This window comes from Curtobacterium sp. 1310 (assembly GCF_017834105.1).
Taxonomy (GTDB): domain Bacteria; phylum Actinomycetota; class Actinomycetes; order Actinomycetales; family Microbacteriaceae; genus Curtobacterium.
In genome coordinates this window covers 861,719-911,001 of sequence record NZ_JAFICY010000001.1, presented here as the reverse complement: position 1 = coordinate 911,001, position 49,283 = coordinate 861,719, and the positions used below count along the sequence as shown (strand labels likewise).

Here is a 49,283-nt window from a genome sequence, read left to right as displayed (position 1 = left end):
GCCTCTCAGCGCCGATGGTACTGCAAGGGGGACCTTGTGGGAGAGTAGGACGCCGCCGGACTCAACTTCAGCAACACCAGGAAACCCCTGACCGTTACCGGTCAGGGGTTTCCTGCGTTAACGGGCCGACCCGCATCGAGGCTGATGCTGTCGCGTGTTTGCCGGCTTCTCGAGTCGTGTCGGCCAGGATGATCGTGTGGGGGACTGGTGATCATGATGATCCGCGGGGAGCCGACACTGCCGTGGCCGGACGTGCGGTGGGACCGTCTGGCGATCGTCGGCAACCTCGTGTTCGAGGTTCCGGACGACTGGACGGCGATCGCAGGGCCGGGTGCGGTCGAGCTCGCACGTGCCGGGTCCACCATCACCCTGCGCCACGTCCATGCGCGTGGTGCCGACCCTGCTGTGGGGTTCGCAGCCGTGGCAGCGGAGGACCACGAGGCGCTGCTCATCGAAGGCGCTCCGGAGCGGTTGACCGTCCTGCGGAGCACGGGAACGATCCTCGACGTCCGCTACGGCGGTGTCGGGTCGACAGCAGTGCGCATCACGTCCCTCGGGCCGATCGAAGAGTGGCCGCCGGCGGTGCAGGTCGTCGACGACGTGCTGCGGTCGCGATGGTCGACCGCCTCGGTTGAGCGATCAGCAGCGATCCCGCCGGCAGACCGCGTCGTCGGCGCGGGCTCCACGAGCGGCAGCGCTGCGTCGGAGGGGCGTGATCGTGCGGCGGCGCTGCTCACGGTCCGTGGGCCGGACGGATTGTTCGAGCACCTCGTGCAGGTGGAGGACCGCGGGGTCGTCCCCAGACGGGTCCGACGGTCGGAGGTGGGCACGGCTGCTCGCGCTGCCGGTCTCACCGGACGCTTCGGCGCGCTGACGTCCGCCGGTGCCGCGCTGTTGCGTCCGGCGCGCGGCCCGGAGGACCTGCTCGTCGTCGAGTCCCGGACGCGCGACGTCGTGACGAGTCGATGGCGCGCATGGCTCAGCAAGGGTTCGGCACTCGTCGTCGAGGACGGCGACGGGCACAGCGCGATGGGCGTGATCCCGCACAGGCAGCTCAGTCGGGAGCTCCTCGCGTGGTTCGGCGTCGATCCGAGCTGGGTGATCGAGGACGAGGAGCCGGCGACGGTCCCGCTCGCCGCCCTGGACGATCGTGGCGGTCCGTGCCCGAGCGAGGTCGGGTGGATGCAGGCTGCCTGGCCCGTCCGCGACTGGCACACCGTCCGCGGGTGGGGCGAGCGCCGGCAGTTCGCAGTGCTGTCGATCGTGGTGCCGGGCATGGGTGTCTTCGACCGGGAGATCGACGGCGACACGGTCACCATGCGGCCGTCCTCGCCGGCGGCGTTCGCGCGGGACGTCGTCCGGTTCCTGACGGTCGAACGGCGCGACCCGGCTGAGCGCAGGCGTCTGCCGCTCCTCAGGGCAGCAGTCCGAGCTCCATCGCGCGGGTGACCGCCCGGGTACGGTCGTTCACGCCGAGCTTCTCGAACACATGCCCGAGGTGCGTCTTCACCGTGGTCTCGCTGACGAAGAGGGCGCGCCCGATGGCGGGGTTCGAGTTCCCCTGCGCCACGAGCTGGAGCACCTCGAGCTCGCGCGGGCTCAGCGCCGGCCCGACCGGGGCCCTGGCGGTGGTCCGGCGCACGAGCGCTGCAGCTGCGGAGGGCGCGAGCGCGGTCTCGCCTCGGGCGGTCGCACGGAGGCCCGCGAGGATCTCGGACTCGGGAGCCGCCTTGAGCAGGTAGCCCGAGGCGCCGGCCTCGATCGCCGCCAGGATCTGGTCGTCGGACTCGTACGTGGTCAGGATGAGCACACGGATGCCCGGCTCACGCGCGAGGATGCGTGCCGTTGCCGCGTCTCCGGTGCATCCGGGCATCCGGAGATCCATCAGCACGACGTCGGGACGCTCCGCCAGGACGGTCGCGACGGCTCCGTCACCATCGCTGGCCTGCCCGACGACCTCGACGTCGTCGGCGTCCTGCAGCAGGGCGACGATGCCCGCGCGGACGATCGGGTGGTCGTCCGCCACCACGACCCGGATCACCGCGTCGCTCCGAAGACGGAGGACTGCTCCGGTGCGGCCGGGAGGCTCGGTTCGGCTCCGGCCGGGACCGACGCTTCGATCGCGGTGCCGGTCCCCGGTGTCGACGTCACGACGCAGGTCCCGCCCGCCAGGGCGAGTCGGTCGCGCAGCCCACGCAGGCCGTGCCCGACGGTCGGTGCAGCGGCGTCGAAGCCGACGCCGTCGTCCTCGACACGCAGGACGACGCACCGGCCGTCCACGTGCAGTGCGACGCGCGCCGAGGTGGCCCGAGCGTGTGCGCGGACGTTCGCCAGTGCCTCCTGACCGACGCGGAGCAGGACCACCTGCGCGTCGCGGTCGAGCGGGCAGTCCGGCGCGTCGACCGCGACCGGGATGCCTGTCTCGCGGGTGAAGCGTTCGCCGAGCCGGTGCAGCGCAGCACCCAGGCCGTCGCTGGCGACCCCCGCGGCGCCGGCCGCGACCAGGGTCCGCGATTCCTCGAGCGCGGTCCGGGCGGACTCCTCGAGCACGGCGAGGCGCTCGTCGAGCCGGTCGGACCGGTCGGCAGCGAGGTCGGCGCGTGCCCGCTCGGTGAGCATGACGATGCCGGCGAGGTCCTGCGCCACGGTGTCGTGGATCTCGCGGGCCAGGCGTTCCCGTTCGCTCGTGACCCCGGCAGCGCGGTTCGCCTCGGCGAGGGACTGCTGCGTCGCCTCGAGCTGCTCGATGAGCCTGCGGCGCTCGTCGGACAGCCTGGCGATCCGGGAGATCCAGAGCCCGAGCGCGCAAGCGCCGAGGACGCTGATCGCTTCGATGATGATCGTGCCGGCGAGGGCGTCCAGGCCGGATGCGATCTGCAGGCCGACGCCCGACGCGATGCCGATGGCGACCGAGACCCAGACGGCGGTGCGGATGCGCTCGACCTGGCACCATGCCACGGGGAACAGGACGGACTGGATGAACGCGGTGCTCGGTACGACCGCGGGCAGCGCGAGGGCGACGACCACGAGCAAGGGCACGAAGGCTGCTGCGGCGCGGGGCTCGTCGTACCCACGCCAGCCGTACGTCACGTACGCCAGGGTGAGCAACCCGAGGGCGACGAAGGCCGGCCAGCGTGACGGCCAGGGCGACCAGTCGGTCGCTGCGATCACCGACACGAGCGCGACGGCGACTGCTACCGCGACGTGCAGTCCCCAGTTGCGGTGCCTGGTGATCCGGTCCATGCCGACAGCATCCCATCGAGTGCGGCCGGTGCGGGCGTTCTCCACAGACACGATCAGGAGTCCCGCCGGTTCCACCGGAACGTCAGCAGGCACGCGATGGTGCCGACGACCAGCCATGCTGCCAGGACGAGGGCTCCGAGTCCGAGGTGCCACGCGCCTCCCGGCTCGGCGGACGCGAACGCGTCCGGCAGGAAGACCGAGCGCATCCCCGATGCCATCCAGCGCAGCGGGAAGACGCTCGCGACGGTCTGCAGCCAGTCGGGCAGCTGGGTGAAGGGGAGGTACACACCGGAGATGAACTGCAGGACCAGGACGATCGGGACGACGGTGGCGGTGGCGCGGCGGCCCTCACGGGGGAGCGCCGAGATCGCGATGCCGAGGACGCTCGCCGTCGCGACGCCCAGGAGCATGATGCCGGCGAACCGCGCCCACGCACCGCCGTCGGTCGGCAGGTCGACGCCGAAGACGACGCCCGCGACGACGAGGAGCAGCGCGGTCTGCACGATCGAGGTCACGAGGACCATGCCGATCTTGCCGACGAAGTAGCTCACGACCGGCAGCGGGGTGCCGCCCAGGCGCTTGAGCGTCCCGTCGCTGCGCTCGCCGGCGATGTCGACGCCGAGTGCCTGTGTGCCGGAGAGCAGGAAGCCGGTGGCGACGAGTCCGGGCAGGTAGTAGGTGGCGTAGTCGACGCTGACGCCCGGCCCCGCCTGGATGTCGTCGGCGCTGCTGAAGGCGACGGAGAACAGCGCGAGCATGACGATCGGGAAGAGGAAGGTGAAGAAGACCGAGTCCGGTGCGCGGAAGTACGACCGGAGCTCGTACGCGATGCGGTGGGCGCCGAGGCGGATGCTGACTGCGGGGTTCATGTTGACTACGGGGTTCATGCTGCGTGCTCCGAGATCATGGTGAGGTAGACGTCCTCGAGCGAGGGTCGGACGACCTCGAGCGCGTGCATCGGGGTCGTGGTGCTCCGGACCAGTGCGGTCGGGTCGGTCGTCCGGCGCTCGTGCCGCGCGCCGGTGTCGTCCTGCCACCGGACGATCGGGGTGCGTGCGTCCTGTCCGCCGATCGCGTCGATGGGGGCGACGTCGAGCAGTCGTCCGCCGGCGAGCACGGCAGCGCGGTCCGCGAGGTGCGCGGCCTCGTCGAGGTAGTGCGTGGTGAGCAGGACGGTGGTGCCCTCGGCGCTGACGCTCCGGATCAGCTGCCAGAACTGCCGGCGGGCCTCGGGGTCGAAGCCGGTGGTCGGCTCGTCGAGGAACAGGACCTCGGGTCGGCCGATGATCCCGAGGGCGACGTCGACGCGGCGGCGCTGCCCTCCGGAGAGGCGGCTGATGCGGGTGTTGCGCTGAGCCTCGAGTCCGGTGGCGGCGAGGAGTTCGTCCACAGGGCGGCTGCGCGGGTACATGTGACGGAAGTGCTGCAGCTCCTCGGCGACGGTGACGTTCGGGGACTCGCCGCTGGTCTGCAGGACGATGCCGACGCGGGCGTTGTGGCTGCGACTGGCGTGCGCGGGGTCGTGCCCGAGGACCCGGACCTCGCCGCCGGTGCGGGAGCGGAAGCCCTCGAGGATCTCGACCGTGGTGGACTTGCCGGCACCGTTCGGGCCGAGCAGGGCGAAGGTCTCGCCGGCGTCGATCGTGAAGGAGACGTCGTCGACGGCGGTCTTGCCGCCGGAGTACTGCTTCGTGAGGTGCTCGACCGTGACGGCCGGTGTGGTGGACATGCGTCCAGCCTGACGGGTGCGTGGGCTCCGGCGGATCGGAGGGGCGGGCGGAGGTGCATCCTCCGATCGGAGGATGCCGCGTTCAGCGCCGGGTTCCGTGAACCAGGATCGTCATCTGCCGTTCCGTGGATCGTCTCCCGGCGGGGCGCCCCCGTTCGTCAGCTCCCGAGCGCTGCCCGCAGGTACGGCGCCGTGCGGCTCGTGGCGGACGCCGCGACCTCGCGCGGTGTCCCGGATGCCACGACCTGGCCGCCCTCGTCACCACCGGCCGGACCCATGTCGACGACGTGGTCCGCCTGCGCGACGACCGTCATCACGTGCTCGACCACGACGACGGTGTTCCCTGCGTCGGTGAGCCGCTGGAGCTGCGCGGTGAGGAGTTCGACGTCCGCCGGGTGCAGGCCCGTGGTCGGCTCGTCGAGCAGGTAGAGCGTGTGACCGGTCCGTGCGCGTTGGAGTTCGGTGGCGAGCTTGATGCGCTGGGCCTCGCCGCCGGACAGCTCCGGCGCGGGCTGCCCGAGTCGGAGGTAGCCGAGGCCGACGCTGCGCAGGGCATCCAGCGCGCGGGCGGCGGCGGGCAGGTCGGCGAGGGCGTCCGATGCCTCGTCGACGGTCATGCCGAGGACGTCCGCGACGGTCGAGCCGGCCCGGCGGACCTCGAGCGTCTCGGCGTTGTACCGGGCACCGTGGCACTCCGGGCACGGCGCCCAGCTGCCCGGAAGGAACAGGAGCTCGACGGAGACCGAGCCCTCGCCCTGGCAGACCTCGCAGCGGCCGCCCTCGACGTTGAACGAGAACCTCCCGGCGGTCCAGCCACGTTCCCGGGCGTCCTCGGTCGCGGCGAAGGCCTGCCGGACGGCATCGAACATGCCCGTGTAGGTCGCGAGGTTCGAGCGGGGTGTGCGGCCGATCGGCTTCTGGTCGACCTCGACGACGCGGGACATGAGCGGGTGCTGCGTCGCGACCGACGGCAGCACGCCACCGACGAGCGACGACTTGCCCGAGCCGGAGACCCCGGTCACCGCGGTCAACACCCCGAGGGGCAGGTCGACGTCGAGCCCGTTCTCGTCCTGGCCGCGCAGGTTGTGCAGGGTGAGGTCACGGAGCTCGAGCGTGCCCACGGGTTCGCGCTGCTCGTGCTCGACGGGCGAGGTCCGGGGCTGCAGGTAGCGCCGAGTGACGCTCTCGGGGACGTCGGCCAGGCCCGCCGGCGGGCCGCTGTACAGCACCCGCCCGCCGCCCGGACCGGCCCCGGGGCCGACGTCCACGATCCAGTCTGCACGCCGGACGATGTCCATGTCGTGCTCCACCACGAAGACGCTGTTGCCGCTGGCGCGGAGGTCGTCGAGGACCTGCACGAGGGACTCCGCGTCCGCCGGGTGCAGCCCCGCGCTCGGTTCGTCCAGCACGTAGACCACGCCGAACAGCCCCGACCGGAGCTGCGTCGCGATCCGCAGGCGCTGCGTCTCACCGGGGGAGAGCGTCGGCGTCGCCCGGTCGAGCCCGAGGTACCCGAGGCCGAGTCCGACGAGCACCTCGACCCGACCGAGCAGGTCCGTGGCGATCGACTTCGCGACCTCGGACCGCTCCCCGGACGTCACACGGCTCTGCGCGGGCGACGGGTCCTTCAGCTCGGCTGCGGGGCGCAGGACCTCGGCCACCTGTGCGAGCGGCAGTGCGTTGAACGCGGCGATCGACAGGCCGCCGAACGTCACCGCGAGGGCTGCCCTAGTCAGCCCGGAGCCGTGGCAGAGCTGGCACGGGCCGGACTCGACGAAGCGCAGGGCCTTGTTCCGCTGGGTCTCGCTCTGGGAGTCGGCGAGGGTGTGCAGCGTGTACTGCCGGGCGCTCCAGAACCGGCCCTTGTACGGCTTCGCCACCCGGTCGCGCTTCGGGTGGACCTCGACGACGGGCTGCTCCTCGGTGAAGAGCAGCCAGTCGCGGTCCTCCTGCGGGAGCTCCCGCCACGGACGCTCGATGTCGTAGCCGAGCACGGCCGTCACGTCGCGGAGGTTCTTGCCCTGCCACGCACCGGGCCAGGCGGTGATCGCGCCCTCGCGGATGGACAGCGACGGGTCGTGCACCGCCGAGGCCTCCGTCACCTCGTGCGCGGTGCCGAGGCCGTGGCAGCGCGGGCACGCCCCGGCGACGGTGTTCGGCGAGAACGAGTCGGAGTACAGCTGCTCGGCGCCCTCGGGGTAGGTGCCGGCGCGCGAGTAGAGCATGCGGACCGAGTTGCTCAACGTCGTCAGGGTGCCGACGGTCGAGCGGGTGCTCGGGGCGCCGCGGCGCTGCTGCAGGGCGACCGCCGGGGGCAGACCCGTGATCTCGTCGACGTGCGGTGTCGAACCCTGCGCGATGAGCCGTCGGGCGTACGGCGCGACGGACTCGAGGAAGCGACGCTGTGCCTCGGCGAAGACCGTGCCGAAGGCCAGGCTCGACTTGCCGGAGCCGGAGACACCCGTGAAGGCGACGATCCGGTCGCGGGGGATGTCGACGTCGACGTCCTGCAGGTTGTGTTCACGGGCGCCACGGACGCGGATGAACCCGTCGGACGACGACGGCGGGTCGGCAGGGTGGTGCGGGGCGGGCATTCGTTCGAGCGTAGGCGGATCGGCCGAGCGCCGTTCCGGACCGCTCGTCCGCACCCCGGCGGGTGCTGCTCCGGACGCGACCGGGAGACGGACGGGAGACACGGGGCGGGCTGGCAGCGGGCCTCCCGGCCGGTGCGTGGGGACGGGAGGCGCGGGGCGGGCTGGTCACGTGCCTCCCGGCCGGTCGGTACGGTGGTCGTGGGGAACGGGGGAGCGATGGTCGACGACGTCGCGTGGTCGCCGCCGAGGCGGCGGAACGGCATCTGGTGGATCGTGGCGAGCGGGCTGCTGCTGCCCGCGGGGTGGATCGCGTGGCTGCTCGTCGCGCTCGCCGGGTACAACGGCGCGGGGAACTCGACGCACACGCTCTCGAACCAGACGATCGGGAGCATCGTCGTCACGGTCGTGTGCGCCGGTGTGCCGCTGATCGGACTGGTCCTGCTGCTGGTGCAGCGTCAGCGGGACCGGTCGGTGACGCTGGTCGGGCCGATCGGGTGTGCAGTGTTCGTGGTCCTCGCGGCCGTGACGCTCGGGTACCCGACGACGCGGGTCGCGCAGAGCTGGGCGGCGGAGGAGGAGCAGCGGGCGCAGCCGCCGACCGCGACCGAGACGAGTCGGACGCCGGCGCAGGCCGAGCGGGACCTCGCGGCCGTGGGGGAGCGCGCGGTGCGGGCGATGGGCGGTGACCCGGAGACCGGTGACGTCGTGCAGTTCCCACGCGGCTGCTCGCTGTCGAACCTCGAGCGGGGCACGGAGTACACGTGGCGGTGGTCCTTCCCCGCCGATGCGGACGCGGATGACGAGCCGCAGACCGAGGCGGATCGCAAGGCCGACCTCCTGCCCCAGGACCAGGCCGAAGCGCGTCTGGCTCCGGTCCGCGAGGTCTTCCTCGACGCCGGGCTCCGTGACGCCGATCCGCTCGGGTGGGACATCAGGGTGGTCGGTGACGACTGGCTCGCGGAGGGGAACGCGGGCGTGACCCGGACCTCGGGTGACGTGATGATCGAGACGACCTGCCTGGCCGGAGGGCCCGGCGACGGGTACGACGACGATGAGTGAGCGCGTGACGGCCGCGGCGCCGGGACGTCGAGCACCCGTCAGCGTGTGGGTCGCACTCGTGGTGGCCGCCGGCTGCACCGTGTACGAGCTGCTCGCGGGCGCTCTCGTCGAGTGGACCGGGCTCGGTTTCGTGCCGCTGCTGTTCGTGCCGCCGCTCTACCTGGCGGCGATCCTGCTGCTGATCTGGGTCGGGCAGCAGGGCGTCCGGGTGGCGCGGGCACTGGCGATCGTCGTGGGGATCGTGCTCGCGGTGTCGTTGCCGGTCGCGGTGGTCGTGGCGATGCGGACGTGGCACTGAGCGGTGGCGATCGGCTCGGGGTGTCAGTCGTTCGCGACGGGTCGGCGGAGGGTCCCCAGCGCCCCCGCGGTCAGGAGGAAGCCTGCGAGACCTGCGGCGGTGAGGACGAAGGGCATCGTCACCGGTGGTGGCTGCACCACGGCGGCGAGGGGCAGGCCCAGGAACCCGGCCACACCCGCCGCGAGCACACCGCAGACCACGGCCGCGGGCAGGACACCGAGCGCATCGTCGACGACCCGGGCGAGCGCGAACAGCGTCGCCGCGACCAGGACGCCGAGGACTGCTCCGAGGGGGACACCGAGCACGGCGAGCAGGCCGAGGAACGACGAGTCCGGCGGCCACCAGTCGGTCGGGGTCACGATCGGCTCGTCGACGGTCGGGTCGGCGATCCAGGCCTCACCGATGATGCCGAACGGTTCGGCGGCGCCGATCAGCGCGCCGGCGAGCAGGACGACGGGCCACGGCCAGTGGCGGCGGTGTTCGTGCATGTGGACCCCCCTGTGCTCGAGCTTGGCGGTGCAGTCTGGGAGCGCGGCCGGAGCGCCGATCCCTCGGTAGCGTGGAGGCGGGGCGTTCGACGAGTGAGGGGGGACGGATGAACGACGCGGGACAGCCGGCCGGCACGGACGAACCAGCCGGGACCGGGCGCTCGGACCACCCGTCGCGACGGGCGCCGAGCGGTGCGTGGATCGCGGGGAGCATCCTGGCGTTCGTGGTCGGGAGCCTCGTCATCGTGTACGCGATCGCGACGACGGCGGCGCCGACGGTCGAGCAGCGGGCCACCGTGCAGGGCCTCGCCGCGGCGTTCGTCACCGGTGGACTGATTGCGGTGCTCGTCCCGGCGACCGCGATCGTCTCCCTGGTGATCGCCGCGAAGCGAGGTCGGACCGGGGCCGCTGCCGGCATCGCCGTCTGCGGGGCGCTCGGCGCGATCGCGATGCTGACGATGGTGCCCTTCGCACTGCTGTCCGCGGGTGACGCGCGGGCCGACGCAGCACGACGGGCGGCACCGCCGACCGCACTCGAGACCAGCCGGACGCCCGAGCAGGCGGAAGCCGGACTCGTCGAGCTGGGAGGACGGGTCGTCGACGCGCTCGGACACGAGGCACCGACCGACGACCAGGTCAGCGTCGACGTCCGACCGTGTCGGCTCGACAACTCCGACGACGGCGTCCTGGTCCACTACTCCTGGCGTGGTCCCGACGCCGACGACCCGGCTGGGACGCCCGAGCAGACGAAGGCTGCCGTCGCACCGGCGGTCCGGTTCCTGCATGCCGAGGACTTCGCGGTCGGCACCCGGTTCGTGGGCGGGGGCGTCGTGATGCTCGACCGTGATCAGGGGGTCTCCGTCGACCTGTACAGCGCTGACCGCGTCGAACTCGGATCGCCCTGCCTGGTCGACACGGGCGGCTGACGGTACCCGAGCGGTTGTTCGCTCCTGCAACGTCCGCTGAGTCCACGGACCCGGGGGCGGGTAGACCGGGGGACATGAAGGTCGTCGGAGTCGAAACGTTCGGAGGGCCCGAAGCCCTCGCCGTCCACGAGGTCCCGGAGCCCCACGCCGGCTCCGGCACCGTCCGCATCAGGGTGCAGGCGTTCGCCGTGAACCCCACGGACACCGGCGTGCGCGCAGGGCAGCGTGACTCGTCCGAGGCCTCGCCGCCGTACGTGCCGGGCATGGACGCCGCCGGCGTCATCGACGAGGTCGGCGACGACGTCGAGGGCTGGCAGGTCGGGGACCAGGTGATGGCGATGGCCCTGCCGCTCTCCGAGCACGGCGGCGCCTACGTGGAGCACCTCGTCGCGCCGGTCGGGTCCTTCACACGGATCCCGGCGGGGCTGTCGATCGAGGAAGCCGCGACCGTCCCGATGAACGGCCTGACCGCGTTGCAGATCCTCGCCCGCGCGGAGCTCTCGCAGGGCGACACACTCGCCGTGACCGGATCCGCGGGGCTGCTCGGCAACTACGTCGTGCAGCTCGCGAAGCAGCGGGGCATCACGGTCATCGCCGACGCAGCGCCGAAGGACGAGGACCTCGTGCGGTCCCTCGGGCCGGACCACATGGTGCGCCGCGGGGACGGTTTCGCCGCAGCCGTGCGCGGCATCGTGCCGGACGGCGTCGACGCGCTCGCCGATGCCGCGGTGCAGCGGGACGAGGTCGTCGACGCGGTGCGCGACGGCGGGTTCTTCGCGGACGTGCGGGGCTGGGAGGGCAACGGTGCTCGCGGGATCCGGTTCGAGCGGATCATGGTGTTCTCCGAGTACACGTCGTTCGACCTGCTCGAGGAGCTGCGGCAGGCGGTGGAGGACGGGGTGCTCGTGCCGCGGGTCGCCGAGGTGCTGCCCGCGTCGCGCGCTGCGGAGGCGCACGAGCGGCTCGAGGTCGGCGGGACGCGGGGGCGGTTCGTGCTCACCTGGTGAGTGCGGGTCGCGGTCGCGACCGGATGACGGACGGGAGGCGCGGTGCCGGCTGGCACCGCGCCTCCCGTCCGTTCTCCTCGCACCAGCTTGATATACCAAGCGTGACCCGCGGTGTTCCGGTTGCTATGCTGGCGCTCCTGACGGGAGCCCGTCGGAAGTGGAGGATGAGCAAGCGTGGGGAAGAAGGTGGTCTCCGAGGTGCACTCGGTCTACCAGCACAACGGATCCACGCACCGTGCATCGGTGAAGTCGCACGGCGTCGTGACCCGATCGGCATGGCAGCCACCGACGAAGGTCGCGTACGCCCACCGGCCGAAGTCGGTCTCCGGGAACCAGGCGTTCTGGGCCCGCCGCGGATGAGGAACTTCGCGGCTGCCACCGTCCTGGCGGTGGCAGCCGTCCTCGCGCTGTCGGCAGTGCTCGCGGTGTCCGTCGTCGGCGAGGTCGAGGCACTCGGGCTCCTCGCCGGGCGGGCGACGCTCGAGCTCGCTGAGCTGCCGGTCGGCGAGACGAAGGTCGAACACATCCGGGACATCACCGCTGCGGCTGAGCGTTCCGGGGTGCGAGTCTCGCTCCTGGTTCCGGATCGTGACGGACGGCCCGGGGTGTGGACCGCCTACACGTTCCGGGGGCCGGCAACGCAACCCGGGATCGGCGCGGCGATCAGCACACGGCCGATCGGTGACGGTGGCACGCTCGACCTGCTCGGTCCGATGGCGGTCGAGGGCGACGGACGGTCGGTCCGACGGTTCACCGAGGAGCTGCGGCAGGCCGGGTACACGACGGTCGACACGACGCCCGCTCCGGTCGAGGCGCTCGTCGTGGTCCTGGCACGGCCGACCATCGCGCTCGTCGCGGTCGCCGTCCTGCTCGGACTGGGGATCGCGCTCGTCGCCGAGTCGAGACGCCGTGCCGGACGGCAGGACCTTCGCTTGCGAGCGGGCTGGTCCGGAGGGAGCGTGGCCTGCGCGGAAGCCCTGGACCTCGGTCGCCTGGCGGGCCCGGTGGCGACCGCAGCATGCGTCGGTCCGCCGGTGGCGCTCGCGGTGCACGGGGCCGGCGCTCCGGCGCTCCGGTTCACGACGGTCGTCGTCGTGGTGTGCGTCCTCGCGGCGTTGCTGGCCGCCCTCGTGCTGCACGTCGGCTGCGCCCTGCTGAGCGCTGCCGCGACCCACCGCGCTGCGGAGGCTCGATGGCCGATGGTCCTCGTCGCCGCCGCCGGCATCTCACTCGTCATCGTGGCCGTCGCCGACGTGCAGTGCCTGCAGGACCGTCAGCGGACCACCGCCGAGGCCGAACGGATCCTGGTCGCCGAAGCTGCGCACGGGGACGACGTCGTGCTCGGGACAGCGTCGACGACCCTCGAGCAGGACCAGGCGTTGGGGGCCATCGCGACCGGAGCACTCGCGCGAGGGGACGCCAGCATGGCCTACTCCTCCTTCACGGATCGGTTCACACTGGTCGGCGACGCCAGCGCGTCCCTGCGTGCACTCGTGCCGGGCGGCCTCCCTCCGCACGGGCAACCACTCCTGCTCGTGCCCGATGCCCTCGCCAGCGAGAGCGACGCGCTCCGCGATGCGGCAGCGGCGGACATCGCAACCGGTTGGCAGGTGGAAGGACGTCAGCCTCCGCGACCACTCGACATCCGGATCCGACCGGTGCGCTCGACCGCAGCCGTCACCGAGTCCGCGATCCTCTGGACGAACGGGATCGAACCGCTGCTGCCAACGTGGCCGGACATCCCCGTGTTGGTCGTTCCCGACCCGAAGGACCTCGCACCGAACCAGGTCGGGACCGGCGTCGCGAACGGCGAGGTGCGCTTCGCCGACCGTGCGGCTCTCGAACGCCAGCTGCGAGCTGCCGGGCTCGCGGACATCGTCCTGCAGGTCGACCGCGTGGGGGCCCGCGTGGAACGGCAACTCGGAGAACTCCGGACCGAGCGCCACACGCTGCTGCTGGCCGTCGGTGCTGCGTTGTCGGCCCTCGTGCTCGCAGCGATCTCGCTCGTGGGTGAACACCGCGTCCGCACTGCTCGACTCGGGCGCGTGCAGTACCTGGTCGGACGGCACCCGCTGGTCCGGCACCGGTGGTTCCTCGTCGGCGCGAGCGGCACAGCCCTGACCACCGCCGCGGTGACGAGTGCGTTGTCGGGAGCTCGTGGGGACGTGATCCTCACCGCAGGCGTCGCCAGCGGAGCGGGAGCCCTCGTGTTGCTCGGCGTGGTGTCCGCCGTGATGCCGACGCGTCGAGCGGAAGCGTGGAGGAAGACATGGTGATCGGAGCGCCGGTGCTCGAAGTCGACGGACTGGGGTTCGACATCGGGCCCCGGAAGTTGTGGGACGAGCTGTCCCTGTCCGTCCGTCCGGGGGACGCCGTCGCAGTCCTCGGACCGTCGGGGCAGGGGAAGAGCACGCTGCTCCGATGCCTCGGCGGACTGCAGACCCCGTTGCGAGGGGCTGTCCGGTTGCGGGGCGAGGACGTGCACCGGAGTGTTCGTCGCGCCCGGCGGCTGATGCGGCGGGACCGCGTCGGGTTCGTCGTGCAGGACCACGCGGTCGTGCCGCAGTGGACGATCGAGCAGAACCTCGGCGTCGTGCGGCCGAGCGGTGTCCCTCGGCGTGAGCGCGACGAGCGGGTCCAGGAGGCGGCGAACGCGGTGGGGCTCGGGGGCCGCCTCCGGATGCGGGCGGGGTTCCTCAGCGGTGGGGAGCAGCAGCGGGTCGCCGCCGCGCGGGTGCTCGTACAACGGCCGTTGCTGGTGCTCGCGGACGAGCCGACGGCCTCGCTCGACGAGATGAGCGCGGCGCTGGTGCGGGACGCACTCGAGCAGCTCCGGAGTGCGGGGAGCGCGATCGTGGTGGCGACGCACGATGCCACGATGCAGGCGTGGGCAGGCGGTCGGATCGCCCTCTGACGCCCGTCGGTCGGAGCACAGCCACTCGTCACTCTCGTCCCCGCCCTTCCGGTCGGCCGACGATGGCGGCCCAGCGGTCGAGCTCGTCCTCGACGCGATCTGCGACCGCTGCGGGATCGTCGTGCTCCCACGAGCGGAGGACCCGCCAGCCCTCAGACGTCAGGATCGCCTAGTTCCGGGCGTCGCGCTGCCGGTTCGCCAGCAGCTTCCGGCGCCACAGCTCGGCGTTCGCCTTCGGCAGGTGCGTGTGCTCCTCGCAGTGGTGCCAGAAGCAGCCGTCGACGAAGACCGCGATCCGGGCGCGTGGGAACACGAGGTCCGGGCGGACACGGCACCGGCGGCTCACCTGCCGGTCGACGAAGAACCGACGGCCCCGGCGGTGCAGCTCCCGGCGCAGTGCGAGCTCGGGTGCCGTGTCACGCCTGCCGAAGCGGGCCATGTGGCGACGGCGTGCGTCGTCGGCTTCCCACTGTTCCACCACTCGAGCCTGTCGTGCCGAGGCGTGATCGTGGTCGCGGACGACGACGATGTGGGGGAGGTGTGCCGCTTGCCGGCTGTGCAGGAACGACCGAGGCCGCTGCTTACTCGGGTAGCCCGAGCCGCTCGCACTCCGTCCACTGCTCGGGCCGCCGCTCCGCCAACCACGCCGTGAACTCGTCGTACCCGCGGAAGTTCGTGAAGACCGTGCACTGCTTCTTCTTGCGGTCGTTCCACGCGGTCAGGCTGATGAAGGTCGGCCCACCGCCGGCCGACTGCGTCCCGTACCGGAGCACGTGGATGTCGTCGACCTCGCGACGACGGGCCTTCCCGAAGCCGGACTTCACGAGGTAGTGCCGGTCGAACACGGTCACGCGTCCGGCTGCCAGTGCGAGACCGATCAGGAGGAACAAGGCACCCACCAGGCCGATCAGCACGAACGCGGTGCTGTCCGCGCCCGGGACGACCAACTGCTCGATCACGGTTCCGAGCAGCCCGAAGACGACTGCGGCTCCGCCGAGCACGATGAGGATCTGCTGGGGGAACCTCGGCCGCTGGACGACGAACAGCGGCTCGCCGTCCGCCTTCGCCTCCGTGCCACCCCACGTGTTGATGCTGTCGCTCATCGTTCCCCTCCGAGGGCCACCGTACCGAACGGGTCCTCCGCTCGCCCCCTCAGTCCTCCGGGATCGTCCGGACCCACTGCTCGAAGGCGAGCGCGTCCTCGTTGCTGAACACGGCGGACGGCCGGGCGTCCTGTCGGCCGGTGAAGAGGAACAGCGTCCCGTCTGCCAGCCCCGGCGTCGCATCGTCGAGCACGGACGACCTCGGCGCCACACCCTTGCGCGAGAGGAACGTCAGCTGTTCCCCGTTCGCGGACTCCGCGATGCCGGTCTCGCCGTCGAAGAACGCTGCGAGGTCCATCACGAGGAAGACGGTGCTGCCGTCCTGTGTGGTCACGAGGACGGCTGGCTTCGCGTGCGGCTGCCCGAAGGGGCGCTCGGTCACCGCCGCGGTGACGCCGGAGCCGGACCAGGGGCGGACCTGGTCGAGGGGGAGCTTCGCGACCGCGGACGGTGCGGCACGCTTCGCTGGGTGGACGGCCTCGGTGAGCAGCGCCCCGAAGAGGACGGCGAGGAACCATGCCGGCGCGGAGAACGTCTTGGTCGCGAGCAGGACGAAGAAGACGCCGAGGAATCCGACCCACACGAGATCGGGCCACCACCCGGAGCTGCGGCGTTGACCGATCGGCCACACGACGCTTCCGTACGCCAGCCCGACGAGCGTCGGCACCCAGAACGCCGACGGGCGGATCGTGCCCGTGTGGAAGTGCAGCCATACCGAGACGGCCGCGGCGATGAGCGCGATGACGGCGAGCACGATGCGTCCGCCGCGACGGTCTCGCTCGCGGGTGCTGAGCGTGGCCATGTCGTTCCCCCTCGTGCTGTCGAGCTGCGGCGCGCAGCGCCCGCCGTTGTTCCCCTGGTGTGTCCAGTCAAGCAGGACCGGCGGTGCTGGTCTGTCGGATCGGACGTGACCGTGTGGCGGACGGGAGGCGCGGTGGCGGACTGCAGCGTGCCTCCCGTCCGACGGGTGGTCACCCCTCGACGGCTGGCGGCGCCCGCGAGGAGCCCTACGATCGTGCGGGTGAGCAGCGACGTGATGCCCGGACGGTACCGGCACTTCAAGGGCGGGGAGTACGAGGTGGTCCTGGTGGCGAAGGACGTCGAGACCGAGGAGCCGGTCGTCGTGTACCAGGCGCTGTACGGGGAGCGGGGGCACTGGGTGCGGTCGCTCGCTGACTTCACGGCGCACGTGTCGCGGGACGGGTACGAGGGGCCGCGGTTCGTCCGACTCGACTGAGCGCGGGTCGACCCTAGGACGAGTGCACCGGTGCCACACTCACCCGAAGTCGCTGGCGTTGCCGTCGGCGCAGTCCGACGAGAGCTGAAGGACGGTGTTCAGGGCGCTGGAGCCCAACCCGATCTTCGGGCGTCCGTCGCCGTCGGCGCCGAGGTAGTGCAGGGGTCGGCCGTCGTTCAGCGAGGTCGTGGTCCGGTGCGTGGAGTAGCCGTTCTCCTTGAGCACGGCTTCGGCGCGGTCGATGTAGTCCTGCGGGTCGGAGGGTGACGCGCCTTCGACCGACCAGCTGAACTGCACTCCTTCGTCGGAGCGTGGTCCGCACTCGGTCGCGGCCGGCTGCCGCAGCTCCGGTAGGGCCGCTTCATCCAGTGCGCGGAGCTTCTCGACGATCGTCAGGCTCTCGCTGCGAACTTCGTCCGGGGTCATGCGCGATTCCGATCGAGTGATGGTCGGTGTGGTCTGTGGAGTTCCCGGCTGGCCCGCGCAGCCGCCCGTGAGAAGCGCAGCGGCGACGACGAGTGCCGTCGCTCCGTGTCTCTGGAGAGCGTTCATCGAGTTGTGGCCTCCGCCGTGCTCAGGAGTGACTTCGTGCCTTCGTTGCAGCATCGCGACTTGTCCTGCTTCGACGCCGCCGGATCACGAGCAGGTCGGCCGTGACGAACGCGAGCGTGACGGCGATGAACCAGACCGTGGTGGCATCGCCCGTCGACGCCGTCGCGAGCGTGGGCCCGTCGCCGGGCGTGGCGGTGATGAGACCGGGAACGCTGGTAGGTGCACCGGTGATCGCAGCGAGGGCTGTCATCACGATCGCTGCAGCAGCGAGTGTCACGACACTGCCGACCATCGATGCTGCGACGACGAAGGTGAGGCGCAAGGGCTGCATGGGGGTCTCCTGGTGGTCGGTCGTCGAGCCGTGGCCGTCGGCCGCGGCGTCGTTCTCATTTGTACTGACTCGCAGTTGAAACATCAATATGCCATCGTCTCTTGGTGCCCGTGCACCCTCCGGCAACAATGGGGTGTGATGAGCCGGTACGAGGGAGAGGTGTTCGTCGTCCGTCGCGAGGGTGTTCTCGTCGTTGAGCCCGACTGGTGGCGTCGCGCGACGAGATGCCGATGCTCCTCCGCAAACGTGGTTCGCGACCATCGACGACGGAACGGAAGGCCTGTCGCTGGCCGGCAACGGCAGCGTCGCCGCCGAGATCGAGCTCGTGCAGCCTGTTCCCGACAGTGGGTCGATCGGGTGGGTCGTGCGGTTTCTGCAAGCGGCCCCGACCTCCGTGTCAGCCAGGGCGGTCGTGGCCGATCGGCGGGACGACGCGATGGATCTCCTCGAGCTCGTGCCCGAGGGGTGGCAGTCCTACGAGGTGCGAGCGGGCGAGCTCGACTCGCACGGGTGGGAGGCGTTCGTCGGCACGCTGTTTCCGGTACCGGTGGAGGAGATCGACGCTGTGCTCGGGGCGGGCTGGGAGTAGCTGGTCCGGATCGAGCCGTGGCTCGTACCCCTCCGGACCGACGGTGGCGCTCGCGCTGCGACCTGAGCGGTGACGGACGGGAGGCGCGGTGCCAGCTGGCACCGCGCCTCCCGTCCGTCACGTGGTTCCGTCAATAGCTCGGCTGCGGTCAGCTCATTCGCGTGGAGGCGATGCCGCCGTCGACGTCGATGGTGCCGCCGGTGACGAACGCGGCGTGGTCGGAGACCACCCAGCGAACGGCGCGGGCGATCTCGACCGGCTGCACCGGGACGCCTGCCGGGGTGCCCTTCGTCATCGCGGCGAGGACGTCCGCCGAGTCGGCGTTGCCCGGGGTTGCCGTCGCGCCCGGGGCGACGGTGACGACGCGGATGCCGCGGTGCCCGTACTCGGCGGCCCAGGCGCGGGTGAGCTGTTCGACGGCTGCCTTCGTGGCGGGGTAGAGGGCCATGAAGGGGACGCCGACGCGGGCCATCCACGAGCCGATGTTCACGACGTGGCCGCTGCCTCGTTCGGCCATCGCCGGGGCGAGGGCCGCGACGAGGACGTGGGGTGCGCGGATGTTCGTGGCGAGGAGGGCATCGACGGTGTCGTCGTCGAGGGACTCGGTCGGGCCTCCCGGGTAGACGCCCGCGTTGTTGACGAGGACGTCGATGTGGCCGCCGAGCTGGGCCCGGGCCTCGGCGGCTAGGGCGCGGACCACGTTCGGCCCCTGCGACAGGTCGGCGGTGAGGGCGACGGCGCGCCCGCCCTGACGCTCCATGTCCTCGGCGACGGCGCGGGTGCGCTGCTCGTTCCGGCCGTGGACGGCGACGGTGAAGCCGGCGGCGGCGAGTTCGCGGGCGATGGCCTCGCCGATACCGCTCGAGGCGCCGGTGACGAGGGCGGTGCGGGATTCAGTCTGCGCGGTGGGTGTCGTGGTCATGGGTCGATGGTCCGGCGCGCTCGGCCGCCGCGGCTTGCCCGGATCCGCGAGGACCTTGCCGGATCCTGCAGCGGCGCCTACGCGTGCAGTCGCAGCGCTCGACGCGTGGGTAGCGTGGCGGTGTGGACGAGCGGATCGCGCAGCACCTCGACCGTGCGCGGCGACGGCGTCGGTACACGCAGCAGTGCCGGGGCTGGACCGGCAGGACGCGGTTGCTCGGGTGGGGTCGGCGCACCATGCCGAAACGCTCGGGCTGACGGTGTCGAAGGTCTACGAGCCGACCGGGCTGTTCGACCGGCGCTACGAGCCGTCGATGTCGGTCGTGCTGCGGGGGCGGAAGCGCTCGATCGTCGGGGACGACGACCAGGTGTGGGGCCGGGAGCGGTTCATCATCACGCCGGTGGACCTGCCGGTCGTCGCCGGGGTGGTGGACGCGGCGGGGGAGCAGGGCTTCGTCGCCGTGGTGTGGCGGCTCGACCCGGCGGTGGTCCGGGAGGTCGTCGCCTCGATGACGGCGCCGGCTGGTGCTGCGGCTGCGGCTGCTCCGGGTTCGTCGCCGTCCGGTGCGGTGTCGTCGTTGCCTCGGCTGGGGAGCTGGACGGAGCCGCTGGCCGACGCGTTCGCCCGGCTGGTCGGGCTGCTCGACGCACCGGAGGACATCCCCGTGCTCTTCCCGCTCGTGTCACGGGAGATCGTGCTGCGGTTGCTGCAGACGGAGCAGGCGCCGCGGATCACGGCGGCGCTCGACGGGACCGGGCCCTCAGTGGTCGCCGGAGCCACGGCGCTGCTGAACGGGCGGATGGCGGAGGGGTGGTCGATGGAGCGGCTCGCGCGCGAGCTCCGGGTCAGCGAGTCGACGTTGTTCGCCCGGTTCAAGGAGGCGACGGGGATGACGCCGGCGCAGTACCTCAAGCGGACGCGGTTGGGGGAGGCCCGGCGGCGGATGGTCGTGCACGGGGAAACTGCGGCGCGGGCTGCTGCTGCGGTGGGGTTCCGGAGTGCGTCGCACTTCTCGCGGGACTACCGGGAGGCGTACGGGAGGCCGCCGGCGGCGGATGCGGTGGTGGTGCGGGGGCAGTTGGCGGTTGCGGCCGCGGTGTAGCCGCGCCGGGTCGGCGGGGCGGACTGGAGGCGCGGGGCGGGGTGGTGGGGTGCCTCCCGTCCGGTGCGTGGTTCGGCGGATGCCGTCGCTGCGCGACCGCGCGTGTGCCGGGAGGTCAGCCGTGTTCACGGCCGGGGAGCGGGGCGCCGTCGAGGAACGCCTCGTAGTCGGCGCGGGCATCATCGTCGATGGTGGGGGCGCCGTGGCCGTACCGGGTGTCGCTGCGGTCACGCTTCGGTCCGGAGAGCCAGAACCACTCGTCGGTGTCGAGGTCGCGGAAGTTGGCGTCCCACGACTGCTCGCGGGCGAGCGTGCGTCCGTGGAAGTACGCGGTCTTCCAGGTCTTCGTGAAGCGCACGCGGCTGATCCAGGCGGGACCGGCGTCGAGGGCGTGGCCGGTCTTCAGCTGGACGTACATGATGCGCTCGGGCATGAGGGGAGCGTAGCGGCGTGTCTGGTCCGGACACTTATGCAGAGCGATCGCACGAATGAGGATTCGTACTTCGGAGTGCGATAGCGGCGCAGGGCTTGTGCGCATCGAGTTCCTGGGCGCTGCGATAGGAAGCGGGCCAGTGCGTTTCTACCGTCCGATACTGTGAGTGCAGATGAGGCTGGCTCATTGGCAGAGGAGGCGTGATTTGGGCGCGAACGCAGCGGACCCTGGCCGGCAATTCCGTGTCCTCAAGGACAACGGAGAAGCCTGGTTCATGAACTTCACGTCGCGAGGCGTGCAATGGGTGCGTGATAGCCGCCCGGGAGCCGCCAACGCGGCACCCGGCGGGAGTTTCGTGCCGAGGGGACCGTTCCCGTCGAACCCATTGATGACGATGAGCGCTGTTCTGGATGGCGCTGCGTCGATCGGGATGTGGTGGGAGACGAGACAGCTGCGACTGGCTAACGAGGCCGCAAACGAAGAGAGCAGAAGGATCGGCTGGCTCGAGGAGATGCTGGTCCGGTGGGGCGAGGTGCATCAAGATGGCGATGTGCTCGACCTGCGTGTGTCCGAGTACCTCGCTCGTGAGGCTCGCGAGACCTTGGCGGCTATCGGCGGAAACCGGAGGTTGGCCCTGCCGCAAACGCTGCTCTACGAACTTGAGCTTGTGCAGGAGTCGTTCCGGCCGTTCCGTGTCCTTCTCCTCGAACAGTTCGAGGAGCTGGTCAGCCAGAGCGAGATCGGACTCAACGCAGCACTTGAGGCCGCCCTTCCGGGGCGCGCGATCGACATGGCGTTCATTCGACAGCTCGGTGCGGACCCGTTGATCGAGCGAACGTCATCGAAGGCCTCGAACGAGTTCGGCCTGGAACTCGAGGCACTACTTCGACGTCCCGACGACTTCCTCGCTCGTATCCTCCCCGGGCAAGAGCGCGCGTCTCAAGACGAGCCGAGCGGAGGACGCCGGGGCTCTGTGTTCGAAACCCTCATCACGGTCTTGGCTCCGTCGGGGTTGCCGACGGATGGCAGGAGCGACTCGGCCGACCGTGCTGGGGCGTTCCGCGAGTTGTCGACTGTTCCTGCTGAAGTTGCGCGAGCCCGAGGACTTCACATGGCATGGACGGCAGTCACGACACTCTTCGCAGCTGCCAGCGGCAGTGACGTGCACGTCCGACTCGACTCGCGGAAGGTTCGATTCGACCTACGACCTGCGACTTCCCGCCTGCCGTTGGAGAGCCTGGCGAACGGCTGACGTCTTCGAGACTTCGTCGCGTCGTGGTATTTGCGGATCGAGAATCGCCCCCGACGGTCCTCAGACCAGGAGTAGCTCGTGACGGACCAACGACGGCAGGATGAGCGGCTGCTCGCGGCTCTTCGTCCTCTGGCGCAGCGGGACGATCCCGCACGCCGGCGGGATGAATCTACTGGCTTCCACGGCAACGTTCATAAATTTGCCGGGATGCTCCAACGGCCTCATTGTCTGGCTGTGCGCGACACAGCTAGCGATGACCGAACAGATCCCATGCCCTCCTGAGAGGCCCTGGATCTTCGTCCGAGCTACGCGCTCCGGAGGGAGCTCTGCGGTCCATCCAATCCGGCTTTCCTCTGGGCCTCAGCTTGCATGGCGAAGGAGAACGCCTAGGAGTTTCCGACTCTTTGAATCGACTCCTCGACGAACTGCGACATGACCGAGCCTAGGACGTCCGACTCGAGCGAGTACATATCGGCCCATGCCAAGCGACGGCGAACTCGTGCAGTGACGTCTCGGATGATCTCGCGCCGCCCTTCGCCGTCGGCTGTCCGAGAAACGACTGCGCGAGCGATGGCTCGAGCCAATCGCGGATCGCCACCAATCCGTCGTCGCTCGAAGAGCTGGTTGAGGTCGCTTTCGGTGAGCTCGGAAAGGAGCGCGAAGTCGTCCTCGAACACGATTGCCTGCCACCAAAGCCGGGACCACGTGTGACGATTGGGATCCGAAGCGACCCATCGCTCTTGGTTATCGGATCCGAACCGCCAGGACGTTACGTCCGGTAAAGCGACGAGCGCGAGGAATGACCAGATGTCTCGGGCGGCGGCCTCCGACCAGCTGAGATCCATATTCTCTCGAACTCGAGGGGCCGCAGCGCGGTCGAAGGCGATCCGCGCGGACGTGTCGCTCCGATGCGGGAAACCGAACTCTTCGGCGAGCCGCCGAATATCAGAGGCCATGAGCGCGACCTCACCGGGTGTAATGCGCCGTCCGCCAACGGGGGCGAAAAACTGTGCCGGGTGACTTCCCGCGGGTGTCAGCTGGCCTTGGCGCGCCTCGAGATACATGGCAGAAGCCACTGAGGCGGTTAACCTTGGCCATAACATACTCAAGTAAAGCTCCTGCCGTATCCGAGAGAGCGAACAACGCCACTTAGACGACTCCTGAAGTCGGACGCCGCTTCCGGGCCCTGGCCCGGAAGTGAGAGCCCCCTGCTTTCGATGTCATTGAGAATCGAAATGAGCACCGATCCGACGGTACCTGGTTCCCAGCCTTCACCGTCGAGAAGTTCGGATCGCGTTGCCAGTGCCGCTTCAGCGAGGACTCCGGCTACGCCTTCCTCCAGTGCGAACAACAATTGCCGGTCTGACGCGTCAGACGATAGCCGGGTAATCGCTCGGACAAGCTCCTCGTCGCGCTCGTTGATAAGCAGCTGAAAGACCCCGAGAAACGGTGCTTCGAGATCGCTGGAAACTTCGAGGAACCAGCTTGAATCGACGTCAAACGGAGTCGCCGCGAAATCTATCACGGCGACGGGGAACATCGCACCGTCGCCCTGAAGCGCAACCGTGGTGGTTGAATCCAGCAGAACCGATCCAGGTTCATTCGCTGCTGCGACGGCTCCGGCGCCCCCGACCTGTCCGAGGGCGAGCGTTGTGGTGATCTCGAGGACTCCTCCGATACGCCCCGGCGGGAGCGTCGCCTCTAGCGTTACGACGCCTTCGGTCACGAATGCACGATCTATCAGATCGGTCATCTGATTGCTGGAGCTCGACCAGGACGCAGTGACTACGAGCGTGGCACCGAATCCAAGCCCGGACTCGCTCACGACAGCTTCGCGGTCCACGTCGACCATTCGACGAACGTGCAGGGCGGTGTCGGTGTCCCAGGCCTCGATGACGTCTGGTAGCGCATGCCAGCCGTCGTCCGTGAAGAGCTGCCATTCCCCTAAACGCCAGCTGGCGGACGAAGGCACTCGAAACGGCTTGACTTCATGTGGCATCGTTCGACCTCCTGATGCTTACACGCACGACGGCATCCTCGACGTATGTTGCGTACACCCACCACTCGGAGTCGGCACCGGGTCCGAGCGTGATGGCGCTGCCTCCGACCGACGGCCCGCCATCAATGGGCCGCCACTCGAGTACAGCCGGCGTCCGCGCCCCGATAAACGACGCCGATTCGCGTCCGCCACCGTCGAGCACGACCGACGTCTCAGCACGCCAAACGCGATCGGATGCGCTACCTGGAATCGACACACGCATTACGACAAATGGACGGTCGCCGAACACCTGAAGGGCAGGACCTTCGAGGATTCGTGCGTTTTTGAGCGGGGCGCCTTCGCGACGCCGGCCAACTGCGGAGACAGGGCGGCTTGAGCTTCGGGTTGCGCCGCTAGCGGAGATGCCTGGGGTCAGTCGAGCGAGTCGCGCTGCGACAACCCCAAGTCCAGAGGTACCTCGCGCTTGTCCGCTGACGGCGACCCCAAATTTCTCCTCGAGTGCGCGACGGATGAAATGGCGCGCGTTCTGCACCACGCCCCGATTGGTGCCGCGCAAACCGGCCTCGACCCAGTCGTCGTGAGTTGGAGGCTCGGCCGCTGCAAAGTGTTCGTCGGATTCAGGGGAGGACCGAAATACTCCGCCGTAGGAAAAGACCGGATCGGGATGTTCGGGACCCGGAAGATAGTCGACAACCAGCTCGGCCTGACGCATGCGGGCAACGTGATGCGGAGCGCCGGCGAACGGCCGTGCCCGGTCAACGACTGAGGACGACGGCGCCTCGGCTGCACCGAGTTCCGTGGCGAGCCTCCCCACGTGACGCGGTGCTGACTTCCTCGCATGCAGCTCACCACCGTCCGATCGGACGATCCGAAGGGCCTCCGCGAACGGTCGAAGGTGGGGCACGCTCGAGGGATCTGGGATGTCAATTGAACGCCCATTGACTTCCACGGTGAATTGCATCGGCGCAAACCCTGCGTCAGATCGGATGATCTTGGGCCAAAGATTCCAAAGAATGGACGAGGCCAGGAACTCTCCGGCGTCGTCCAGCGAGCTACCATCGGAGTCCGAGGAGCCAAGCAGCGCTCCTACTACCACAATGTCGGTTCCAGTACGCCCGTCGGAGAAACCCGGCAGACCGAGTTCATTCGAGAGCGACTCCGCTTCGTCTCCAAGGATGGGGTCGGGAATACCATCATCGATGTTCCCCCACCAATGCCGGCCGGTGAAGCGCCGCTCCTCGCCGTTGTAGAAACTGGCGCCTAGAGCTGCTCCCATAAGTCGCCGCTCCGAAGCGGAACCGTCCCCGACGTGACTGTCCACGAGGATAGTCGACGCGCCGCTGAGCCGATAAAAGATGCCTTTTCCGAACCCGTAGGTGCCTCCACCAAGTTCACTGTCGCGGGCCTCTCCAACGTTACGCAGGAACTGAACGAAATCGCTCCTAGTCCCATTGGGTGCTTTCGACCCTGCTCGCACGGGTCCGCCAAGGCCACGAGTGTTCCGGTCTGAAACGGTCAAAATCACAGACTCGGGTCGTAGATTCTGAGCAAGGTTGGCGACAGCACCCCCCGCGGGGGCTGGCAGCATTCGGTCCGTCCAAGCGGACGCAAGGTCACCGAGGCGCGCCACGCGGACGGTGAAGTCCACGGTGTCCGTGCCTGCGCGGGCATCCCAGCTATTCTGCGCCGCTTCTCGCACGAGTACTGTCAATTCGTCGAGAGCGGGGCGGCCGAGCTGATTGATGATACCTTCCGCCGTCGCGGACCCCTCCTCGGCGAACGGCTGCGACCACCACTGAGCGCTCACTTGATCACAGCCCTAATCTCGTCCAGGTCGGTGGGTCGCATATGCGCTATGGCTACGGCGCGGTTGATATGGTACGAAAGGCGTGAAAGGCCATAAGGGACACCTGCATCGAGATCTCCTCCGATGATACGAGGGAAATCCGCTGTAACTTGTGCGATGAACAGCTGGCCGAACGATAATCGGATGTCATCGTCTTCCGACCTGTACCCGAGCCGGTCGACTTTGGCTCGAACGGTGCCAGGCGCTGCAATGGCCGCTTCGGCCTCGGCGAGGACGTCCGCTAGTCGCTCGCCGCCAGCGTCCTCGTATACCCCGGCGACAACGAGGTGTAGAGGCTTGCCGTCGACTTCGTCCAATTGATCGAAGCCGTGAATAACTATATGATCCGCATCGGCTCCGACGCCCTTAACCTCGATAGAGGCGGAGGCGAACTCAAAGTCGTGCGGGGCTGCCTCTGGACCCGTCCAGTTGTCGGCATCCGCCAGACCTTCCGAAGCGAGTGCTCGCAGGACGTTCAACTCCGCGAACAGCCCGACCCGCTGTTCCGGGCTCAGTCCACGGGATCGCACGGTTCGGAGGAGGCGCCTCCAACGACCGACCACCTGTGCGCTACGCTCGGCAGCCCTCCCTGCGCCGTCTTCGTCGAACGCTTCGAGGATGTCGGCACAAATTTGATCGAACTCTCGTCGCAGGGACGAGTCTCGGCAGGCAACGTCTACGTAGTCCATTGGTCCGAAGCCGAACGTTAGTGATCGCGAGCTTGTCGTGAGCGCCGAGTTCGGCTCGACGACGAGAACCGAGGCGTCGTCCCTGTGCGGGACGAGGAGATGCCGGTGCCCTTCTTTATCCACCGCAGCGCGTGGTCCTGATTCGCCCGCCTCAGAGCTGAGAACAAAGGATGACAGCTCGGCGCTGCTCGGTGGGACGAGGACCGCCCACCCGCGCGCGAGCGTCGACACTGAGCGCAAGTTGGCCGTCACGATTCATCGCCCTCCTCCAGGTAAAGGGCTGCCTGCAGATCTTCGCGCTGTTCGCCGTCCTCGTCCCAAGCGCTCCCAGTCGCCCCAGTGAGGTCTACGGCCATGTGTGTCACGTCGACCGTCGTGCCACCTCCGACGCTGCCAGGGAAGACGATGCCATATCCGATCACCGGAGCAACCGCAGCCATTGGTATCCGCGCTACGCTCCCACGCGCGGGCGCGACAGGCTCGCTGCGCGCATCGATTGGATACAGCACGAGCAAGCCGCGCGATCGATACTCGGTGTCGCGCTCGCGCTGCTGCACGAGCTCGTTCTCAGGCTTGGCAGCGTCGTAGCTCTCCCATGTTGTTAGATCGAGCACCCGGTCTCGTTTGCTCATGAGAGTCTTGATGTCGGCGATCGAGTCCACCCCCGTGTCGAGTCGCGATCGAATAACAGATCCGAACGCACGGCCGCCCAGCTGGAGAGTCGCCCCGGAGCTCTGGACAACGGCGACGGTCCATTTGTCAAGGGCTGGCTGGGCACTGTTCCGTTGCCCATCGATGTACCGAATAAGCTGACGAGGCTGTAGGTCGGCTGAATCCTCGTGCACGTTGTATCGTCGAATAAAAGCGACTATCAAGTGCGCAGGCACGTCACGGTAGAGATCGGCTGACCCGCGCTGCTCCGGCTCGCGTCCACCGGACGAGATATCCTGGATTAGATCGTCGGCGGCGGCGAGATTGTTTTCGAGCCAGCTGCGGTTCTCACGGAGGAAGTACCTGGTTTGGAGTCTCCGTCCGGCGTAGGACACCTTCGCGGGCGCCGCAGCGCCCATCTTCGCCGTGATCGCCAAAGAAGGGTGCGTCCTGATTCTTACGGCGACATCCGTTGGCCGAAGGTTCTGGCGCTGATACTGGTCGATGTCGTCGCGCATCTCCCGCTCGACTGTTGCCAGGTGACGGAACGCTCTTTCAAGTGCGTGTGTCATCCAGATTCGAGGCAGGTCCTCGTACCCGGGACGGAACCCAAACCACCGTGCCATCTGCAATAGCGTGTCATACGCCGACGCGGTGCGGACGAAAAAGCTGACGACCAGACCTTCGAGCGTCAGACCCCGGGAGAGGGTGTTGCCGCCGACCGCGATGGCGACCACAGGCCCAGACGAGTAGTCGAGCCGATCTACGCTTCGGTAGTTGTCAAGCACGACCCGTTGCGCTTCGAGAACGTCGCCGAGTTCGCGCAGCACAGACTCAAAGGAGTTCTGCTGCCGTCCATGCCAATTGGTCGAATCGACGCGCGTCGTCTCCCTGTCCCAGAGATCTCGGAGTGCTTCGATGAATCCCTCGTCACCTGCGCGAATCGAAGCGAGGGCCCGAGACCGCATATCTTCGAGGGGATCTCTGAAAGCTTCCTGCACGTCGATCTTCACGGAGGTGTGGATGAGCATGGTGCTGTGTGAGTGATCGCCCCGGGCGCGGCGTGCCGCGGTCGCGAGCCAAAACCAATTCACGGCATCGGTCAAGTCCTCCGTCATCGTAGGCGCGAATCCGGAGGCGTTGGCCTTCCCCGACGGTCGCAGCAGCTGCACATCCTCTTCGGGAACAATCCGCACCATATCGTAACCATCGGGAGCCGGGCCTTCGTATTCTCCCTCGACCACATCAGCTCCGAAGATCATCTCGGTTCCGAAGTACCCGTCCGGCCGGGGAAGATTGAGAATGAAGTCCTTCGGGTAGAGATCGGCCGATGCAGGGTCGATGAAGACGTTGGCGAACGGTGTTGCGGTATAACCGATGTAGGTGTTTCTTGGGAAAAGGGTGAGTAGGTCACGAATTAGAGGGTTGATTCGTCCGGTGGCGACCGACGCCTGATCCGCCTCGTCGTCGATGATGAGGACTCGAAGATCCTCGAGTGCCCCACGTGCTCCGTCAGCACTCAGCCATTTTATGAGTCGCTCAAGCACGGTCGCGTTCTTCTTTACGACGGCGAGTACAACCTTCTCCGTCGACTTGAGCAGGCTGACCGCATCGGAGGCCTGCGGCCCGAAGTCACGATCCTCGTCAGTCAACGTTATCCAGTGTTCGTTGTTTAGGCCCTTCAGCTGACTGTTCAAACGCGCCTGTGTTTGCTTTCGAAGGCCGTTGTGGATCCCCGAAAGCACGATAATGAACTTGTACTGCTCATCGGCAAGCTTAGCAATTACCGAGGTGAAATTCGTGGTCTTTCCGCTCTGAACGTAACCCACGACCAAACCTTTGGCCTGGTATCGCTGACGGTCTGGTCTCGGCGTGTGAGCGACCACTTTGTTAGCCGCTCTTTCCAAACCTTCAAGGCGTTCCGTGCTCCAACTCTGGTCGTTTCGGAAATGCTCTCGCAGAGGTGGCCAGAACATCGACCCATCCGACGAGCCCGAATACCACGATTCGTTGCCAGCTGCGACGATCGCCGGACCGCCGAGTTGTACGGTCTCTAGGTCGGCCTCGAACTGCTCCTTGTAGGTTGCCGCGAGCTCAGGGTCGCTGACTGCGGCGAACTTCGCGACGGCAGCGTCCAGCCCGAACTGCTTCGCCCAGGTTCCGAACAGTGGGTACAGGTCCACGATGACTCCTCCGTGATGCCAACGGTCCTTCCTAACATGAGGAGGCGTCGGTCTCGGCCATTCGACGCGCCTGCACCCGAAGTGGGGCCATGGTTGGCGGTACGCTCCCAAGCATGCGTCCTCCTCCACGCGACCAGGGGACAAGTTCGCGTCTTGCTCGGCAACGTCGACGCGACACCGAGATCGAGACCAGGATTCGCCGACTTCTGCACGCTCGCGGCCTGCGCTTCAGGCTCGTTGTGCCGGTTCCTGGCCGAGCGCGCAGGTCTATGGATGTCGCCTTCGCTCGCGAACGCGTCGCTGTCATGATCGATGGCTGTTTCTGGCATGCCTGTCCGATGCACCGAACGCTGCCTCGGACGAATCGCGATTGGTGGCAGAGCAAGCTCGCCACGAACGCGGCACGCGACCTGGACACGGGGCATGCGCTCGAGGTAGCGGGCTGGGCGGTGATCCGGGTTTGGGAACACGAGAACCCCGAGGCAGCGGCCGACGCGATCGAGGCGTTGGTGCTGGTTCGGCGCGCCGGCAGCAGCACCGTCAGCCGCTCGATCTAGGATCACCGCATGCCGGCTTTCGACCTCGTAGACCTCTTCGCTGGATGTGGGGGCATGACGCAAGGGTTCGTGGAGACTGAGCGCTACGCTCCGGTTGCGGCCGTCGAGATCGACGGGATGGCAGCGAAGACCTACGCCGCGAACTTCGGTGCTCATGTGTTCAGCGGCGACATCCGCGATTGGCTCCAAGGCGAACTGCCGGCTTCCGCCGACGTTGTGATCGGCGGGCCGCCATGCCAGGGTTTCTCGGCTCTCGGGAAGCAAAACCCGCTGGACCCGAGGAACCTGCTCTGGCGTGAATACGTACACGCTTTAGAACGCCTGCAGCCGACAGCGTTCATCATTGAGAACGTCCCTCAGTTCTTCCGCTCACCCCAGTTCGAGGATCTTAAGCACGAGGTGCGGCCGGGTGGTGGTCTCTCAAACTACGAGATTGAGCCCTTTGTTCTGAACGCTGCCGAGTACGGGGTGCCGCAGACCCGCAGACGAGTCTTCGTGATTGGCCGGAAGCGCGGTCTCTCGCCGCTCGGTCAGCCCCGCACGACCACCCACCGGGCCACTGTTGAGGACGCATTCGAGGGCTTGACGCGTAGGGTCGTCGACACGGAACTGCCGCGCGACAGGGCAATAGATCGAGGCCCCTACCGAACAACGGAGCTGCACTTGACTCGGAATCCCACCGACACGTCGCTTCGCCGGTACCGGGCCATTCCGCCCGGCGGAAATAGGAGAGACCTGCCTGACGAGTTGTCTACGCCAGGCTGGCGCAAGCACAAGACGGGCTCGGGCGATGTAATGGGCCGTCTCTGGCTCGACCGGCCATCAGTGACCATACGCACCGAGTTCTTCAAACCTGAGAAGGGACGTTACCTTCACCCAACAGAACATCGACCGATCACTCATTTCGAGGCTGCCCGCATACAAGGTTTCCCGGACAACTTTTCCTGGTACGGAAGTAAGACCGAGATAGCGAAGCAGATCGGAAACGCGGTGCCGGTCGGTCTCGCTCGGGCTATTGCGAGTCACATCCTGCCGTGGCTGGAACCGACCGTGTCTTCGCCGGTTCCGGACCTCAATTTTGCTCAAATTTCCAACTGAAGGTATCACTGAGCGGGCGGAAGCAGGAAGTCAGCACTGATGATCACCTCCGAAGCACCCGCGTCGGTGGCTCGACCTTGCCAAACTCCCTGCAAAGGCTGGCCCTAGGCTCTCCTCGCGGCAACTGACGAGGGGAAGCACATGCAGATCACCATCGACCGCCAGGTCCTCCTCAGCCCGAGTGACCTCAGCACGTGGGCGACCTGCGAGTGGGCGTTCCTCCGCCGCCTCGACGCCAAGCTCGGCCGCGGCGGCCCCCTGCCCGACGAGCACGACGACATGCTCGAGCGCACCGCCCGCCTCGGAGACCAGCACGAGCTCGACTACCTCGAGATCCTCAAGCAGACACGCGCCGTGGTCGAGTTCGAGCGACCGGCCCCGATCGACTACGCCAGAGCAGCAGCCGAAGCGCGAGACGCCTTCGCCACCGGCGCCGACGTCCTCTACCAACCGACCTTCCATGACCCGCCCACTCCCGACCGCCCGGGCTTCATCGGCTTCGCGGACTTCATCCTCCGCAACGACCAGGGCGCCTACGAGGTCTACGACACCAAGCTCGCCCGCCACGCCAAGATCAGCGCCCTGCTGCAGCTCGCCGCCTACGCCGAGCAGATGCACGCCCACGGCATCCCCACCGGCAAGCAGGTCCACCTCGTCCTCGGCGACCGCACGACGACCACGCACGAGCTGGCCGACATCGCCCCGGTGTACCGCACGCAGCGCGCTGAGCTCGAGCGGGTCGTCGCCGAGCGGATGCATGAGCACGAGGAACTGCAGTGGGGCGACCCTCGCTACTCCAGCTGCGGCCGTTGCACGATCTGCCAGACCCAGGTGCAGCAGCACCGCGACCTGGTCCTCGTCGCCGGCATGCGCCTCGACCAGCGGACGAAGCTGATCCGGCAGGGGGTGCGGACGATCGACGACCTGGCGGACCGCACCGCCGCCGTGCCCGGCATGTCGCGGTCGACGCAAGAGAGGCTGGTACGGCAGGCGCGCCTCCAGACCGAGACCGAAGCCGAGCAGAACCGAGCGGCCGCACCCAACGCGAGCGACGCAAGCAACCACAAGACCAAGCCGCGCTTCGAACTCCACGACCCCCGCGCCCTCGACGCGATCCCCGCACCCGACCACGGCGACGTCTTCTTCGACTTCGAGGGCGACCCACTGCACACCGAGGACGGCGTCCACTGGGGCCTCGACTACCTGTTCGGCCTGGTCGACGACCGCGCCGACTTCACCGCCTTCTGGGCGCACACGATCCGCGACGAGCGGCAGGCGCTGGTCAACTTCCTCGCCTTCGTCAAGGAACGCCGCGCGCAGCACCCGGGCATGCACGTCTACCACTACGCCGCGTACGAGCGGACGCACCTGCTGTCCCTCGCCGCCCGGCACGGCGTGGGGGAGGACGACGTCGACGACCTGCTCCGCGCCGGCGTCCTCGTCGACCTGTACCCGATCGTCCGCAAGGCCATGGTGGTCGGCAGCCACAGCTACTCGATCAAGAAGCTCGAGCCGCTGTACATGGGCGATGACCTCCGCCTCAGTGACGTGACGAACGCCGCCGACAGCATCACCGCCTACGTCGAGGCGATCGAGGAACTCCGCAACGGCGACCCCGCGACCGGCCAGCGCATGCTCGACCAGGTCGCCGACTACAACGCCTACGACTGCCGCTCGACCCTGCGGCTCCGCGATTGGCTGCTGTCGCTCCGGCCGCCGCAGACCGAGCCGGCGACCGACGAGGCCGAACTCCTGCCGCCGATCCCCGTCGAGCGCGAGCCGAACCCCGTGTACACGGCACTCGCCGCGCAGATCGCGGACGTCGACCCCCTCGACCGCGACGCCGACCAGACCGCCCTGGCGCTCGCCGCCGCCGCGATCGACTACCACCGCCGCGAGGCCAAGACCTTCTGGCAGGACCACTTCGACCGCCTCCGCAACCCCGTCGACGACTGGGCCGACACCCGCGACGTCCTCGTCGTCGAGCGCGCCTCCGTCGAGCGGGACTGGGACACGCTGCCGCGTGCCCGTTCGCAGTCGCGCGAGATCCGCCTGTCCGGGACCCTCGCGCCCGGTTCGCGCATCCGGCCGGGAGGCACGCCCCACCTCGTCTACGACGACCCACTCCCGCCGTCGGTCACCGTTCCGGCGCCGGGTTCGAAGGGCGCGTCGGCTCGCGCGGCCGTGCTGGAAACGGCCGACAACGGCGATGCGTTCGAGGTCCTGGTGAAGGAGAGCCTGCCGGTCGGCGGCGGGGAGCCCCACCACGACTTCCCGGTCGCCCTCGCACCGGCTGCTCCGCCGCGGGCGAAGCCGCAGCCCGAGGCGATCGCCGAGTGGGGGCAGGAGGTCCTCGACGCCCTGCCGGCGATGCTGCCGGATCCCGCGCTCGACCTGCTGCGCCGGGTCCCGCCGCGGGGTGCACTCGCCCCGGTCGCCGGTGACGACACCGTCTCCGCGGTCGTCACGACGCTGCTCGGGCTCGACCGGTCGTACCTGGCGATCCAGGGCCCTCCCGGCACGGGCAAGACCTACGTCGGGTCGAACGTCGTCGCTCGGCTCGTCCGGGAGCACGGCTGGCGCGTCGGGGTCGTCGGCCAGTCTCACGCGACGTCCGAGAACTTCCTGTCGTCGGTCGTTCGCGCCGGAGTGGCCGCCGACCGCGTGGTGAAGGTGCCGAAGTCCGGCGCGACCGAGGACGAGCTCGAGGCCGCCGCGTGGACCCCGGTGAAGAACAACGCCGCCGTCGCGGCCTTCTTGTCGTCATGCGCCGAGACCGGCACCGGTGGAGTCGTCGGCGGCACCGCGTGGACCTTCGCGAACGAGGGCACGATCCCGCGCCGCTCCCTCGACCTGCTCGTGGTCGACGAGGCCGGGCAGTTCTCGCTCGCCCCGACCATCGCGTCGTCGATCGCCGCGCAGCGCCTGCTCCTGCTCGGTGACCCGCAGCAGCTGCCCCAGGTGTCGCAGGGGTCGCACCCGGAGCCGGTCGACCAATCGGCGCTCGGGTGGCTGGCCGATGGCGAGCACGTGCTCCCGCCGGAGTTCGGCTACTTCCTCGCACACACCCGCCGCATGGAGCCCGCGCTGACAGCATCGGTCTCGGGGCTGTCGTACGACGGGCAGCTGACGTCGATCGTGAGTGGTCGGCACCTCGACGACCTCGACCCCGGTGTCCACCCCGTGCCGGTCGTGCACAGCGGGAACACGACGTCGTCGGAGGAAGAGGCCGCACGGGTCGTCGAGCTCGCCCAGAGCCTGATCGGTCGCCGGTGGGTCGACGGCGAGGTGACTCGGCCGTTGACGGACGAGGACGTGATCGTCGTCGCGCCCTACAACGCGCAGGGAGCGCTGATCCGCGAGGCCCTCGACCGCGCCGGACTCCGCGGGACCCAGGTCGGCACGGTCGACATGTTCCAGGGGCGCGAGGCCGTGGTGTCCATCACGTCGCTCGCGGCATCGAGCGCGGCGGACATCCCGCGCGGACTCGACTTCCTGCTCATGCCGAACCGGCTCAACGTGGCGCTGTCCCGGGCGCAGTGGGCGGCGTACCTCGTCTACTCGCCGGCGCTCACCACGGGGTTGCCGCCGTCGATCAGCGGGTTGGCCCTGCTGTCCCGGTTCATCGAGCTGGTCGCACCTCGTCCGTAGCTCTATCAGACGAAGAAATCTTCGTCGAGTTCGACTGTGGTGTAGGTGTCCTTCGCCTGCACGCCAACGCCGTACTTGATCATCAGCGTTGCGAGACGTTCCGCATCTATGAGGATGATCCTCGATTGCACCGCACGCGCGTACTCCTTCGCGCCGGTCGAGAATCCGCTCGTCGTGATGAAGACGCCGCGGCTGGCGCCTACGCCATGAAGGGCGCCGACGAAAGCCTGGATGGCTTCACGCTGAACGTTGCTTGCCAGCGCATATCGCTTTGCCTGAATGTAGATCTGTTCCAGTCCGAGCGGGTCTTGGTCGATGACTCCATCGACTCCACCATCTCCAGTCCCGCCGATGCGACGACCGCGCTGCTCGGCTCCGCCGTATCCCATCGCGAGGAGCAACGCGACGACCGCTTCCTCGAAGAAATCCGGATGGCTGTTCCGGAGGCGTTCGAGTAGTGCGTCGCCGACCTCTGTATGGATACGGGCGATTCCGTGCTCGATCTGATCGACAGGGTCAAGGTCGTTGATAGGAGTGGTCGGTTCGACCAGCGCTTGAGCGGAGCCTGACGCTGAGGACCGTTTTGATGCGGCCCTCTGATTGTCTTCTTCCCAAAACGGCGCCAGTAGCTCGCGGGCGCTGGAGTAGTCGAGGCCTTGTGGGTTCGTGTTGAGCCACTCGAGGCCAGCGGGTGTGATCTGGTAGTGCGCACGCTCTGGACGCTTCACCCACCCCGCTTTACTGAGGTGGCTCAGGACCCATCCGACACGATGCTGATACCGAAGCTGCCCAGATTGCAGAGTCTCTTCGAGCGCTGACTCTGAGAGGCCGGCCCGCCGGGCAGCGGCCCGAGCAAGATCCTTCCTGTGGAAGACGTCCCCTGCTCGAAGCTCCTCGAGCACGGGAACGACCAGCGCTGGCCAGATCGGGACCTCGTCGACCCCTGCCGCCGCAATTACATCTGACAAATCTTCCCCTTCATCGAGCACGAGTGTAGCTGTGATGAGCCGAGGCGACTGATGTCGGTGCAGGGCTGGAAAGGCTCGATGTGAATTGGCCAAGATCGCGACGGGGGGGCTCAGCCGACCTGGACGGTTCCGACTGCGGAGCTGTATGTCACGACCGAGCCATGCTGTACCCCCACGAGCGTGACTGACCACGCGGTGCGGTCCGCTGCGACCGAGTAGAGCACCCGAGTGCCCTCGGGCAGCGAGGCGAGCCCGGTCCCGTCGATGAGCGTGAGCCTGCTCGGCTGCTCGGCGATGACGAGCTCTGTCGGGTAGGCGCCCGAGGGGAAGCGCTGGCGCATGACGTACGACAGCGTGCCAGCGCTCTGCATCAGGGCGTTGCGTTCGCCATCGACGGTCAGAGCTCCCGACGGCTGCTCGCTGGATGCCTCGGGAACTGCAGTTGGATCAGTTGCGGGAGGAGGCGCGGCCGTGCCGGTGTCGGACTCGGCGACCGCTGGAAGGTCCTGGCCGTCACCGGCTGCGGCTTGGTCTGCTGAGTCGCCGGCGACACCGCTGACAGAGGGTCCGAGGTTCGTCGTCGATGTCAACGCCGGGAGCGAGAGCGCGGGCAGCTGAACCCCCACACTGACCAGCCCGAACGCCAGCAGGGCGTAGAGCATCAGTGCAGAGCCGACCGCGCCGAGGACGATCCCGACCCGGCCGAACGCCCTCGAGACGACCGAGCCCCATCGGGCGCGACGGACTGCTTGGACACCGCAGGCGATCGCTGTCACGCCGATCGTGCTGATGATGAAGCCCGACGGCACGCCCTGGTGCTGCGGCTCCACGAGCGCGAGGACGACACTCCCCAGGCCGAGCAGCATCGACAGGGTCGCGAAGGCCCACGGGCGGGTGCGCCGCGTTGTGCAGTCCGTTGCGGAGGCAGCGGCGAGGAGCGGAGACGGCGCGTACAGCGGCGGCATCCCTCGCCGTGTTCGCGTCGGTGGGGTCGACGGCTCGCTCGGCGACCAGTCTCGCGGTCCGGGTCCACCAAACGGCACGTGCGCCCCCTCGGTCCGGCACCCCTCCCATGGTGCCGATCGGGCCGATCCTGAAGAATCCCCAGAACTGGGTCCGTCCAGTGGTCAGGAGCGGACAGCCACGCCACTACGATCACGATTCGGCGCGTGACGGTTTCGGTGCGCAAAGGGCGGGGATCGCGAACCGCGATCGTCAGCCGCGGATCGCGGTGAGCAGGTCCGCCGAGCCTGCCCCGGACGCGCAGGCCGGGCCAGCCGTGGCCTAGCCCTGGGTGGAGTCCTCGGCCTCAGTGTCGTCGTCGCCGGGGATCTCGCCGCGCATCTGCGCCCGGATTCCCGCGAGCACGTCGGCGTGCAGGAAGTTGGCGTCCTCGGCGCTGGTCGGGTCGACGACGATGCCGAACTCCTCGGGCACCGCGGTCACGAGTTCGGCCATGCGGACCGGGCGGGCCTCGGTGCCGGGGACGCCCTCGGTGAGTTCGGCGGGGTCGGTGAACACCGGGACGAAGGGCAGGTCGCGGATCATCACGTGCGCGATGCTCCCGCCCTCGGGGTCGCCCGCGGGCTTCCACGGCACCCACGCGGCACTGCCGAGGAACCCTTGCGCCGACGACGCCATGCGGCGCCGCAGGGCTCCGGCGGGTGACTCGGTCCTGCCGGCACCGGGGCCGAACGCCGACCCGCTCGTGTCGTTGCTGCTCATGGGGTTCCCTCCGCCGTGGTGTGCCCGGCCATGCTCCCACGTGGTGCGGGCGGAACCGAATGCGGCACCGTCACAGCCAGCTCCCCACCGGACGCGAGCGGCGTTGCGGGGGTGAGGCGTGCCTCCAGACCGACGACGGCGCCCGACCCACGAGGTGGGCCGGGCGCCGGACGGACCACGCTCAGTACTTGGCCGACTGCCCGCCGTCGATCGGGACGACCGTCGCGTTGACGTACGAGGCGTCGTCGGACAGCAGGAAGGCGACGACGGCGGCGATCTCGGGGGCCTCACCGTAGCGCTTCGTGGGGTTGACCTGGATGAACTCCTCGGCGGCCTTCCGCGGGTTCTCCGCGTCGATCTGCTTCATCGAGTTCTCGACCATCGGCGTCCAGATCGCACCGGGGGCGATGGCGTTGATGCGGATGCCGTACTGGCCGTACTCCACGGCGGAGTTGCGGGTGAGGCCGACGACACCGTGCTTGGCGGCCGCGTAGCCGGACTGGTTGCCGATGCCGCGGATGCCACCGACGCTCGCGGTGTTCACGACCATGCCCGAGCCCTGCTCGCGCATGATGCGCAGCACCTTCTCGAGCCCGAGGAACACGCCACGCAGGTTGATCGACACGACCTTGTCGAACTCGGCGGCGGTGAAGGACTCGGTGGGGTTCTGCTTGCCCTCGATGCCGGCGTTGTTGAAGAAGCCGTCGATGCGGCCGAAACGCTCGGTGGTGGCGGTGACGTAGGCGTCGACCTGGGCCTCGTCGGCGACGTCTGCGACGGTGGTGAGCACCTGGGCGTCGGGGGTCGCTTCGAGGATGGCGGCCTTCGTGGCCTCGAGTCCCTCGCTGGAGACGTCGACGAGCGACAGCTGCGCGCCCTCGGCGGCCAGGCGGACGGCGGTCGCGCGGCCGAGGCCGGAGCCGCCGCCGGTGATGAGGACGACGCGGTCGGTGAAGCGGGTGGTGGATGTCATGGATGGCCTCCTGCGGTCTTCGACGATGAAGGGCTCGGGTCCAGCGGTGGGTCGACGAGTCCGTTCGATGCATCTGCATCGATAGCTCTAGGCTACACCTGTCGTTTTGCTCGGTCGGTCAGTCGCTCAGCAGCGCGCGAGAACCCGCTCCATCGCGTCGCGCTCCGCGGGCGCCACCCAGAGCCGGTAGGTCGTCTTCACCGTGATCTGGTGCTCGACGTAGGTGCAGCGGAACGCCGTGTCCGCGGGCAGCCACGTCGCCGCGTCGCCCGAGCGCTTCTGCGCGTTCGAGTGGCCGTCGACGGCGAACAGGTTTGCGGGGTCGTTCGCCAGGGCTTCGCGCTGCTCCTGCGTCAGCTGCTGTGCGCCGGTGCGCCAGGCGTTCTCGAGCGCGACGACGTGGTCGATCTGCACGAGGGCCGAGGTCCGGTTCCCGCGGACGAAGTCCACCCGCTCGCCGGTGTACGGGGAGACCAGCGTGCCGCGCAGGACCTTGCAGGGCCCCTGCCGCTCGATGTCCGTCAGGTCGCGGGCGAGCACGTCGTTCCGGGTGTCGCAGCCGTTGTGGTCGACGTCGAGCCAGGCGGTGCCGAAGCGGGCCTCGCGGTCGTAGCCGGTCGCGGCGGCCTTGCCCTTCACGGGCAGGGCAGCGAGCTCGCGGCGGGCGGTCGCGGCTGCGGTCGCGTCGGTCGGGCTGGTCGGCTCGGTCGGGCTGGGCGCCTCGGTCGCCTCGGTCGGGCTGGTCGGCTCGGTCGCGTCGACGGTCGGCCGGGAGGCGCCGCCCGCCTCGGCCCCACCGCCCGCGTCGGCCGTCGGTGCGGTGGTGATCGTCGGTGCGGCCGTCGACGAGGACGTCCCGTCCGCGGCGGCGTCGGCGTCCGCGTCGGTCACGCCGGTGGTGTGCAGCAGCCAGCCGGCGAGGGCGACCACCGCGACGAGGCCGAGCGACGTCAGCGATGCCCGAGCCCTGCGGCGCGAGGAGGTGGAACGGGCGGAACGCGGACGGCGTCGACGGGACGTCATGGGGAGGCCTTCGGTGGTGCGGTGGAGCGGGCCCGGGTGGACCGTCCACGATCATCCCGTGCGGCACCGACGAACCAGGGCGTAGACACGGGGCATGACCGATCACGCGAACCCCTCCGTGCCCGTCACCGGTGGATCGATGCCGCTCATCGGCTTCGGCACCTGGCAGATCCCCGACGCCGACGCTCCCGCCGCCGTGGGCGCTGCGCTCGAGGCCGGCTACCGCCACATCGACACCGCCACGGGCTACTCGAACCAGCGCGGCGTGGGGAAGGCGCTCGCCGACGCCGGCCTGGCCCGCGACGACGTCTTCGTCACCACGAAGCTCCCGCCGGACAACGCCGACCGGGTGCGCCAGACCATCGAGGAGAGCCTCGAGCAGCTCGGGCTCGACCACCTCGACCTGTGGCTCGTGCACTGGCCGCCGAACGGCGAGGCCCGACCCGACGTGTGGGAGCAGGTCGTCCAGGCGCAGGCCGACGGGCTGACCCGGGCGGTGGGCGTGAGCAACTACTCGCTCGCGCAGATCGACGAGCTGACCGACGCGACCGGGACGACCCCGGCCGTGAACCAGATCCGGTGGAGCCCCGCCGAGTACGACGCCGAGGTCGCCGCGGGGCTGCACGAACGTGGCGTGGTGCTCGAGGGCTACAGCCCGTTCAAGGCGAGCAACCTGCAGGACCCGACGCTCGTCGAGATCGCGGAGGCGCACGACGCCGACAGCGCGCAGGTCATCGTCGCGTGGCACGTGGCGCACGGGTTCGTCGTGATCCCGAAGTCGTCCAACCCGGAGCGCATCCGGTCGAACGCGCTCGGGGCGCACCTCGAGTTGACCGCCGACGAGGTGTCGCGGATCGACGGTCTCGCCGGCTGACCCGGTCGCGACGGCGGGCTCAGGTCGGGAACGGCCAGGGCCCGCCGTCGTCGTCGGGCTCGGCGAGGTCGAGTCCCTCGGCCTGGGCGATGCGGCGGAGCTTCCGGTCGAAGGTGGCGAGCTGGCCGTGCACGGCCTGCGCCGTGACGAGGACGACCGCGTCCGGCATGCCGAGCCGGCGGCTGGCGCGAATGTCCGCCGCCCGGCGTGCGGTACAGCCCGTGACCGGGACGACCGACACGCCGAGTCGTTCGATGGTGCCGCGCTCACGGTCGGCGTGCCCACGGGACGCCGGTCGCACGAGCATCTCGGCGAGGGTCAGGGCCGAGGTGCAGAACTCGTCCCACGCGTGGTCCTCGACCAGGTCGTACGCCCGCTCGTGCAGGCCGTCGCCCTCGTCGAGCAGCGCGATCACGACGTTCGCGTCGAGGACCATCACCGTGCCGGTCGCCTCCGCCGATGCCCCTCGGACGCGCTCGACCAGACGCCTCGGCTGCCGCCGAAGGAGCCGCCGAGCGTGACCTCGGCGCCGTTGCGCAGCCGGAAGGTGGACGTCGCCGTGGTGCCGTTGCGCCGGACCACTCCTGTTCGCGGCGGCGCGGGATCGGCGTGGGACTCGAGATCGGCGTGCGGCTCGACGTCCGGTCCAGCTCCAGCTGGAGTCGGTGTCAGCAGGCTCGCGACGGGGATCTGCGGAGCGGGACGGGGCTGGGCGGAGCGGCTGGTCTCGACGAACATGCGGCGACGGTACCGACGCGGGCGTCCGGACGCGAAGGAGTTCGTATGTCGCGGCTCAGGTGAGCAGCGAGCGGATGTCCTCGGCGGTCAGGTCGTCGGCGAACAGGGCGTCGTCGTCGATCATGGTCGCGAAGAGTTCGGCCTTCTTGGCGGCGAGGGCGAGGACCTTCTCCTCGATGGTGTCCTCGGCGATGAAGCGCTGCACGTTCACGGAGCGGGTCTGCCCGATGCGGTGCGTCCGGTCGACCGCCTGGGACTCGGCGGCCGGGTTCCACCAGGGATCGAGCACGAAGACGGTGTCCGCCTCGGTCAGCGTCAGCCCGAAGCCGCCGGCCTTGAGGGAGATGAGGAACGCCGGTGCCGCGCCGGTCCGGAAGCGGTCGATGACCTGCGGGCGCTTCCGGGTCGAGCCGTCGAGGTACTCGTACCCGATGCCTCGGGCGTCGAGTGCCTCGGCGACCATGCGCAGGAACGTGGTGAACTGGCTGAAGACCAGGGCGCGGCGGCCCTCGGCGGCGAGCTGCTCGAGCTCGTCGAGCAGCAGGTCGAGCTTCGCCGAGGGGATGGGATCCGCACCGGCGGCGACGTCGTCGTCGGCGTCGTGGTCCGTCTGCTGCACGAGCGCCGGCGACAGGGCGAGCATCCGGAGGAGGGTCAGCGACCGGAAGACGATCATCCGGTTGCGCGCCAGGTCGTCGATGAGGTCGAGGACCTTCAGGCGCTCCCGGTTGAGGGTCCGCTCGTACAGCGCGCGGTGCGCGGGGTCGAGCGTCACCCGGACGACCTGCTCCTGCTTCGGCGGCAGGTCGGCGGCGACGCTCTCCTTCGTCCGGCGGAGCATGAGCGGTCGGATCCGACGCCGGAGCCGGTCGGTGAGCTCCTTGCGGGCGTCCCCGCGCAGGTCGGGGGAGCCGAGCGGCTTGACGTAGTCGTCGCCGAACCGGGACCACGACGACAGCAGCCCGGGCGCGACGACGTGGAACAGCGCCCAGAGGTCGGTCAGCCCGTTCTCGAGCGGGGTCCCCGTGACGGCGAACTTCACCGGCGCGGGCAGCTCGGCGGCGACCCGGTGCGTCTGCGACTGCGGGTTCTTCACGAACTGCGCCTCGTCGAGCACGAGCGCCGACCAGGACACCCCGGTGTACTCGGCGGCGTCGAGTCGGAGCAGTGCGTACGAGGTCACGACGACGTCGGACTCCGCCGCCGCTCGGGCGACCCGGGCGTGGTCCTTGAGCGAGGTCGCGGTGACGGCGGTCACCCGCAGGGAGGGGGTGAAGCGGGCTGCCTCGTCCGCCCAGTTGCCGACGACCGAGGTCGGCGCGACGACGAGGAACGGCGGAGCGTCGGGCTCGGACCGGCGGGCGGCGGCGATCATGGACAGCACCTGCAGGGTCTTGCCGAGGCCCATGTCGTCGGCGAGCACCCCGCCGATGCCGTGCTCCCGCAGGAACCGGAGCCAGGCGTAGCCGGCGTGCTGGTAGGGGCGGAGCTCGGCGTGCACGGTGTCCGGCACGGGGACCTCGTCCTGTGGTGCGGCGTCGAGCAGACCCGCTGCGATCCGCTGCCAGCGCTCGTCGTGCTCGGTCTCGTCGGCCAGCTGGTCGAACTCCGACCACAGTCCGGCCTGCAACGGGGTCACCGTCAGGGCCTGGTCGGGTTCCCACTCGTCGAGCTCGCGCGCTTCCTCGATGAGTTCCTTGAGCCGGTCGAACGTCGGGTCGGCCAGCGACAGGTACGACCCGTCGATGAGCTTCATGCGGCGGTCACGCTTCGCCAGCGCCCGGAGCAGCGGGGTGAACGGGATCTGCCGCCCGTTCACGGTGACGAAGATGCCGAGGTCGAACCAGTCGTGCTTCTCGGACGGCATCGTCGTGACGCGGATGTGCGGTCGCCCGGTCAGCCGCTCGTGGTCGCCGGGCTCGCCCTGCACGACCGTCCGGACACCGAGTGCGGGCAGGGCCGGCAGGAGTTCGGTCGCGAAGACGGCGACGTCTGCACCGTCGACCGTGCCGTCCTCGAACCAGGCGAGACCGCCGCCGGGGCCGGTCGTCTCGGACTCGTCGGCCGCGTGCAGCCCGGTCAGGTCGGGGAGCGGACCGTGCAGGGTGACCGGGTCCTTCCGCCCGTCGACGTGCCACCGCCACTGCAGGTGCAGGCGGTCGTCGGTCCGGGGTGCCCGGGCGGGTTCGAACGTCGCCGTCAGGACGAGCTCGGGCGGTGTCCGCTCGGGGAGTTCGACCGAGCCGTCGGAGCTGACGAGACCGAGCGCGCCGCGGAGCCGCGGCGACCAGTCGGCCAGGAACTCGTCGACGGCATCGGACGGCACGGTGATGCGCGCGCCCTCGACGAGCATGCGGCGCTGGTCCTCGGGGACCGGAACCGGGGTCGGGGCGAGGGTGACGTGGAACTCGGGGCTCTCGCGGAAGGCGTAGACACCGTGGTCGCCGATCGTGCGCGCCGAGCCGTCGGGTACCGGGCGCCCGTCGACGACCGCACTCGCACCGATGACGAGCGCGCCGTCGTGCCGGGCCGCGTCGAGGAGCACGCGCCCGTCGCCGCCGAGGACCGCGCCGCCCTCGCGCTTGCCCGTCACGAAGGCGATCCCGAGTCCGGCTGCCTGCCGGAGCAGCGGCCAGAGCAGGGGGCTGCCGAAGTCGTCGAGGTGCACCCAGTCGCTCTCGCCGGGGAGCCCCGCGAGCTGCCCGGCGCGGTGCAGCGCGGAGAACTGCAGGAACCAGGCGTGCTGTTCGGGCGCGATGCCGAGCCGGTTCATCGAGTAGGGGAGCGTGCCCCAGGTGAGCTGCCCTCGGACCCAGTTGCCGGCGGCGCTGCGGGTCACCGGGCGGACGCCGAGCCGCACGCTGCGGGCACGGGACGGCAGCGCCCGGCCGGCGGCGCGCGCACGGGAGGCGAGTGCGGCGGGGACCGCGTCGCGCAACTCGAACTGCAGACCCGTGGGGGTGCCCTGCGGGGCGACCGCCCGGTCGTCGTCACCGGCGAGGCGGGCGAGGTCGAGCCTCCAGTCCGGGGCAGGCGGTGGGGCGAGGGGAGCCGCTGCTCGGGGTTCGGCGGCGAGGGCACGCGCGTTGATGGTGAGGAGCGCGGCGGCGACGTGCTTGCAGTCGCCGCCGAGGGGGCAGGAACACGTGCTGCGGACGGGGCGGACGAACTCGCCGCGGGCGACGGTGGTCTCGACGCGGAGCTCGTAGGGGTCGTCGGCGGAGCCGGAGACGGTCGCGGTGACCGTGCCGTCGTCGTCGTGCCAGGTGGCGTCCTCGACCAGGCCCGCGCGGACCACGTCGCGCGCGCGGCCGAAGGTCTGCGGCCCGACGAACCGGATGACGTCGACGGCGTCGATCATCGGGGCGGCGGGCACGGGTCCATCGTGCCAGGCGCCACCGACCTCCGCTGCTGGCCCTCCGCTGCTAGCGTGGGCGGGCGCCGGACGGCGCGCGACACGAGGGGGATCGCATGGGGAACGCAGCGCGCGGCGCAGTCGTGGTGGCAGGGGCGGTGGCGACGGTGGTCGCTCTGTCGGGGTGCAGTGTGCTCGGGGCGGGGACACGGATGGCCGAGGCGCCGGCTCCGAGCGCGAGCGCGACGACGGCGGCGACGCCCGGCACGGCGTCGTGTGACCTGGCCTCCGGGACCGGTTCGGTGTCGATCGAGGAGACCGCGGACGCCTACCGCGTCGAGTGGTCCGGCGTGCCGACGGACGACGACGGGGCGCGGCAGGAGTACCAGGTGCAGCTCGGCACCGCCTCGCAGGACGACCACATCACGATGTACATCGAGTTCGACAGCATCACCGGGGCGACCACCTACGGATGGTTCGACCCGGACACCCTCGACGTCGATCCGGTGCCCGGTGACCCGGACACGTCGGCCGGCACCGTGGTCGGTGTCTTCCCGAAGCAGCGGGACATCGACGCTTCGTACTGGTCGCCGTCGTGGTCGAAGACCACCACCGAGGACTCGGACACGACGTACTGCACCGAGGACGGCCAGGTCCTCGACTGGACGCCGCTCGACTGACGTGACTTGTCCGCGTCCCGTTCTGGGGGCGTCGCTGACAGCGGCTCAGGTGCAGGATCGATGCGTGCTGCAGTCACTGGTGTACATGAGTTCCGCCACCGAGCCCTTCGACGAGGGTGACCTCGAGGCGGTGCTCGACCACGCCCGGACACGGAACACCGCCGACGGGCTGACCGGCATGCTCGTGCACCGCGGCGGGCGCTTCATGCAGCTGCTCGAGGGGCCGTACGACGCGGTGATGGCGACGTACGCGCGCATCGTCGCGGACGAGCGGCACGACGACGTCCGGCTGCTCGTCGAGGAGTCCATCCACACGCGACGGTTCCCGGAGTGGTCGATGGCGTACGACCGCGAGACCGACGGCGTCGAGGTGCCCGATGGCTTCAGCACCTTCCTCGACCACGGAGACGACAGCGCCGACCAGAGCCGCCCCCGCGAGCTGCTGCGGTGGTTCCGCAACCACCCGATGGCGGACCCGACGGCGGCGAAGGGCAAGCACCGGCGCGACGCCTGACGCCCTGCCGCCGTCGCGCTCGGAGACCCGGATCGATCGGGTCATACTGGTTCGGTGACGACACTGCGAGGCATGATCCGCTCGACCGAGACGCGCGAGGCCGAGGGCTACGCGGACTCCGTCGTGGCGGCCAAGGAGGCAGCCGTCGCCGCGCTCGACCTCGACGGGTTCGCGCTGCTGCAGACGAACGCGGTCGAGAGCAAGGCGACGGGGGAGACCACGATCAAGGCGACCGCGCGGTCGACTGCGACGCGGGAGCACGAGGCGTCGGGGCCGAACTACGTGGCGGCGCTGGCGGCGTACCGGAACACCGTGCCGGAGGGGTGGCAGGTACAGCACGTGTGGGTGGTGGCGGAGTAGCCGCAGGACGAGGCCGTCGTGAGCACATCCGAGACGATCGACGAGCCGTTCGCGAACGAGTTCGTGGCGGCTGTCCGTGCCCGCTTCCACGACAGCGGACTCCTGCGTGACGGCATGGAGTGGGTCGCCGGTGGCGTGCAGCCGCCGGACGCGGCGGTCATCCTCTACCGGGACCGGCCCGGCGGACCTTCACTCGGTCGGCGCTAGCTCCTGCGGGAGTACTCGGCGCTCTTCGGCGGTGCGACGGCGCAGTGGCTCGCGACGGAGGCGTGGGTGTCCGACATCACGGCCCCGTCGGGGGACGGCGAGCGGAAGGACGTCGACTGGGCGGATGGACTCGTTCCCGATCAGGCCGAGGTCCGCTGGCTCGACCAGGACCGGCGATGCGCGTGCCCTCCTGACGGGAGGACGCGCACCGTCGCCCTCGGGGCGAGGAGCCTCAGCGCTGCTCTGTGGCCAGCTTGCTGTGCTTCCGCGAGTACCCGAAGTACACCCCGAGCCCGATCGCGAACCAGATCGCGAACCGCACCCAGGTCTCCCACTGCAGGAACGTCACGAGCCACAGTGAGGCGACGACCCCGATGATCGGCACGACGGGCATGAACGGGAGACGGAACTGCCGGTCGAGGTCGGGCTGCCGGTAGCGCAGCACGATCACTGCCGAGCAGACGACGACGAACGCGAGCAGGATCCCGATGTTCGTCAGCTCCGCGACGACGCCGATCGGCAGCAGCCCCGCGAGCACCGCCGACGCGATGCCGAGGATCCACGTCACCCGCGTGGGCACGTGCCGCTTCGGGTCGGTCTTCGCGAACCACTTCGGCATGAGCCCGTCCCGGCTCATCGAGAACCAGACGCGCGAGGCCCCGAGCATGAAGGTGACCAGCACGGTCACGATGCCGACGATCGCCCCGATCGCGATGACGTTCGCGACCCCGCCGAGCCCGACCGACGCGAACGCCGACGAGAACCCCGAGGCGGGGTCGATGTCGGTGTACTTCTGCATGCCGGTGAGCACGAGCGTCGCCAGGACGTAGAGCACCATCGCGATGCCGAGCGACAGCAGGATCGCCTTCGGCATGTGCTTCCGCGCGTCGGTGGACTCCTCGGCGGCGGTGGACATCGCGTCGTAGCCGAACACCGCGAAGAACACCGTGGCGGCGCCGGTCATCACGCCGCCGAAGCCGAACGGGAAGTACGGCGAGTAGTTCGCGCTGTTGATGTGGAACACCCCGAGCACGACGATGAGCACGACCAGGGCGACCTTGATCGCCACGGCCACGAGCTCGAACCGCGCGGCACTGCGGATGCCCCGGGTGAGGACGAAGGCCGTGAGCAGGCAGAGCAGGATCGCGAAGACGTCGACCACGTGGCCGTCGCCGGTGCCGGGTGCACCGAGCATCCACGCGGGCAGGTCGATGCCGAACTGGCCGACGAGGAACCCGACGTAGCCGGAGATGCCGATCGCGACGACGGCGACGATGGCGGTGTACTCGAGCAGCAGGTCCCAGCCGATGAACCACCCGACGACCTCGCCGAGCACGGCGTAGCCGTACGTGTAGGCGCTGCCGGCCTTCGGGATCATCCCCGCGAACTCGGCGTACGACAGCGCGGCGGCGGCACTGGCGACACCGGCGATCAGGAAGCTGATGAGGACGGCGGGGCCGGCGACGCCGTTCGCGACGGTGCCGGCGAGGGTGAAGATGCCCGCGCCGATGATGCCGCCGATGCCGATGGCCGTGAGCTGCCAGGGGCCGAGGTGCCGTTTCAGGCCGCCCTCGCCCTCGGGGTCGTCGTCGATCGTGTCGATGGGCTTCCGCCGGAAGATCCCCTGTGTCGTCGTCGTCACGCGCCCACTCTGCTCCTTCTGCGGCGGCGGTGGTAGACCCGGTTGCATGCAACGTGCTGCTCGTGTCGAACCCGGTCCCGGCCAGGAGTCCGTCTGGGACTACCCGCGTCCTCCCGCCGTCGAGGCGGTCCCCGACCGCGTCGTCGTGCGGCTCGGCGGGACGATCGTGGTCGACACGACCGACGCCGTCCGGGTGCTCGAGACCTCGCACCCGCCGGTGTACTACGTCCCGATGGCGGGGCTCGAGCTGCGTCCGGCGCAGGGGTCGAGCATGTGCGAGTTCAAGGGGCGTGCGCGCTACTTCGACGTGGTCGGCGGGGACGGCGTCGTCGCGCCCCGGGCGGCGTGGAACTACCCGACGCCGGAGCCCGGGTACGAGGACCTCCGCGACCGGGTGGCGATCTACCCGTCGGCGATGGACTCCTGCGAGGTCGGCGGCGAGGTCGTGCAGGCGCAGGAGGGCGACTTCTACGGCGGGTGGATCACCTCGCGGGTGGTCGGACCCTTCAAGGGCGGGCCGGGCACGCTCGGCTGGTGACCGCCCGCCCGGTGGCGGCGACGGGGCGGAGGTCCGCCGCGCCTCCAGGCCGTCGACCGGTGATGGATGACCGCGGTCAGCGGCGCGCGTAGGGCGACCAGAACGGCGGCGGGAAGCCTCCGTCGGTCGCGAAGGTGAGCAGCTGCCAGGCCGTCATCACCAGGCCGAGGCCACCGAGCACCATCCCGATCCACGCCCAGACGCGCACGGCGCGACGTCGACCGGCGATCCGGACCGCGCGGACGCCGCAGAGCACGCAGACGATGCCGAACACGGCCTCGAGGAGCACGTGCCGCGCCATGTCGGCGGCGGGCACGATGATGCCCATCCAGAGCGAGAGGGGAGCGAGCAGCACGGCGACGGTCGCGAGGACGGCGGGCGGTTCGTGGTCGCGAGCGACGGCTGCCATGGGTCCGAACGTACCGACCCGTGGCCCGGTGCGCTCGCCTCCGGGGACGGCCGGTCCGCGCATCACCGCGCGACGCGCCGGACGGACACTGCGCGAGCGAGCACGATGAGGGCATGCGTTCCTTCGTCCGTGTCCTCCTCGGTGCTGCGCTCGTCTTCGCGGGCACCAGCCACCTCACCTTCGCCCGTCGTGACTTCCGCGCCCAGGTGCCGGACTTCGTGCCGCTCGACACGGACACGACCGTGCTGGCCTCCGGTGTGGCGGAGATCGGGCTCGGCAGCGCGCTGCTCTTCACGCCGCGCAGCCGCCGGAAGACCGTCGGCACGGTCGCGGCCCTGTTCTTCACGGTGATCTTCCCGGGCAACCTGTCGCAGTGGGTGAACCGCCGCGACGCGTTCGGCCTCGACTCCGACGAGAAGCGCGTCGCTCGTCTGTTCGGGCAGCCGCTGCTCATCTGGGCGGCGCTCTGGTCGACCCGCGGGTCCGGTACGGGGCGCTGATGGCTGTCCCGGCGGCGTCGCAGGACCCGGACGTGTCGTCCGGGTCCGTCGGCGTGGCCGGGTCGGACGGGGCGGCTGCTGGGGTCGGGTCGGACGGGGCGGTCGCGTCGGCTTCGGCGGTCGGGTCGGACGGGGCGGTTGCGTCGGCTGTCGCGGTCGGCCGGGAGGCACGGCTCGCTGCACGCACGCACCGTCGCGTCGCGGACGTGGTCGCCACGGTGCTGCTGCTCGTCCTGCTGGCCGTCGAGTCGGTGGCCGTCGGTGGCGGCATCGTCTTCCTGTCGATGGCCTTCCACTCGTGTGCGGCGCCGGGGAACACCTGCG

51 protein-coding genes (1 of these 51 cut by a window edge) are annotated in these 49,283 nt (G+C 69.6%); 23 read left to right on the top strand and 28 right to left on the bottom strand.

What is annotated here, in order from left to right; all coding sequences use genetic code 11:
* Nucleotides 1-207: 207 nt before the first annotated feature.
* A complete protein-coding gene (locus JOD95_RS04205) occupies nt 208-1,449 on the top strand; it encodes a hypothetical protein (protein ID WP_209683297.1) in 1,242 nt (413 codons plus the stop codon).
* On the opposite strand, the gene JOD95_RS04200 is transcribed toward JOD95_RS04205, so the two are convergent.
* The 5 genes from JOD95_RS04200 to JOD95_RS04180 form a co-directional block, all read right to left on the bottom strand.
* Nucleotides 1,415-2,041 (bottom strand): response regulator transcription factor, encoded by a 627-nt coding sequence (locus tag JOD95_RS04200; protein ID WP_209683293.1) that lies wholly within the window; start codon nt 2,039-2,041, stop codon nt 1,415-1,417. The two genes, JOD95_RS04205 and JOD95_RS04200, sit on opposite strands and share 35 nt — an antisense overlap.
* Nucleotides 2,038-3,243: a sensor histidine kinase gene (locus tag JOD95_RS04195; protein ID WP_209683291.1), complete on the bottom strand. Its 1,206-nt coding sequence runs from the start codon at nt 3,241-3,243 to the stop codon at nt 2,038-2,040. Before JOD95_RS04195 ends, JOD95_RS04200 begins: the two co-directional genes overlap by 4 nt.
* Nucleotides 3,244-3,296: 53 nt before the next feature.
* Entirely contained in the window at nt 3,297-4,130 is an 834-nt protein-coding gene (locus JOD95_RS04190) for an ABC transporter permease (protein WP_209683288.1), read from the bottom strand.
* Nucleotides 4,127-4,972 carry an ABC transporter ATP-binding protein gene (locus tag JOD95_RS04185; RefSeq protein WP_209683285.1) on the bottom strand — a complete coding sequence of 282 codons (846 nt, stop codon included), beginning with the start codon at nt 4,970-4,972 and terminating at the stop codon, nt 4,127-4,129. The genes JOD95_RS04190 and JOD95_RS04185 overlap by 4 nt, the downstream gene beginning before the upstream one ends.
* 158 nt (nt 4,973-5,130) lie before the next feature.
* Complete coding sequence (locus tag JOD95_RS04180) at nt 5,131-7,566, bottom strand: excinuclease ABC subunit UvrA (protein WP_209683282.1); 2,436 nt, start codon at nt 7,564-7,566, stop codon at nt 5,131-5,133.
* A gap of 216 nt (nt 7,567-7,782) precedes the next feature.
* On the opposite strand from JOD95_RS04180, the gene JOD95_RS04175 reads away from it, so the two are divergent.
* Both JOD95_RS04175 and JOD95_RS04170 read left to right on the top strand, forming a co-directional pair.
* A complete protein-coding gene (locus tag JOD95_RS04175; RefSeq protein WP_209683279.1) occupies nt 7,783-8,625 on the top strand; it encodes a hypothetical protein in 843 nt (280 codons plus the stop codon).
* A complete protein-coding gene (locus tag JOD95_RS04170) occupies nt 8,618-8,923 on the top strand; it encodes a hypothetical protein (protein ID WP_209683276.1) in 306 nt (101 codons plus the stop codon). Before JOD95_RS04175 ends, JOD95_RS04170 begins: the two co-directional genes overlap by 8 nt.
* Before the next feature lie 23 nt (nt 8,924-8,946).
* On the opposite strand, the gene JOD95_RS04165 is transcribed toward JOD95_RS04170, so the two are convergent.
* On the bottom strand, nt 8,947-9,411 hold the full coding sequence (locus JOD95_RS04165; protein ID WP_209683273.1) for a hypothetical protein: 465 nt from the start codon (nt 9,409-9,411) through the stop codon (nt 8,947-8,949).
* Nucleotides 9,412-9,518: 107 nt separating this feature from the next.
* Between JOD95_RS04165 and JOD95_RS04160 the strand changes: the two genes are divergently transcribed.
* The 5 genes from JOD95_RS04160 (at nt 9,519) to JOD95_RS04140 (ending at nt 14,258) form a co-directional block, all read left to right on the top strand.
* Nucleotides 9,519-10,337, top strand: a complete 819-nt coding sequence (locus JOD95_RS04160) for a hypothetical protein (RefSeq protein WP_209683270.1) — start codon at nt 9,519-9,521, stop codon at nt 10,335-10,337.
* 74 nt (nt 10,338-10,411) lie between these two features.
* On the top strand, nt 10,412-11,344 hold the full coding sequence (locus JOD95_RS04155) for an NADP-dependent oxidoreductase (RefSeq protein WP_209683268.1): 933 nt from the start codon (nt 10,412-10,414) through the stop codon (nt 11,342-11,344).
* Nucleotides 11,345-11,518: 174 nt separating this feature from the next.
* Nucleotides 11,519-11,704: a lactococcin 972 family bacteriocin gene (locus tag JOD95_RS16190; RefSeq protein ID WP_209683265.1), complete on the top strand. Its 186-nt coding sequence runs from the start codon at nt 11,519-11,521 to the stop codon at nt 11,702-11,704.
* A gap of 29 nt (nt 11,705-11,733) precedes the next feature.
* Nucleotides 11,734-13,620, top strand: a complete 1,887-nt coding sequence (locus JOD95_RS04145; RefSeq protein ID WP_209683262.1) for a hypothetical protein — start codon at nt 11,734-11,736, stop codon at nt 13,618-13,620.
* Nucleotides 13,614-14,258, top strand: coding sequence for an ABC transporter ATP-binding protein (locus tag JOD95_RS04140; RefSeq protein ID WP_209683259.1), 645 nt, complete (start codon nt 13,614-13,616; stop codon nt 14,256-14,258). Before JOD95_RS04145 ends, JOD95_RS04140 begins: the two co-directional genes overlap by 7 nt.
* 169 nt (nt 14,259-14,427) lie before the next feature.
* Here JOD95_RS04140 and JOD95_RS04135 read toward each other — a convergent pair whose 3' ends face one another.
* From JOD95_RS04135 to JOD95_RS04125, 3 genes are all read right to left on the bottom strand, one after another.
* A complete protein-coding gene (locus JOD95_RS04135) occupies nt 14,428-14,736 on the bottom strand; it encodes a very short patch repair endonuclease (protein ID WP_307810366.1) in 309 nt (102 codons plus the stop codon).
* A 103-nt stretch (nt 14,737-14,839) separates the two neighbouring features.
* The gene (locus tag JOD95_RS04130; protein ID WP_209683256.1) at nt 14,840-15,361 is read right to left on the bottom strand and encodes a hypothetical protein; all 522 of its coding nucleotides are present in this window, start codon (nt 15,359-15,361) and stop codon (nt 14,840-14,842) included.
* 49 nt (nt 15,362-15,410) lie between these two features.
* Nucleotides 15,411-16,163 (bottom strand): hypothetical protein, encoded by a 753-nt coding sequence (locus tag JOD95_RS04125; protein ID WP_209683253.1) that lies wholly within the window; start codon nt 16,161-16,163, stop codon nt 15,411-15,413.
* 219 nt (nt 16,164-16,382) lie between these two features.
* Here JOD95_RS04125 and JOD95_RS04120 point away from each other — a divergent pair, with 219 nt between their 5' ends.
* Nucleotides 16,383-16,598, top strand: coding sequence for a DUF1653 domain-containing protein (locus tag JOD95_RS04120; protein WP_271826423.1), 216 nt, complete (start codon nt 16,383-16,385; stop codon nt 16,596-16,598).
* A 39-nt stretch (nt 16,599-16,637) separates the two neighbouring features.
* Here JOD95_RS04120 and JOD95_RS04115 read toward each other — a convergent pair whose 3' ends face one another.
* Both JOD95_RS04115 and JOD95_RS04110 read right to left on the bottom strand, forming a co-directional pair.
* A complete protein-coding gene (locus JOD95_RS04115) occupies nt 16,638-17,024 on the bottom strand; it encodes a hypothetical protein (RefSeq protein ID WP_209683250.1) in 387 nt (128 codons plus the stop codon).
* 148 nt (nt 17,025-17,172) lie between these two features.
* Nucleotides 17,173-17,565 (bottom strand): LPXTG cell wall anchor domain-containing protein, encoded by a 393-nt coding sequence (locus tag JOD95_RS04110; protein ID WP_209683247.1) that lies wholly within the window; start codon nt 17,563-17,565, stop codon nt 17,173-17,175.
* Nucleotides 17,566-17,662: 97 nt separating this feature from the next.
* Between JOD95_RS04110 and JOD95_RS04105 the strand changes: the two genes are divergently transcribed.
* Nucleotides 17,663-18,070 carry a hypothetical protein gene (locus JOD95_RS04105; protein WP_209683244.1) on the top strand — a complete coding sequence of 136 codons (408 nt, stop codon included), beginning with the start codon at nt 17,663-17,665 and terminating at the stop codon, nt 18,068-18,070.
* A 148-nt stretch (nt 18,071-18,218) separates the two neighbouring features.
* On the opposite strand, the gene JOD95_RS04100 is transcribed toward JOD95_RS04105, so the two are convergent.
* Nucleotides 18,219-18,992 carry an SDR family NAD(P)-dependent oxidoreductase gene (locus tag JOD95_RS04100; RefSeq protein ID WP_209683241.1) on the bottom strand — a complete coding sequence of 258 codons (774 nt, stop codon included), beginning with the start codon at nt 18,990-18,992 and terminating at the stop codon, nt 18,219-18,221.
* 259 nt (nt 18,993-19,251) lie between these two features.
* Here JOD95_RS04100 and JOD95_RS04095 point away from each other — a divergent pair, with 259 nt between their 5' ends.
* Nucleotides 19,252-20,094 (top strand): AraC family transcriptional regulator, encoded by an 843-nt coding sequence (locus JOD95_RS04095; RefSeq protein WP_307810365.1) that lies wholly within the window; start codon nt 19,252-19,254, stop codon nt 20,092-20,094.
* 115 nt (nt 20,095-20,209) lie between these two features.
* Here the strand turns inward: JOD95_RS04095 and JOD95_RS04090 are convergent, their stop codons facing one another.
* Complete coding sequence (locus JOD95_RS04090) at nt 20,210-20,527, bottom strand: hypothetical protein (protein WP_209683236.1); 318 nt, start codon at nt 20,525-20,527, stop codon at nt 20,210-20,212.
* Between the two features lie 388 nt (nt 20,528-20,915).
* Between JOD95_RS04090 and JOD95_RS04085 the strand changes: the two genes are divergently transcribed.
* Nucleotides 20,916-21,779: a hypothetical protein gene (locus JOD95_RS04085; RefSeq protein ID WP_209683232.1), complete on the top strand. Its 864-nt coding sequence runs from the start codon at nt 20,916-20,918 to the stop codon at nt 21,777-21,779.
* A gap of 60 nt (nt 21,780-21,839) precedes the next feature.
* Here JOD95_RS04085 and JOD95_RS16615 read toward each other — a convergent pair whose 3' ends face one another.
* The 6 genes from JOD95_RS16615 to JOD95_RS04060 all read right to left on the bottom strand — a co-directional run bounded on the left by JOD95_RS16615 (nt 21,840) and on the right by JOD95_RS04060 (nt 29,147).
* Nucleotides 21,840-21,962, bottom strand: coding sequence for a hypothetical protein (locus JOD95_RS16615; RefSeq protein ID WP_280914583.1), 123 nt, complete (start codon nt 21,960-21,962; stop codon nt 21,840-21,842).
* Nucleotides 21,963-22,165: 203 nt separating this feature from the next.
* On the bottom strand, nt 22,166-22,843 hold the full coding sequence (locus JOD95_RS04080; RefSeq protein ID WP_209683229.1) for a DUF6339 family protein: 678 nt from the start codon (nt 22,841-22,843) through the stop codon (nt 22,166-22,168).
* A gap of 41 nt (nt 22,844-22,884) precedes the next feature.
* Nucleotides 22,885-23,778, bottom strand: coding sequence for a hypothetical protein (locus JOD95_RS04075; RefSeq protein ID WP_209683227.1), 894 nt, complete (start codon nt 23,776-23,778; stop codon nt 22,885-22,887).
* On the bottom strand, nt 23,768-25,099 hold the full coding sequence (locus JOD95_RS04070) for a hypothetical protein (RefSeq protein ID WP_209683225.1): 1,332 nt from the start codon (nt 25,097-25,099) through the stop codon (nt 23,768-23,770). The genes JOD95_RS04075 and JOD95_RS04070 overlap by 11 nt, the downstream gene beginning before the upstream one ends.
* A gap of 482 nt (nt 25,100-25,581) precedes the next feature.
* The gene (locus JOD95_RS04065; protein WP_209683223.1) at nt 25,582-26,565 is read right to left on the bottom strand and encodes a PD-(D/E)XK motif protein; all 984 of its coding nucleotides are present in this window, start codon (nt 26,563-26,565) and stop codon (nt 25,582-25,584) included.
* On the bottom strand, nt 26,562-29,147 hold the full coding sequence (locus JOD95_RS04060) for a Z1 domain-containing protein (RefSeq protein ID WP_209683222.1): 2,586 nt from the start codon (nt 29,145-29,147) through the stop codon (nt 26,562-26,564). Before JOD95_RS04060 ends, JOD95_RS04065 begins: the two co-directional genes overlap by 4 nt.
* Before the next feature lie 89 nt (nt 29,148-29,236).
* On the opposite strand from JOD95_RS04060, the gene JOD95_RS04055 reads away from it, so the two are divergent.
* The 3 genes from JOD95_RS04055 (at nt 29,237) to JOD95_RS04045 (ending at nt 34,453) form a co-directional block, all read left to right on the top strand.
* Nucleotides 29,237-29,704 (top strand): very short patch repair endonuclease, encoded by a 468-nt coding sequence (locus JOD95_RS04055; RefSeq protein ID WP_307810364.1) that lies wholly within the window; start codon nt 29,237-29,239, stop codon nt 29,702-29,704.
* Between the two features lie 9 nt (nt 29,705-29,713).
* A complete protein-coding gene (locus tag JOD95_RS04050; RefSeq protein ID WP_209683218.1) occupies nt 29,714-30,802 on the top strand; it encodes a DNA cytosine methyltransferase in 1,089 nt (362 codons plus the stop codon).
* A 141-nt stretch (nt 30,803-30,943) separates the two neighbouring features.
* On the top strand, nt 30,944-34,453 hold the full coding sequence (locus tag JOD95_RS04045) for a TM0106 family RecB-like putative nuclease (protein WP_209683216.1): 3,510 nt from the start codon (nt 30,944-30,946) through the stop codon (nt 34,451-34,453).
* Nucleotides 34,454-34,458: 5 nt separating this feature from the next.
* Here the strand turns inward: JOD95_RS04045 and JOD95_RS04040 are convergent, their stop codons facing one another.
* The 5 genes from JOD95_RS04040 to JOD95_RS04020 all read right to left on the bottom strand — a co-directional run bounded on the left by JOD95_RS04040 (nt 34,459) and on the right by JOD95_RS04020 (nt 39,142).
* The gene (locus JOD95_RS04040) at nt 34,459-35,442 is read right to left on the bottom strand and encodes a restriction endonuclease (protein ID WP_307810363.1); all 984 of its coding nucleotides are present in this window, start codon (nt 35,440-35,442) and stop codon (nt 34,459-34,461) included.
* 89 nt (nt 35,443-35,531) lie between these two features.
* Entirely contained in the window at nt 35,532-36,197 is a 666-nt protein-coding gene (locus JOD95_RS04035; RefSeq protein ID WP_209683213.1) for a hypothetical protein, read from the bottom strand.
* Nucleotides 36,198-36,705: 508 nt separating this feature from the next.
* The gene (locus tag JOD95_RS04030) at nt 36,706-37,146 is read right to left on the bottom strand and encodes an SseB family protein (protein ID WP_209683211.1); all 441 of its coding nucleotides are present in this window, start codon (nt 37,144-37,146) and stop codon (nt 36,706-36,708) included.
* A 181-nt stretch (nt 37,147-37,327) separates the two neighbouring features.
* Complete coding sequence (locus JOD95_RS04025) at nt 37,328-38,119, bottom strand: SDR family oxidoreductase (protein ID WP_209683208.1); 792 nt, start codon at nt 38,117-38,119, stop codon at nt 37,328-37,330.
* A 126-nt stretch (nt 38,120-38,245) separates the two neighbouring features.
* On the bottom strand, nt 38,246-39,142 hold the full coding sequence (locus JOD95_RS04020; protein ID WP_209683206.1) for an HNH endonuclease family protein: 897 nt from the start codon (nt 39,140-39,142) through the stop codon (nt 38,246-38,248).
* Between the two features lie 94 nt (nt 39,143-39,236).
* Between JOD95_RS04020 and JOD95_RS04015 the strand changes: the two genes are divergently transcribed.
* Nucleotides 39,237-40,016 carry an aldo/keto reductase gene (locus JOD95_RS04015; RefSeq protein WP_209683204.1) on the top strand — a complete coding sequence of 260 codons (780 nt, stop codon included), beginning with the start codon at nt 39,237-39,239 and terminating at the stop codon, nt 40,014-40,016.
* 19 nt (nt 40,017-40,035) lie between these two features.
* Here the strand turns inward: JOD95_RS04015 and JOD95_RS04010 are convergent, their stop codons facing one another.
* Complete coding sequence (locus tag JOD95_RS04010; RefSeq protein WP_209683202.1) at nt 40,036-40,452, bottom strand: PIN domain-containing protein; 417 nt, start codon at nt 40,450-40,452, stop codon at nt 40,036-40,038.
* Between the two features lie 357 nt (nt 40,453-40,809).
* Nucleotides 40,810-44,130, bottom strand: coding sequence for a DEAD/DEAH box helicase (locus JOD95_RS04005; protein WP_209683200.1), 3,321 nt, complete (start codon nt 44,128-44,130; stop codon nt 40,810-40,812).
* Between the two features lie 95 nt (nt 44,131-44,225).
* Here JOD95_RS04005 and JOD95_RS04000 point away from each other — a divergent pair, with 95 nt between their 5' ends.
* The 4 genes from JOD95_RS04000 (at nt 44,226) to JOD95_RS03985 (ending at nt 45,870) form a co-directional block, all read left to right on the top strand.
* Nucleotides 44,226-44,789 (top strand): hypothetical protein, encoded by a 564-nt coding sequence (locus JOD95_RS04000; protein WP_209683197.1) that lies wholly within the window; start codon nt 44,226-44,228, stop codon nt 44,787-44,789.
* A gap of 1 nt (nt 44,790) precedes the next feature.
* A complete protein-coding gene (locus JOD95_RS03995) occupies nt 44,791-45,303 on the top strand; it encodes a BLUF domain-containing protein (RefSeq protein ID WP_307810362.1) in 513 nt (170 codons plus the stop codon).
* Nucleotides 45,304-45,375: 72 nt separating this feature from the next.
* Nucleotides 45,376-45,663: a hypothetical protein gene (locus JOD95_RS03990; RefSeq protein WP_209683191.1), complete on the top strand. Its 288-nt coding sequence runs from the start codon at nt 45,376-45,378 to the stop codon at nt 45,661-45,663.
* Between the two features lie 18 nt (nt 45,664-45,681).
* Nucleotides 45,682-45,870, top strand: coding sequence for a hypothetical protein (locus tag JOD95_RS03985; protein ID WP_209683188.1), 189 nt, complete (start codon nt 45,682-45,684; stop codon nt 45,868-45,870).
* A 232-nt stretch (nt 45,871-46,102) separates the two neighbouring features.
* On the opposite strand, the gene JOD95_RS03980 is transcribed toward JOD95_RS03985, so the two are convergent.
* Nucleotides 46,103-47,512, bottom strand: a complete 1,410-nt coding sequence (locus tag JOD95_RS03980) for an amino acid permease (RefSeq protein ID WP_209683185.1) — start codon at nt 47,510-47,512, stop codon at nt 46,103-46,105.
* A 46-nt stretch (nt 47,513-47,558) separates the two neighbouring features.
* Between JOD95_RS03980 and JOD95_RS03975 the strand changes: the two genes are divergently transcribed.
* Nucleotides 47,559-48,050 (top strand): DUF427 domain-containing protein, encoded by a 492-nt coding sequence (locus tag JOD95_RS03975; RefSeq protein WP_209683183.1) that lies wholly within the window; start codon nt 47,559-47,561, stop codon nt 48,048-48,050.
* A 76-nt stretch (nt 48,051-48,126) separates the two neighbouring features.
* Here the strand turns inward: JOD95_RS03975 and JOD95_RS03970 are convergent, their stop codons facing one another.
* Entirely contained in the window at nt 48,127-48,459 is a 333-nt protein-coding gene (locus JOD95_RS03970; RefSeq protein WP_066653595.1) for a hypothetical protein, read from the bottom strand.
* Nucleotides 48,460-48,572: 113 nt separating this feature from the next.
* Between JOD95_RS03970 and JOD95_RS03965 the strand changes: the two genes are divergently transcribed.
* Nucleotides 48,573-48,959 carry a hypothetical protein gene (locus tag JOD95_RS03965; RefSeq protein WP_066653598.1) on the top strand — a complete coding sequence of 129 codons (387 nt, stop codon included), beginning with the start codon at nt 48,573-48,575 and terminating at the stop codon, nt 48,957-48,959.
* Nucleotides 48,959-49,283, top strand: the 5' portion of a protein-coding gene (locus tag JOD95_RS03960; protein WP_209683180.1) for a DUF6264 family protein. It continues 203 nt past the right edge of the window; the window shows 325 of its 528 coding nt (coding positions 1-325); its start codon is at nt 48,959-48,961; its stop codon lies off the right edge, out of view. The genes JOD95_RS03965 and JOD95_RS03960 overlap by 1 nt, the downstream gene beginning before the upstream one ends.

What these genes read in the sequence shown, in the direction of transcription:
- JOD95_RS04190 (WP_209683288.1), bottom strand. Translation starts at nt 4,130, where the DNA reads ATGAACCCCGTAGTCAACATGAACCCCGCAGTCAGCATCCGCCTCGGC.
- JOD95_RS04185 (WP_209683285.1), bottom strand. Translation starts at nt 4,972, where the DNA reads ATGTCCACCACACCGGCCGTCACGGTCGAGCACCTCACGAAGCAGTAC.
- JOD95_RS04015 (WP_209683204.1), top strand. Translation starts at nt 39,237, where the DNA reads ATGACCGATCACGCGAACCCCTCCGTGCCCGTCACCGGTGGATCGATG.
- JOD95_RS04080 (WP_209683229.1), bottom strand. Translation starts at nt 22,843, where the DNA reads ATGTATCTCGAGGCGCGCCAAGGCCAGCTGACACCCGCGGGAAGTCAC.
- JOD95_RS04075 (WP_209683227.1), bottom strand. Translation starts at nt 23,778, where the DNA reads ATGCCACATGAAGTCAAGCCGTTTCGAGTGCCTTCGTCCGCCAGCTGG.
- JOD95_RS04085 (WP_209683232.1), top strand. Translation starts at nt 20,916, where the DNA reads ATGACGATGAGCGCTGTTCTGGATGGCGCTGCGTCGATCGGGATGTGG.
- JOD95_RS04170 (WP_209683276.1), top strand. Translation starts at nt 8,618, where the DNA reads ATGAGTGAGCGCGTGACGGCCGCGGCGCCGGGACGTCGAGCACCCGTC.
- JOD95_RS04050 (WP_209683218.1), top strand. Translation starts at nt 29,714, where the DNA reads ATGCCGGCTTTCGACCTCGTAGACCTCTTCGCTGGATGTGGGGGCATG.
- JOD95_RS04115 (WP_209683250.1), bottom strand. Translation starts at nt 17,024, where the DNA reads ATGACCCCGGACGAAGTTCGCAGCGAGAGCCTGACGATCGTCGAGAAG.
- JOD95_RS04195 (WP_209683291.1), bottom strand. Translation starts at nt 3,243, where the DNA reads ATGGACCGGATCACCAGGCACCGCAACTGGGGACTGCACGTCGCGGTA.
- JOD95_RS03965 (WP_066653598.1), top strand. Translation starts at nt 48,573, where the DNA reads ATGCGTTCCTTCGTCCGTGTCCTCCTCGGTGCTGCGCTCGTCTTCGCG.
- JOD95_RS04020 (WP_209683206.1), bottom strand. Translation starts at nt 39,142, where the DNA reads ATGACGTCCCGTCGACGCCGTCCGCGTTCCGCCCGTTCCACCTCCTCG.
- JOD95_RS03990 (WP_209683191.1), top strand. Translation starts at nt 45,376, where the DNA reads ATGATCCGCTCGACCGAGACGCGCGAGGCCGAGGGCTACGCGGACTCC.
- JOD95_RS04000 (WP_209683197.1), top strand. Translation starts at nt 44,226, where the DNA reads ATGGGGAACGCAGCGCGCGGCGCAGTCGTGGTGGCAGGGGCGGTGGCG.
- JOD95_RS04175 (WP_209683279.1), top strand. Translation starts at nt 7,783, where the DNA reads ATGGTCGACGACGTCGCGTGGTCGCCGCCGAGGCGGCGGAACGGCATC.
- JOD95_RS04140 (WP_209683259.1), top strand. Translation starts at nt 13,614, where the DNA reads ATGGTGATCGGAGCGCCGGTGCTCGAAGTCGACGGACTGGGGTTCGAC.
- JOD95_RS04030 (WP_209683211.1), bottom strand. Translation starts at nt 37,146, where the DNA reads ATGAGCAGCAACGACACGAGCGGGTCGGCGTTCGGCCCCGGTGCCGGC.
- JOD95_RS04130 (WP_209683256.1), bottom strand. Translation starts at nt 15,361, where the DNA reads ATGAGCGACAGCATCAACACGTGGGGTGGCACGGAGGCGAAGGCGGAC.
- JOD95_RS04180 (WP_209683282.1), bottom strand. Translation starts at nt 7,566, where the DNA reads ATGCCCGCCCCGCACCACCCTGCCGACCCGCCGTCGTCGTCCGACGGG.
- JOD95_RS04165 (WP_209683273.1), bottom strand. Translation starts at nt 9,411, where the DNA reads ATGCACGAACACCGCCGCCACTGGCCGTGGCCCGTCGTCCTGCTCGCC.
- JOD95_RS04055 (WP_307810364.1), top strand. Translation starts at nt 29,237, where the DNA reads ATGGTTGGCGGTACGCTCCCAAGCATGCGTCCTCCTCCACGCGACCAG.
- JOD95_RS04160 (WP_209683270.1), top strand. Translation starts at nt 9,519, where the DNA reads ATGAACGACGCGGGACAGCCGGCCGGCACGGACGAACCAGCCGGGACC.
- JOD95_RS03975 (WP_209683183.1), top strand. Translation starts at nt 47,559, where the DNA reads ATGCAACGTGCTGCTCGTGTCGAACCCGGTCCCGGCCAGGAGTCCGTC.
- JOD95_RS04125 (WP_209683253.1), bottom strand. Translation starts at nt 16,163, where the DNA reads ATGGCCACGCTCAGCACCCGCGAGCGAGACCGTCGCGGCGGACGCATC.
- JOD95_RS04100 (WP_209683241.1), bottom strand. Translation starts at nt 18,992, where the DNA reads ATGACCACGACACCCACCGCGCAGACTGAATCCCGCACCGCCCTCGTC.
- JOD95_RS03970 (WP_066653595.1), bottom strand. Translation starts at nt 48,459, where the DNA reads ATGGCAGCCGTCGCTCGCGACCACGAACCGCCCGCCGTCCTCGCGACC.
- JOD95_RS04025 (WP_209683208.1), bottom strand. Translation starts at nt 38,119, where the DNA reads ATGACATCCACCACCCGCTTCACCGACCGCGTCGTCCTCATCACCGGC.
- JOD95_RS04155 (WP_209683268.1), top strand. Translation starts at nt 10,412, where the DNA reads ATGAAGGTCGTCGGAGTCGAAACGTTCGGAGGGCCCGAAGCCCTCGCC.
- JOD95_RS04110 (WP_209683247.1), bottom strand. Translation starts at nt 17,565, where the DNA reads ATGTTTCAACTGCGAGTCAGTACAAATGAGAACGACGCCGCGGCCGAC.
- JOD95_RS04090 (WP_209683236.1), bottom strand. Translation starts at nt 20,527, where the DNA reads ATGCCCGAGCGCATCATGTACGTCCAGCTGAAGACCGGCCACGCCCTC.
- JOD95_RS04045 (WP_209683216.1), top strand. Translation starts at nt 30,944, where the DNA reads ATGCAGATCACCATCGACCGCCAGGTCCTCCTCAGCCCGAGTGACCTC.
- JOD95_RS04010 (WP_209683202.1), bottom strand. Translation starts at nt 40,452, where the DNA reads ATGGTCCTCGACGCGAACGTCGTGATCGCGCTGCTCGACGAGGGCGAC.